The organism is Niallia sp. FSL R7-0648 (genome assembly GCF_038007005.1).
In the GTDB taxonomy this organism is placed as follows: Bacteria; Bacillota; Bacilli; order Bacillales; family Cytobacillaceae; genus Niallia; species Niallia circulans.
The window spans coordinates 922,747-980,417 of record NZ_JBBOWE010000001.1; the positions used below are offsets into that span (position 1 = coordinate 922,747).

Below are 57,671 nucleotides of genomic sequence, written 5' to 3' on the forward strand. Positions count from 1 at the left end.
AGGAGGAGATTATATTGTTGCAAAACGGACAGCAAGTACACCAAAATCTACAAACAGGTCAAGTTCCACAAGCGATGAATCATGGCGGACATGAAATGTTTGATGTTCATGAAGTACTAGTTGGAGCAATAAATACCATGAATTTGTATAAATTGTTAGGAAACCATATTCAGGATCCAGAATTACGAGATATTCAAAACAGACAATATCAATTTATTCAAGAAGAGTACAATTTAACATTAGAGTGTTTTCAAACTGGACAACCTCCTGCAAAGAGAACTGAACCATATATGATGAAAGAAAATAATGATTTCATCTTTGGAATGACCCAGATGCCTCCTGCAAAGCCAATTCAAAATGTGACGGAAATGAGTGATCAGCAAGCTGCAGTTGCAATGCTTAGTGCATTAAAAGCTTCTGCTTCTATGAAAACAGTGGCAGCAGCTGAAACAACTAATCCGGTTGTACGTCGAGTTATTGCAGCTTCTATTCCGAACTGTTTGGAAATGGCTTATGAAGTATCTTTATACCAAAACAAGCATCATTATTATCAAGTTCCTCAGCTGGCTGCTCAAGATATGCAAAATATCTTAAACGGATTTGCACCTGCACAAGGAGCTCCAATGATGCAGCAGCAAATGAATATAAATAATAATATGCATTAATTTATAGGGGAGTTATCTCTATCTTTGAGGTAACCTCCCTATAAATCTTTGTCAAAATGAGGAATGAATGATGAAAAAAACTGTAATGCTGTTATTTTTTTTATTTCCTTTTTTACCTTCTATGGGCATTGCGCAAACAAAGATTCCGATTTTGGTGTACCATTCCATTGAAGAGTTTCATGGACAAGGTTCAAAAGAATTATATGTGACTCCAGCAAATTTTGAAAAGCAAATGATTTATTTACGAGATCATGGTTTTACTCCGTTAACTTTTGAAAGATGGCAGGATATAAATAAAGTTAAAAAGCCAATTTTTATTACGTTAGACGATGGTTATAAAAATAATTTAAGAGTGTTTGAAATTTTTCAAAAGATTTTATATCAATTCAATCCCATACAGCAACACATCCTGATTTGGTGAAAACAACAGACTATAAACATGAGCTAAAAGAATCGAAAGACAAAATCGAAGCAATTACAGGAAAGGAAGTTATTGCACTGTCTTATCCTTATGGAAATATTGATTCTAAGGCAATGGAGGAAGTCAAGAAGTATTATTCTTTCGGGCTAACCACAACACCAGAATTCTATAGTGAAAAGGGAATAAAGGATGAACTCTATCTGTTACCGCGTAAATATATTAAGTACTCTACCACATTAGAGGAGTTTGCCGATATAGTCGAGAGTGCTGAAGGTTGATTGCTTGGAGAAGTAATCGACTTTTGGCGCTTTTTGTCATTTTATTTCCCGGAAAATGAAAAGAACTGACTCTACTCTAACTTTTAAGTTACAGAAAGTCAGTGTCTTTTTCATCACTTCATACCCGTATTTGCTTTCACAATAACCTCGGCGTATTTCTTTTCATCTCGTTTATTGGAGAGGATGGTCCCAATAAATGCACCGAGAAAACCTGCAGGAATTGAAATGATAGCAGGATTTGTTAGTGGGAATATAGCAGTTCCAGTTAAAATAGCAGCACCAGGTTCAGGGTTAAGTACACTCGGGCTGATGGCAACCAACACTAACGCCGTAAGTAGTCCTGTTACTACGCCGGATATAGCGCCGGCTGTATTAAATCTTTTCCAGTAGATTGTAAAAATGATAACTGGTAAATTAGCACTGGCTGCTACACAGAATGCAAGGGATACGAGAAAGGCTACATTCATTTTTTGAGCAAATAGGGCAAGGATAATGGATAGAAAGGCTACTGCAACCGAGGCATAACGAGCTGCATTCATTTGCTGTTTTTCGGTAACCTTTCCTTTTTTTATTATTTGACCATATATATCATGGGCAAAGGCTGAGGCACCTGATAATACAAGTCCTGCTACAACTGCTAGAATGGTCGCAAATGCTACCGCAGAAACAAAACTCATTAAAAAGTCACCGCCAAGAGCGTGAGCAAGCAATGGTGCTGCCATATTGCCCGCGGCATTTGCTTCCACAATGTCGGCAGCCCCTACAAAAGCAGCAGCTCCAAAGCCTAAAAAGATGGTTAAGATATAGAAAATGCCTATAACCCAAGTTGCTGTTACAACAGAGCTTCTAGCTGTTTTCGCATCTTTTACTGTGAAGAAGCGCATTAGTATATGCGGCAGACCTGCCGTTCCTAGAACGAGTGCTGCCATCATAGAAATAGTATCGAGAGAGTTGGTATACTTCACGCCAGGATTAATATAACTTTCTCCTAATGGTGTAAGTGTTTTGATTTCGTCGAACATTGTAAGGATATTAAAGTTGAATTTTGCAAGAACAAGAAAGGAGATAACAACTGTTCCAAGCATTAAAAGGACAGCTTTAATAATTTGAACCCAGCTTGTAGCAGTCATACCGCCAAATAATACATAAATAGTCATCATGATGCCAACAATTAAAACTGCAAGCCAATAATCGATTCCCAATAATAGCTGGATAAGGGCGCCAGCTCCAACTAATTGAGCAATCATATAAAAAATTACAATGGTAATCGTACTTAATGCGGCTGCACCTCGCACTTTTTTCTGATCAAAGCGGGCATTTATCATATCAGCAATCGTATACTTTCCTAAATTTCTTAGTGGTTCTGCAACAATATAAAGAACGACTAAATAAGCAACTAAGTATCCAATCGAATAGAAAAATCCATCAAACCCAGTTAACGCGATGGCACCTGCTATTCCGAGGAAGGAGGCGGCTGATAAATAGTCCCCTGCAATGGCTAAGCCATTTTGCCAGCCTGTTAATCCCCCGCCAGCTGTATAAAATTCACTTGTTGTATTGGTTCTTTTAGCTGCCCAATATGTAATGATAAGAGTGATGAGGACGATAATGACAAACAACATTAATGCGATTGGACTCATTTATTTTTAGCCCCTTCCATCTGGTTTTCTTCCACAATGTCAGCAGCTAATTCATCAAATTTCATTGCTTTTCGAACATAAATCATGGATAACACCCAAGTCATGATAAACTGTGCAAATGCATACACCCACGTCCATGTAATCGATCCGATAGCAGGCTTGTTTAAAATAGTTGTGTAAGAAGTCAAAATTGGTAACATAAAATAAAAGAGTAAAAAGAAGACGGTGAGAGGAATTAGAAATTTTTTCTTTTGGGACATTAATTGCTTGAACTTAGAACTATTGGCAATTTGTACGAAATCGTAAGGCGGAGATTGCTTTTTTGCATCTTTGGCCAAATTACTCATTCACTTTCCCCCTTGTAAATAATATTTTCCAATATAACAATAGTGTAAAAACTTCAAAGAAGAATCGCAATGGTTCTTTTTTCTTAAATGTAAGCGTTTTATTTGAGCGAAATGGCTTATTTTTGTTGAAAATAACTTAAACTTATGCGAATAGAAGAATAAAAGAAAATGGAGTTATTTGATAGTGTTGTAAAGGAGTATTTACTATATTAAAATTTTTTCTTTTGTTTATTATGTTTTGAGACGTGGTACATCTTAAGCGAACAGCAATATGAAAAGTCAAGGAGGAGATAGCGTCATGTTTCGTCATCAAAAAGAATTACAGTTTGAAGTGAAAGTGGACAGACCAGATCCAATGTTAGCACGTCAAATTCAAGAGGTGCTTGGAGGACAATTCGGTGAAATGACCGTAATGATGCAATATCTTTTCCAAGGTTTTAATTGTCGCGGAGAAGAAAAATATAAGGATATGCTCATGGATATAGGAACAGAAGAGATCGGTCACGTTGAAATGCTTTGCTCTTTAATCAGTCAGCTACTAAATGGTGCATCACCTGAGGATCAGGCTGAAGCAGCGAAAGATCCAGCAGTTGCAGCCATTATGGGGGGAATTAATCCACAACATCTGCTTGTAAGTGGATTGGGCGGCATGCCAACTAATTCTAATGGGGTACCATGGAATGGATCGTATATTGTCGCAAGTGGAAATCTTTTAGCCGATATGCGTTCAAATTTACATGCAGAAAGCCAAGGACGCTTACAGGTAGCAAGATTGTATCATATGACAACTGATGAAGGAGTTAGAGCCACATTTAGAAAAATGTTAGCGCGTGACCGTTACCATCAATATCAATGGCTAGCAGCAATCGAGGAATTAGAAGCTAAAAATGGTGTAGTTGTTCCAGCTAGCTTCCCTCCGGAAGCAGAAAAAGAATCTCAGCCAGAAGCGTATGAATTCTGGAATCTATCAGAAGGAGATGCTTCTTCAGAAGGTCTATGGGCAACAGGCAGCGCTCAAGATGGAACAGGAGACTTTGTGTATGTAAAAGAGCCAGTACCAAAGGGGCAGGTTCCTCTTAATCCAATTCCATCTGAGTCATTGCATCATGATTTGAATATTAAATAGTAAAAATATAAAGTAAATAGACACAAATTATTAAGTCCGATAATAGTTTGTGTCTATTTTTTTCCTTTTTATTGGCTAGTAATCTTGTGGGAAATAGTGTAGAATAACTTAAAAAAGTTTAAATAATCACAAGAGTTTAAATTTTTCGTATTTCCATCAACTTGTTTTCATGTTACATTTAAACAAGTTATAGATTCTAGCATGATGAAAGTCGCAACCGAGATTTTTCTATACATAATAATATATATATTTTTCTGAAAAGTCTAGTATTAAAAAGAGAGAAGAAATTTACGGAGGTAGGGATTCACATGACAAAAACGATTATTAAAGCACCATTTAGAGCAGATCACGTAGGAAGTTTACTGCGTCCTCAATCTATTCATGATGCTAGAAAGAATTTTGCAGATGGAGTTATTTCAGCAGAAGAGCTACGTGCAGTAGAAACAGAAGAAATTAAACGTATTGTGGACAAGCAGATTGAGGTGGGTCTTCAAGCAGTTACAGATGGAGAGTTCCGCCGCAGATTCTGGCATACTGATTTCATGGAGCATTTAACAGGAGTAGAAGGCTATGTACCTGACCATGGTTATAAATTTAATGGGGTTGAAACGGAAGCTTACGATGTGCGAGTAACAGGAAAAGTATCATTTAATCCTGATCATCCTCATTTAAAAGATTTTAAGGAATTCTATGAGATTGTGGGCGATCGTGCCATTGCAAAAATGACCATCCCAAGTCCAAACCAATTTTTCAATGCCGGTATCCGTAATGAAGAAATCTATCCGGATATTGAAGAATATGCCAATGATATTATCCAAGCTTATCGTGATGCTGTTCAAGCATTCTATGAGGCAGGCTGCCGTTATCTACAATTTGATGATGTATATATTGCAGGACTTTGTGCTCCAGAGCTGCCATTTGCAAAAAGTGAGTTAGAAAGACAAGAATTAATCGACTTAGCATTACACGTTGTGAATGGTGTTCTAGAAGGAAAGCCAGAAGATTTAATCGTAACAACACATCTTTGCCGTGGAAACTATCAATCTACATGGGCGTTTGAAGGTCCATATGATAAAATCGCTCCTAGCTTCTTTGCGAAGGAAAAAGTAGATGGCTTCTTCTTGGAGTATGATGATGAGCGTTCTGGTGGTTTCAACCCACTCGAATTTGTGCCAAATGGAGGACCACAAGTAGTTTTAGGTGTATTCACTTCCAAAACGGGTGAATTAGAAGATAAAGCAGCAATCAAAGCACGTGTAGAAGAGGCTTCTAAATACGTTGCTCTTGAACAGCTTTGTATCAGCCCGCAATGTGGATTTGCTTCAACCCATCACGGAAACATCTTAACAGAAGAAGAACAATGGAATAAATTAAAATATATTGTAGATGTAGCGAAAGAGATTTGGGGATAAAATAGTTTTATAGTCGGATAAAAGAGGCACATACTCATATTAAATGTGCCTCTTTTATTTTTAGCTGCAACTATAATAAGGTTATGAAGATAGTTTTTAAAAGAGAGGAATAGCAGATGCAATGGAGTAAGTTAAAAGCCAGAATGGTCTGAAAAGGCGGAACAAAGCCTCTTTACTGCAAATATAATGGATAGTGGATATGTCTATCAATCCTTTCTTGATTATTGCGCTCTTTCTATAGATCATGCTTTACATTCTGAGAATGAATTTATTAGAGCTTTTGCTAAGTTTGATAGGAGGATTGGAAAAAGGAGATTAAGTAGTATAGATAGAAAGACACTGAATCATCCATTAATTAGTAAATTTTATCAAATACGATGTCAGGTAGAAAAAATGGTAAAAAGATAACGGATTAGCTACTGTTGTCTAATTGGTTATCTTTTTGCCATCTTCAAACAAGCTTAGAGCCTCACCATAAAAATACTTCCTTTTCCTTTTTCACTCTCCACATAAATTTTCCCGTTACATAGTTCGACGATTCTCTTTACAAGTGCTAATCCTAAACCATTTCCCGATTGGGAATGAGAGGTATCGCCTTGATAAAATTTATCAAAAAGACGTTTTTTTGTTTGGTCATCCATTCCAGGACCATTATCTTGAATCGAAAAACAAATTTCTTCTTTGAACTTAGTAAGATGTATTGTTATGTTTCCGCCTATTTCGGAAAACTTAATAGCGTTATCTAAAAGATTTAGCCAAATTTGCTGAGTTAAATCTTCATTTCCGTGAAAAGTAACTTCATCAAGCTCGACATCTATGACTATATCTTTTGCGGACCATTTTGGTTCCATCAATACAATCGTTTTTCGAATTTGCTCATCTAATCGAAATGGAGTTTTTTCGGTAATAATCTCGAGATTTTCATACTTTGATAGGATGAGTACATTTGTAGAGAGAGCAGCTAAGCGCTCAGACTCGGTAATGATTATATCAAGGTATTCTTGTCTTTCCTCTTCCGTTAAGTTATTTTCTTTTAGTAATTTTGCGAAACCGCGTAATGAAACAATAGGTGTTTTGAATTCATGAGAAAAATTATTAACAAAATCACTTCGTAATGTTTCAATTCCAGAAAGCTCTTGGGTCATTTTATTAAAGCTATGAGATAATTCTTCTAATTCGCCTATTCCCTTTATGTTAACTTGTACAGAGAAATCTCCGCTGGCTACTTTATGGGTTGCATCAATTACCGTCCAAATAGGATTTAATGCTTTCTTACTGAGAAAGGCTGTTAGGGAAGTCCCAAGTAAAATGCAAAAACCTAAAAAGGCAATGAGCGGGAATACGGGAAGCTGACTATTGTCTGAAATAATCCCTAAATGCTGTAAAGCAAAAGTTATAACAGCAACAACTAGGACTGTTGCCATCATGACGCCAAAAACAAACATGACTAGTGTAATGGCAAGGCTTAAACGTTTTGTGAAAAATTCTCTCATCCTTTTTTCACTGCCTTATAACCAAGTCCTCTGACTGTCAAAATTTCAAACTCTGGAAAATCACGAAGCTTGTCTCTTAATCGGTTAATGTGGACATTGAGTGTACGATCATCCGTTTCAGATTCCATTCCCCAGATTTCATCCATAAGCTGAATTCGAGTGAAAATCATATTTGGATATGATAATAGTTTAAACAATAAGAAAAACTCTTTAGGTGGTAAGGTAATAACATGATTCTCACGAGAAACGGTAAGGGCATCATAGTCTAGTACAGTCTTACCGATCGTTAAGCGATGCTCGTTTACAATCTTCGCTCTCCGCAGCAGAGCCTTAATACGTAAAATCATTTCTTCTTCATCTACAGGTTTGGTCATATAATCATCCGTACCAACAAGAAATCCTTTTCGTTTATCTGCTGCCTCCTGCTTGGCGGTAACCATTAAAATAGGGAGATTCTCCCATGTCTGTCTTAAATGCTGTGTTAATTCATAACCGTTCATTTTGGGCATCATTAAATCGAGTACAGCTAAATCAACATGCTCTTTTTCCATTATCTGAAGGGCTTCGATCCCATCTTTAGCAGCATAAGTCTGAAATCCATGCTGCTTTAAAACAGCACACATTAATTTCCTAGTATTTGTATCATCTTCTACCACGAGTATTTTAAACATCTAATACCTCCATTAATTTAAGTTATCCCTATTTTATTATGAAAATGTAAACTGAAAATTAATTTAGAGAAGTTTATATTCAGTTTACTTTACCACGGTATACTTAGAAACATAAAGAAGAAACCGGAAAATCATTAAGTAGACATTTGTATAGGTAGTAGAGAGGAGATCGTTTTAATGGGTTACACCATTTTATTTAGTTATTATGAAATAGTAGGAGAAGAAGCACAATTGATAGATGAATATAAACTTCCTTTTAATGAGCGAAAAGAGAGCTTGGAAACCTTATTAATAGAGCAGAACTACAAATTTATTGGAAATGTTGATTTATGGGGATTTCATACAAGTAAATATATGAATATTGCTGAGATAGTAAAAAACTGAAGCAAATAGCTGGATAAGATACATAAATGTCGTCTTTTAATCAGGTACGATCATTTATAAAAAAAGTTTGATTAAATTCCTGTGTAGATAGTTAAGATATTTCTTATTCGCAAACATGCTGTATTCTTGGATAAAGCTTTAAATTTCACTTTAGATAATTATGTTGAAAAATAAGCGGAGGAGTTGGAGTTTAACATTGAGGGGATTGTTGAAGTTGACGAGAACCATTTCCTATACTCTCAAAAAGGTCAACGGAGGATTTCGGCACGCAAACCTCGTAAACGTGTTGGAAATCCAAACTTAGAGGCATTAGCCACGAACAAGTTTGTGTTCTTGTTGCAAGAGACCGTACCAAAGTAACTGTCTCAAAAGTAGCTTGTATGGGACATGTCGTTAAAATCATAGTGGAGATTATGATTGGCTCTAAACTGACAACTGATAATGTACTCGTTACTGATGCTTGGAAAACCTAGAAAACCTATGTAAAAGAAAAAGGATTAGAACATTATCGAATTAAATCAAACGATGGATAGACCGTTTTAAAGGTGTAGCTACAAAGTATAAATGTCAACACAAATATGTACATTTTCGCTCGTTTAAGGATGTACAAAATCACTCGTTTTCTTGCACTAAATGATCCTTTAAACGATAGGAATTTCCCACCATTGTCACAACCTTCGCATGGTGTAAGATGCGATCTAAGATGGCATTTGCCAGCTTAGGCTCCTGAAATACTTCATCCCATGCCTTAAAGTTTACGTTCGTTGTTAAGATCGTACTGCGCTTTTCATATCGCATGTCAATCAGTTGGAAAAATAATTTCGCATCTTCTTGATCAATTGGCAAATAACCAATCTCATCAATGATTAATAGTTTATATTTTGTATAATGTTTTAGACGAGTTTCTAAGCGGTTCTCCAATCGTGCTCGTCTTAAATTCTGAATTAAATCATGGCATTTAATGAAATAGGTACTTGTTCTTTTCTTTGCTGCCGCAATCCCTATGGCGGTGGCCAAGTGTGTTTTGCCAACACCACTTGGTCCTAAGAAAACAATATTCTCGTTCTCTTCAATAAAGCGAAAGGTTAGAAAATCTTGAATCTGTTGCTGATTGACTGAGGTTTGGAAAGTGAAATCAAAATCTTTTATTTCTTTCATATGTGGAAATGCAGCCACCTTTACCATCGACTGCGTCATATTTTGTTCTCGCACATCAATTTCATAGTTGGTTAACTTGATTAACGTATCAATAAATGACAGCTGGTTCTGGACTCCGAAATCAATTACTTCATTTAAATGTAGAGTCATTTGCTTCAGCTTTAGATACTCTAGGTTTCTTAATAATTGTTGATAATTAGTGGATAGATTCATTATTTATACACTTCTCCAATCGTTGCTAGATTTTTCTTTGCCAAATCATCGATTTCCGGATAGTTATAGTAAGGGGCTGAAACAGCCAAACCTGCTTTATAATGTGCTTCCTGATAATTTAGCTTCGCTTTGCTGATTGGATGCTGTGCAATAAGTTTCATGTTATAATAAATCCATAAGTTGTTATCATACACTTGTAAACCTACTTTCTTTCCTTGATATTCTGGTGGTACGGAATACTGGTTTGATTTGTAGGAGATCATGTTGGATGCATTGACTTTTACTTGTGTGTGCTTAATGCGATAGGAATCTCTTACTTTATCAGTTGGTAGCTGGAGTAAGTGGTTCCTTTCTTTTTTATATTCAATCATTGGTATTCTTCCTGTCCCTTGGTGAATCTGGTGATTCACTCTGTTGGCTAACTCTTGTATAAATTGATGCAGTTCCTCTAAAGAGAATTGTCCTTGATAGGCATGAATTTCGTCTAACAATTTCATTGTCGTTTCGACTTTTCCCTTTGTCCTTGGTCTGCCAGCGATACAGGCTTTCACTTTAAAGCCAAAGTCTTTTGCGAATTGCTCAAACTTTGCATTCACTTTACCCGGATAATGTTCCGTTCTTGCTTCATCCATCACTGTTTTCATATTATCCGTAAGGAGTTCCTCAGGAACACCGCCAAACGTTTCAAAAGCTTCTGTTAGAAAGGAAAACAGCGTACTTTGTGACTTGGAAATACTCAAGTGGAATACTCGCAATCTTGAAGTAGATAGAATAAGCGCAGCTACATTGATCTCGACCTGCTCGCCATCTTTTGTTTCATATTGAATATTTTCCTTCCAATCTAATTGAGCTTGTTTACCTGGCGGAGTTTCATAGCGAACCGTCCCCTTCGGAGAAGCAATACGTTTGTCCTCCACAAAGTAAGCATTAAATTCAGGTATTCGAGCGATATAGGCTCGAAAGGTCGAAGCACCACAGTCTAAACCGTGATTATCCTTTAAGTACTGCCAAAGCACCCGCCGATAATAAAACACCTGTTTAGAATCCTCAGATAAAAGAGCAGCGATCACTTCATAATATTCATCAATTTTTGAGGACTTTTTTCTTGTCCTCTTGGGGACAAAACCATTTAGATATTTCTCAACTGTTCGTCGATCTACTCCAAGTTCTTCAGCCAATTTACTCTTATTAATTTTCATTTTCATATGCTCCATTATTTGTTTGAATTTTGGTAAGTCTGAAAGACTATTAATCTCAAAATTAACATCGACATTTAATGATATATACATGACTAGTCACCTCAAGACTAGTATGTAAAATGAAAGCAAATTTGTACATATTTATCCAAGCATTATTGTACATATTTAAAATAGCATTTCTACAAAGTATCTCGACCACTACCTTGCGTGGTTTTTGTTTGTAGATAACCATAGTAACGAAAGCACAAAACACAAAATTAAAGAAATTCTGTTAATATCATTTGTATTTGAGATGACCGACACTTATGATAGTTTACGCCTATCAAAGTTTAGTGTTTAGATTTTAGGAGGGGAATATGGACGAAAAGCAAAAGGTTGTTACAGTTGTAAATAAAAAACAATTAGCTTCGGTTATGAACAACACGAAATGGGAGCAGTTGCAGAAATGTGTAATTGATACATTGCCGTTCACCCCACCTTATCAAGTTAAGTATGTATTAGAAGATGCTCCTTACCCAGAAACTTTTATAGAAGATGTATGGTATTGGGGGGATTGGGAACAGGGGCTACGTCCGTTCTATTCCATAGAATGGTTGCGAATCAGACCAAGGTATGTAAAAAGTAGAGGTAGACTTATTGAACCTGAAAGATTTGATATTACTGATGAATTCATAGAATTATTACAAAAGCTAAATATTCCGTTTGTTAAAGAAGATAGCATAATTTGTATTTATGGTTATGTTAAAAGTACAGAAACATTCAATTATTAAGCCCTGAATGAAAATGAGAGGGGAGCCAAAAAAGGTTCCCCCTACTTACTATCCATATTTCTACATTAAAATTTAACAGAGCCTTTGTTTTTAATAAATAAAACTAGCTAGTAAAAACATAATCATATTCAACAAATCGGGCGCAATTTTTTTATCCATCAAATACCGTAAAAAAAATATAAGAGAATTGCCAATGTTATAGTAGCTACCTTTTTGCTATTACTGTTTTATAGCTTGGTTAAACTTCAAGTTCTACTCCCAAAATCAATCAGATTTTGGGACAGAATCGATTAGACTCACCAGTGGATAACGCAGTATACTTGTTTGAAAATTTTTTTTATAAAAAGGGACTTTCTCGTTTTTTCAATAAAGATAAATTTAGTCATCAAGTAACGGGAGGAGTATTCTGATCGTTGTTCCATTCTCGAGCTCTGTTCTTACTTTAATGGAACCGCCATGGAGTTCAATTAGCTTTTTGGTTATCGTCATACCGAGTCCTGTTCCGTTCTTTGAGCTGCTTGTGTTTGTTCCTCTGTAATAGCGTTCGAATAATCTATTTAGTGTTTCATTATCCATGCCCACACCATTATCGCTTATCGTAATTATCAGCAAATGATGGTCGAGCTTTCCGATCGTTATTGTGACAGTCGTTTTTGGTGGATTATACTTTATTGCATTTTCAATTAAATTTTCCATAATGCGTTGGAACCATTTCGGATCTACTGCTGCAATCAGCTCCTTGGGGTAAGGGTGAAATACAAATTCATATTGCTGTCCTGCAGGTCCATTCACATAGTGGATGACAGTTCGTCTGATTTGTTCATTTATTTCTACTCTTTCCTTGGCGATAGGGAAGCCCTCACTTCTAAGCTGATACGTTAAAGTCAAATCTTCCAGGAGCTGTTTCATGTAGTGCGCCTTTTCCTTGATTGTGCTAGAAAAAGTCCGAACTTCTTCTTCGGTCCATGAATATTGATCTGACTGTAGCATCTCAGCATACCCTCCTATAGAGGCAAGCGGAGTTTTTAAATCATGGGATAGTCCGCTAATCCATTCATCTCGAGCTTTGTTGGCCTTTATTCTTAATTGTTTATTTTGCTCCAGCGATGTTGTCAATTGGGTAAGAGTGGTAATCAATTCCTTGTATATTTTATATTTCCGTTGTAGCTTTCCTTTTTTAGTAAGCATCATAGAGTGCTTATTATGCCCTTCTTCATAATTTTCTTTACCCAAATCTCCAATCCATTTCATGATGGTAACAAGTGGAGCACCGAATTTATAGCCAAACCAAATATTAAGTGTAATTAACAATAAAAGTGCAAGCAAAAACAGGAAAAGAATTTTGTTCCCAGTATCTTGCATTATTTCTGTATCGGAGTGCAAGCTGTTTGTTTGGTCTGTACCTGTTAGAAGAACCTGTCCTGTCTCTCTATTAAAGTAGGCAGATACATCCTTTTGTTCGTTATTAGTAAGCTGAAATAGTTCTTGAAAAGAGTACCTATCCTTTTGATTGACAGCTTTATAATTGTCCTGAACTACACCATCTTTGCTAACAAGCTGAACCCAACCGTGTTTATCTGTAATAGTTTTTCTAATAGTATCTGGAATATTTAGTTGATTTTTCTGCCAGTTTACTCCGACTTTAATAGTATTTAGAATGGACTTGCTGCCAACTTCTTTTCCATAAAGGACTATGAGGGGCATTGCGGTATCCTGTTGAATTGGCCACATAGAGTATTGGTATGGATAATCTTCACTTTCTGAAAGTAGCAGGGAAAAGTCGGCTTTGGAGAATGAGTTACCCTCTGGCAGATTATATGTTTCTAAGGGATTACCGTTCTCCGATAAGATGGCAAGCCAACCATTCTGTTTCCTGACTAAATCCTTTAAATCATTAGATATAGAAATCTTCTCATCTTTAACTGTTATCCAATCTTCTATATTAGATGAGTCAGCTTGAGTCAAGTCAGTATTTAGTTCGTTTTTCATGGCAGTGAATCCAATTATTGCCCAAAATAATAAAAAAATAATGGATAAGAGAAAGAAAACAAACAAAAGCTGAAAAAAGAATTGCAGGATGAATCGTTTGGTCATATTCATTTTATTTGAAACCTTCTACGGATAATTTATAGCCGAGCCCTCTCACTGTCACGATATACTGCGGCTGGCTGGGATTTACTTCAATTTTTTCTCTAAGTTTGCGTATATGAACCATAATCGTGTTATCTTCTCCAAGAAAATTCTCCCCCCACACATTTTCATAAAGTTGAGCTTTACTGAAAAGTTGATTAGGATGCTTGCAGAAATATAGTAGTAACTGATATACCTGTGCAGGCAAGGAAACTTTAACTCCTCTTACCACGACTTCTCCAGATGAACTATTTACAAATAAGTCACCATATTGATATGTAGTTGATTCCTTTACTGTATTGGCTGTATATCTTCTTAGATGAGCTTTCACTCTCGCTACTACTTCCAATGGATTAAATGGTTTGGTGATATAATCATCAGCACCTAATGCAAACCCCGAAAGTTTATCAAGGTCAGTGGACCGCGCTGTTAAGAAAAAGATGGTGGCATTTGTCTTTTCTCGAATGAAAGGGCAAATATCAAAACCACTTCGATCTGGAAGCATGACATCTAGAAAAATTAAGCCGTAATCATTAACTGCGCATAGTTGTAATGCTTCCTCTGCTGTTTCTGCAGTATCAATTCGCTTAAATCCTTCCTTCTGTAAAATAATCTTCAACATCTGATGGATAGCCTTTTCATCATCCACTATTAATAATCTTATCTTTTCCATATAACTCGTCTCCCTAATGTCCAAATATAAAGATATCATATCATTTTTTTTCCTCATTATTAGAAATTAAGGAAGAATTAAGGTTCCGATTTTAATGGGTTAAGGTACGATAGATATAATCCTTATAGATTAAAGAAATGAGGTGTAAAATGAAAAAAGTATTTAGTGCTATAGCAACCGTAGCTGCCGTAATTATGCTTTCAAGACATATTGGAAATGAATTTGCAGCTCAGAATTACACTAGCTTAGCGATCATCCTGATGATTGGAATAATTGGTCAAATTCTCCTCCATTTTCGGGAGCAAAGAGTTAGAGATTAAGCGGTAGTTAAGAGAATTTGTATATAAATTTTGAGGAAAGAGAGAGTTTAATATTATGCTTACTATAGGGAAAAGAGAATTTCTCCAATTATTCAAAGGGGTTAAATCTATTCTGTTAATCTTGGTATTTTTAGTCACATCCTATTATACGGCTAAGTTTGCTGATATTTTAGCTACAGCAATGGAACTGACACCGAAAGAGGCTAGTGAAGTTCATTTAGTTGGATTATTGTTTTTAGTGATGTTTTTTGGACATTTATTTGTGGCGAGTTTATCTCATGACAGTATAAATAGAGAAATCCATGAGAGAACCATGCGATTTTTAGTTACTAAAACAACTAGGTTTTCCATTATAATTGGTAAGTTTTTGGGTATTTGGATGTTTTGGTTTGTCTGCCTGTTTTTATCATTCTTAATAATTGCTTTAACAACAGAAAAAATAGATCTTTTAGTTTTTGCTCAGACGATGAGCTTACTTACATTGCAGATATCATTTGTTCTCTTAATGTCTGTACTCATCATTAAGCCAGGAGTAACTATGTTCCTTGGGATTCTTGGAGGGATATTGTTACCAATACTAGGAGGTTGGTTTGCGCTCAGTGCTAATCCAGCTATTAGCTGGCTAAAATATATATCACCTTTTTATTATCTAGACTTAAATGATTATAGTTTCTTAGTTCTTCTTGTATTTGCAGGCATCTTAATTTATCTTACTAATTTATTTTTCAAGAGGAGGGAATGCTGATGTCAGCTATTAAAGCAGTAAAGGTATCAAAGAAGTATAACGGAATAACGGTAGTTAACGGAATTGATTTAACAATTGAGAAAGGGGAATTATTTGGATTTCTTGGTAGAAATGGCGCCGGGAAATCAACCTTTATCAATATGCTGACAGGGATTGCGAAACCTACTTCAGGTTCATTTTCTTTGTTGGGAGGAAAGATAGATGACATAGTGCTTAAAAGAAAAGTTGGTGTCCTGCCTGATTATTCAAGTTTCTACGAATCCACTACAGCACTGGAGCATTTGCGGTTCTTCTCTGCACTATCTGGTAATCCTGCGCAAAAAAGTGTGTGTCTAGAGGTATTGGATGCAGTCGGATTAGCTGATCATGCTAATAAAAAATTAGGAAAGTTCTCTTTTGGAATGAAAAAGAAACTTGGTGTCGCTCAGGCTATAATCCATGATCCTGACCTGTTATTTTTGGATGAACCAACATCGGGAATGGATCCAGAATCAGCAATCCAAATTCAAAAGCTGATTAAAAGACTGCATGGAGAAGGCAAGACTATTTTTTTAACTTCTCATAATTTGGATGAGGTCGAGAAATTATGTACAAGAATTGCTATCATGAAAGAAGGCAAGATTGTAAAAATCGGAACAATGGATGAACTCAGAGCATTTTACCGTTCCAATATTATCGTGAACATTAAACATAGTCCAATCCCTGTTTCAGAATTATCAAAGTTTCAACAATGGATTAAAGATAAAGGTACGGAAATTCACTGTAAAGAGGATTCGCTGACTATTACAGTTGATGAAGAAAATAGAATTTCTGAAATAACAAGGGCCCTAACGGCATGTAATACTAACGTTTACCGAGTCAATGTTGAGGAACCGACTTTAGAAGAGATATTTTTAGACTGACCCCTTAAATTAGGGGTCTTAGACCTTTAGGCACTTAGTGAACTCTTATTCGGGTAGGCATAAGGATTAAAAAATGGAGGTAGATATTAAAGCATGATCAGAAATATAATTGGATCAGCATTTATACTTATAAGTTATATAGTACTGGGAATAAATTGGTTTTATTTGCTGCCAAAAGGGTTAGAATTAATGCCATATTGGAGTTGGATTGTGTTTGTAAGTGCAATATTTGGAGTAGTTATTAAGTATTATAAACCAAATTCAAAAAATACAGATACGGATAATGGGAAACTAGGGAAAGTCAGCAAATTTTTTGATAATTCAATAGACGTTATAACAGGTCATATTAATAATGAGGATGAAGTTGATAAAAATAAGCAGTCCAAGAAATAGACAGAAAGTGAGCTCGTCTATTTCTAAAGGACTTATACATTTCAACCATTTTAGCTGATTTAAGTTTTACATCACAACATTTTCAGTTTTCGGCAATCTAAAAATAGCAAACAAAACTTGGTTCGCATTAATGTTAATGACCATGAAAATATATGGCAAGAAGCGCTGAAATTATCCCTGCATATTCACTTTTTCCCTTCCGTATAGGAAAGTTATTATTTAATCGTACTATTTTTTATTTGAAATGAAGATGATGCTGCTAGAATAGAAGTTAATTCGATAAGGTCATCAATAATTATATCTGCTTGCTTCAATTCGTCATCTTTAGCAAAATCAAAATTACAACCGATAGATAGAAGGTTATTTTCCTTTGCAGCTTTTATATCAGATAGGCGGTCTCCCACAACAGCTGCTCGAGTAATTCCATGTTTCTTAATAATCCTACAAACAAGGTCAGACTTATTCAGTGATTCAATATCCTGAATACTGCATGTCTCTGTCACCCATTTATCCAATTGATAATATTCAGCAATCGCTTGTAAGTATGCTGTTAAACCATTACTAGCGATATAAATAGAGAAATCATTTTCTTTTAAATAGGAGAAAACTTCTTTTACATTTGGATATAAGGCCCCTTTGCCTTTTTTTATATTTGTCACTAATCGTTCGAGAAAAATAGCATCTATTTCTTCTCTTAAACGAAGGGAATGATGAGGCAATAATGTTTCCCACACAATCGGCAATGGAACACCCATAATTTCGCGGTATTTATCTATTGGCGTGTCTCCATCCCATTGATGAATCGAGCGCAAGTAATGAAAAGTATCATTTAAAGATAGTTCTAAAATTTTGTCTGTTTGAAAGAGTGTACCATCCATATCAAATATTAGTGCTTGAGACAATCCATTTCCCCCTTTTGAAAAATTTTTGTATTTATGTACATTTTAACATAAACGTAATAGCCCAAAGATTCTTATCTTTTTTATTTCCTCCTAGTTTTATTGTACTTAAAAATCGGCAGATGGATAGAATTACATGATTTTGTTAAAAATAACTTGGAGTGATTATTTATCCTCAGTTATATATATGGAAAAGGTGAATGTAGTTATGGATAACTTTACCAATGACAATACAGCAAGAAGATATAGAGCGCATGTAAGTACTCTTGGGACAACACAAATTCACCTGCGAAATCCTTATATCATTGCATGGTGGAGTGCTGCTTTCCCTGGATTTGGTCATCTTCTCTTATCTAAATACCTGAGGGGATTCGTTTTATTTATTTGGGAAGTAGTAGTAAATGTTAACTGCAATTTAAATTTGTCGATGATTTATTCCTTTCAGGGAGAGATTGAAAAGGCTAAAGAAATCTTGGATACAAGGTGGTTACTCATTTATATCCCAGTTTATATTTTCGCTATTTGGGATAGCTATCGAACGACGGTAGATTTAAACAAAATCTTTGTGCTGGTAGAAAGAGAGGAGCATCGCTTTAATTCTTTTAGTATTGGTATAATGGAAATCAATTATCTTGATAAAAGAAATCCTATTATGGCCATTATTTGGTCCCTATTTATGCCTGGTTTAGGTCAATTATACATTCATAGAGTAATAACTGCATTTTTTGTTATCATTTGGGGAGTTGTGTTTTTTTATTTATCGCATGGTCTGGAAGCTTTGTCTCTTTTATTTTTGGGAGAAATCAAACAAGCGACAGATGTAATTAATCCAGAGTGGCTTTTGTTTTTTCCATCTATTTATGGGTTTGCAATATTTGATTCTTATATAAATACAGTAGAAAACAATAAGTTATATGATAAAGAACAACGTTCCTATTTTAGGGAAAAATATCAATCTTCGTCTTTTCAAGTATTAAAAGGACAAAAGGTGAATTAAGATGCAATTATTTTCGACATTTGAACACTCCATTTTTATAGAAATGGCTCTCAGCACGTTAGAAAAAAAGGGGATAAAAAAAGAAAATATATTTGTTGTTCCACTTGATAATAGAACCGAGCAACGAAAGATTTTTGATGACTTGCATCGGTCAGACGGAACTTCTCTTATTGATATAGGTATTGCATTAGCAACGGCATTATCAGTTGTTTTTGCAAGTATAGGATTTAAGCTTGCATGGGGACCGATATACTGGGGCCTAATTGGTGCGGCAGCTGGCTTTTTACTTGGATTTGTAATTCGTCTTTTTACAGAACTTATAGTAAAAAAGAAGAGAAGATTACTGAAGGGATTCCAATCGGAAATAATTGTTATTGTTGATTGCGAAGAGTCGCAAGGAGAGATGATAGAGAATGTTTTATTCAGCCATTATGCTTTAGGGGTAGCGAAGATAAAAGCAAAAAAGTAGAGCAGCATCACATTTATTGGTGGTTACCCAAACAATTATATGAATGTTTTTACGTATAATTGTTTGGGGTTATATTTGATTGAGATATTTATGTCCCAAACCCTTTTAAAAATTCCTTATTTAACTGAGCAGCCGCAAAAATGGCATTTTTATCCTCCAAAATATCCCCAGGTTTATTACCATTACCTAAAATATATCCTCCAAACTCAATCCCCATAAAATCAAAAATATGTTGAAATTGCTGGATCATAGGTATGCCTTTTATAGTGGGATTATCTCCACCAACAGCCAGGACATAAGCTTTTTTTGTCGCCATCTTCGCTTTGAAATCAGGATAGCTTAAATCTCTAAGTGAGTGAGACCACCGATCAATAAAATTCTTCATTAAACCAGACATGCTGTACCAATATATAGGAGTAGAGAAGATTAATATATCATGAGGAAGTATGCGATCCACTATTGAATTGTAGTCATCCTCTCTTTTTTGAAATCCTTCTAAAGTGTGGCGCATGTCCATTATAGGAAGGATAGTATACTCTCTAAGCAGAATATTATCTACCGGCACACCGTCGATTACTTTTTCTGTCAGGAGTGCTGTATTCCCATTTGAACGAGTTCCTCCATCAATAACAGCAATTTTTTTCATGGATTTACACCCTTTCCTATTCATTTATATTAATCTTATATTGGATGGGATGAATAATAAAGATGAATATTCAGATAGGTGTCATCGAGAAAATTGATAGTAGAATAAAAATATTTAAACAATAGTGGAATGAGTACGATATTCAGTTGGTGTTAGTCCGGTTACTTTTTTAAAGGATGCACTAAAATAATATTGATTGGAATAACCTACTTTTTCACTGATCTCCATAATTGGTATGCTTGTAAAAGATAAGAATTCTTTTGCCTTATTTATTCTTAGAAATGTAATATATTTAGATATACTGGTATTTTTAACTTTCTTAAAAATAGATCCAACATAGGATGGGCTCATATTAATATGGTTACTGATTGTATTTAAGTTCAGAGTTATATCATTATAATGATTCTCAATAAATTGTATGATCTGTTCAGCGATCTGATTATGTTTAGAATGAATAGATTGTTGAATTTTCTCGCTAGTAAGAAGACAAATTTTTTCTAGATTTTCACAAACTTCTTCTACCGTGTTAAATGTATCCAAGATAGAAAAGGTATGCGTTATTTTCTCCACAATTTCCGTATCTTTAATTTCTACTTCATAGAGAAAACGCAAAATTTTTGACAGAATGGATGAAATATATGAGAGAATGCCATTTTTATTATAATATACACTAGACCAGTTTTTTTCTATATAAGCTAGAAATTCTTTTATTCCCTGTTTGTCCTTTTTAGAGATTAAATTAATGAGCAATTCTTCATCTTGTCTCGATAGAAAAAGAGGAGTAGGAGCAGCTTGATGTATTTCTTCTGTTGAATATATATTATCGTCTCCAAAAATAAATTTATATTCTGTTGCTTTTTTTGCATTTCGATAAGAATTTGAAATTTCCCATATAGATTGTACGCCATGACCAATTCCTATTGTAATCGTAAAAAAATCAAACTGTTTCTTTATCGTCTCGAAAGCTTTCATAACAAAAGTACTTAATTTATGGGGATATTGTTTATGACCAACAATAAAAATTATTCTTCCACCTTGATTTATAGTATAGACATCCTCAGAGGAGAAGTAGTCTTCTACAGCATGAATTAGTTGAAAAGTATTGAGATGATATCGCTCTACTCCGAGGCTGTTCATGCAGTCTATATGTTTACTTATCTCTAAATATACACAAATGTATTGCTTCTTTGTAAATTGCAAATTTAGATAACTAGCTTGATTTTGAAGCATGTATTCTGCATAAGTTGGACCAGCATTAATAAGGTTTAAAAAGAATTTCTCTTTCAATATTGGTTGACTATGTTTTAACTGTTCCATCGTTTCTTTTTCTTGTTGAATATTCCGGAGTACTTTTTGAATGACAGTAGTGAGATAATCATAGTCAATTGGCTTTTCGACATAGTCACAAATATTAAGTCTAATTGCTTCCTGTGCATAAATAAAGTCATCATATGAACTGATAAATATAATTTTTATAAAAGGAAATTTTGTTAATAAGGTTTTAGCCAAATCGATTCCAGTTATTTCTGGCATTTGAATATCGGAAATAACTATATCTGGCTGGATTTTTTCTATTTCTTTTAGTGCTTCTATCCCACTAGCATATATCCCACAAACGGTTGCTCCCATCTCTTCCCACTTTATGTTTTTGAAAATACCTTCTAAACAAACGGTGTTGTCGTCAATCATTATAATTTTTTTCATTTTATCCTCCTAATTCTTCAAAAAATAATTCTTCCGATATCATTTGGTGGATAGTGAAGGAAACTAGAGTACCCTGTGGATGTAATCTACTTATTTGTATTGTCGGGTTTTCGGATGAATATAAAGATAATCGAGAATTTACGTTGCTTAGACCAAAATGATTTGTACGTAATGCAGTATTGTTTAGAACCTGATTTATTGTTTCTATCTTTTCATCCGTAATTCCTCGCCCATTATCTTGGATCGTAAATTGAATAGCATCATTTTTATAGGTAATAGAAATTTGAATGGATAATGGTGTGTTAACATTTTTAATACCATGGTGGATACAATTTTCCAAAATAGGCTGCAGAACAAATTTTGGAATAAGAAAATTTTCAATTCCTTCCTCTTTCTCTATCATCCAATGAAATTCCATACTTTTGTTTAATTTTTCTAACTGGAGATAAACTTGAGCAATTTCTAGTTCATCCTTTATTAGGATAAGTTCATCGCCTTTCTTTAAAATCATTCGGTAGAACTGTGCCAATTGGGATATCATTTTATTTGCATCATCTATTCGACCAAGGGTTTGACAAGTTTTAATAGAATCAAGCATGTTATATAGAAAGTGAGGGTTTATTTTAGATTGTTCTAACTGATATTTCATTTTTTCTTCCTGTATTTTGAAATTTAAAATAGCAGTAAAATTGGTATTTATCGATTCTGTCATATTATTAAATGTTATTGCCAATGAATCAAATTCATCTTTAAAGTCCTTTTTTTTATCTATAGGCAACTTAACAGAAATAAGATTATTATTATCTAAAGAGATTGACTTAATCGTTTTAGCTATTGTTCTTATTTTTTTACTTAATTCTTTGGAGATGAATAAACTGCTGACAATACTAATGATAATAACTAGTATGACCGCTGAAATTAAGATACTTATAAGGACTATAGTATTTTTAACAATATAGCTTGTTGGAACTTCCGTAACAATATACCAGCCAGTTATTTCGTTACGTTTAAAAACATACTGGTTATCCTTGATTTTAAAGGGCTGTTCATTCATTGTTGCTATTTTGTTAAATATCTTTTTTTCAATTGGCTGGCCGATAAGCCTGCTATTATTATGTGCTAAAATAATCCCGTTTTGATCAATTAAAAAGCTATTAATAGAAGAGTCAGTAGTACTTTCATCAAGTAATTGATTTACTTCCTTTACATCTAAATCAAGAAAAATGGCATAATCTATTGTTTTCGTGTCCTTCTTTTGGTAAGTGATAAAACAACTTAAATACCTTTTATTTTGATAAGACTGATTGACAACAAAGGGCTCATTAATATTCTCAGATAGAATCCATTCTAGCTTGTTCGTACTAATAGATAGTTGCTGGTCATTTATTATTCCACGTTTATATAAATCATTTGTAGAAAAGAAGGTAATTCCTTCATCACTAAAAAGAAATTGTGGTTTTATATAAATGGTGATATTATCCAACAAGTAAGCTTCTTTTAAGTAAATAATATTATTCCTAACAGAGCTATATGATTCTAATTGGTCCGATAACTTTTGTGGTGGTTGAATTACTAAAGGATATAAATAATTCTGAATTAAACTGGATGCATTTTTCATCTGCTCAAAACGATTAGAAAGAATTACATTTAATTGATTACTTGAATAAGAGATGGAATCAAATATTTTATTTTTTGCAATATTGTAAGACAGGAAATAAGAGAGAACGCTTAAAGAGATTAACGGAATAATGGAAGTAAGAAGAAAACTCCATAAAAGCTTCTTTTGAAAACTAATAAAGTATCTTTGACAAAGTTTCTTTAAATAGAAGTATAGACGCATACAATATTTCTCCTCCTCCATTCAGAAACCGCTTACTTTTTATCCATAAGTTTATCTAGAAAAGTTTATTAAAGCAATAGATTTAAAAAAATATAATCAATCAACAAATATTATATTTTTTAGATGAGAATTTATATTTAAGTGTTTTTTTTTCTTTTATATAATGAATTTGCATATTTGAAAGCGCTTTATAAAAAGGGAGGTTAAGAGAATGCAAAAATCAAGAAAGTGGCACAGCATAGCTTTATGCATAATGATTGTAACAGCAATTTTCCTAACTGGCTGTGTAGGAGTAAATAACACAAGTTCTAATGCTGATCAAGATTCCGGAGGCGAAGGTAAGGTTGAAGGAGAAACCATTACTTTAATGACAAATGATTCAACAAAGGCAGGATGGTCTGCCTATCAGAAGAAAATAGAAGAGGCAACTGGAGTGAAGTTAAATATTATTGTTACACCTACTAACCCTGATGATATGGTAGCTAAAATGACGACTATTCTTTCTTCAGGTGATAATACAATTGATTTAATGCATGTAAATGATGAATTAATTACAGCTTTTTCAAGAGCAGACTATTTAGAGCCCTTAGAGAAAGAGGTTATGACTCCTGAAATCGTGAAAAATTTTTCTGAGCAATATATAAAGGATATACCAACATATAATGGGAGCATCTTTTCCGTGCCTAGCTACTTAGAAATCTTAGCATTTTGGGTGAATAATGAATTATTGAAAAAAACAGGTATGGAGGCTCCAAAGTCAAAAGAAGAATTTCTTGAATACGCTAAAGCGGTAACAAAAGACGGCGTATATGGTTATGGAGGCTCATGGGAAAAAAGTTATGTTTTTAATGAAATTGGTACTTTTGTTAATCTCTTTGGCGGCGATTATTTTGATTGGACCAATCCCAAAACAAAAGAAGCATTGCAGTTTATGTATGATTTAGCACACAAAGAAAAAGTGACCCCGATATCCCAGCTTGCTGATATCTATGACCCTATGAATCAAAAATTTATTGATGGGAAATATGGAATGTTATTTATGTATACAGGTGCAATTCCTACATTTGAAGAAGCTGGGAAATTTAGTCCTGAACAATTGAATATAGAGCCGATGCCAACTTTTGAGACAAACGATGCCTTTATTGCTTCCTGGCATTATGTATTAAATAAATCTTCTGAGAAGAAAGCTGCATCAAAAAAAGTGCTGCAATATATTGCTAGCCCAGATGGACAATTAGCATATAGCGAAATGTCTGGGAGACTTCCTGCCCGTCTGGATGTAATTAATGATCCTAAATTTACTGCAAAAGGATTAGAGAGTGTCAAAGAATATATCAGCAATAGTACGTTAAGAGGTAGACCTTTAGTTCCACAGGCTATGGAGTTTGTTAATGGAATTGGAGCGATATTCCAAAAGTATATTTCTGATGAAATAAGTTTAGATGAAGCGGTAGAGCAGGCTCAAAAGGAAATCGCTCGTTTGGCCAAGTAAGTACAATCTTGAAATAAATAAAGAGGATTAAATTTATAGATAATTTTGATCCTCTTTATGGAAAGGAGCTATCAAATGAAGACTTTTCTAAATAAATCCTTTCAAAACAGGTTAGTTATTGCTTGGATTTTGATACTACCGGTATTAATTATTAGAGGATTTACGATTATTTATCCAATCATAGTTACTTTTATTAATAGTATGTTTGAAATTAATATGTTTAAAGGCGGGGTTGCAACATTTATTGGTTTTCAAAACTTTTTTGCTATTTTTAAAGATGATAAGATTATCACCTCTTTGGAATTTACATTGATTTTTACCATCATATCCATGATCTTTCATGTGATCTTCGGTATATTCTTAGCTGTTTTATTAAATCAGAAGTTTAAAGGAAAGAAGTTTTTACGAACAATTGTTTTAATACCATGGGCAATGCCTATGGTTGTAACAGGGTTAGCAGCAAGATGGGCATTTAATGATAGCTATGGTTTGGTGAATGATTTAATACGAAGAATCTTTACTACATTTCACTTCGATTGGCTGATTCACCCAGAATCTACAAGAATTGCGGTGATTTTGGTGGACTTATGGAAAGATGTTCCTTTCTTTGCGATTCTCGTTTTAGCAGGACTTCAGTTTATCCCAGAAGAGATTTATGAATCTGCTAAAATGGATGGTTCAAATATGGTTAGAACATTTTTCTCTATTACAATTCCACTAATAATGAAGAATTTGTTGACACTATGTATCTTTTTCACCATGTGGCGAATTGTAAGCTATGATATTGTCTATGCCATGACTACTGGAGGACCTGGTGATTCGACAAGCTTACTAGCATATAGAATTGCAGTAGAAGCTTTCACGAACTTAAATATTGGCTATGCCTCTGCTATAGCAGTACTTTTATTTTTGATGATGATTATTATCAGCAGTATAAGTTTATTAGGGATCAAGAAAAATGACTATTAGGAGGTATGTAAAGAATGAATATAAGGTCGATGAAAAGTTTTTATTTTTTTCTTAGATGGGGATTGACCTTTGTTGTAGCAATTATTATCTTGCTACCTCTTTACTGGATTTTTATTTCATCTATAACACCAAAGGGTTCTCTATTCCAAACTCCTATTGATTACTTTCCTAAGATCATTACTTTTCAAAACTATAAAGATTTATTTATTCAATTGGGAATTGGGGAAATGGCGATTAATACATTGCTGATTACTGGTTTATCTCTAGTTGCTTCTATTATATTTGGTACGGCAGCAGCATATGGGTTTGCCAGATATGACTATTCGAGAGGAGTTAGCTGGGGATATAAATTGCTGTTGTTTTCAGCACTAATCCCACCTGTTATAACTGCGCGACCTCTATACGATTTTATGAAGTCTGTACAATTGGTTGATACCTATTTGGGGTTAACCATTTTATATACAAGTTCCTTGCTCCCTTTCTCTGTACTAATTCTCTATAATTTCGTTAAACAAATTCCTCCATCTTTGGAAGAAGCTGCTCAAGTAGATGGAGCGAATTTTTTACAAGTATTATTCAAAGTGTATTTTCCGCTGATGAAGCCAGCTATAGCTACTGTTAGTATTATTAACTTTATCCAATGTTTAAATGAGTTTTTTACACCTTTATTTTTTTCTTACAAAATTAAAGTATTAAGTGTGGGGATTACAACGATTCCAAGAACAAGTAACTTTGAAGTGCCTTGGGATTTAATAAGTTCCATGGGTTGGTTCATTACTTTACCTATTATTTTATTTGTGATGATATTTGAAAAGAACATTATGGAAGGAATTATCGCTGGAGGAGTTAAACAATAAAAAAATTGGAGTGATACGATGTTTAATGGATTATCTACTTTACCTATTTTAAATAATGGAAGAACAAGAGCGATTAATGCGGAAAATCCTACTGGTGAAAAAGGAGGTGGCGGGAAGGCAGCTAGTAATCTTGGACCTTCGAGAAAAGGGGCTCCGTGTTTAAGAGATATTAAATCAGGCGAAATAAAAGTTTTAGCTGAAATTGATGGACCAGGTGTTATTGAACATATTTGGATAACGGTTCCTGCGAAAATAAATGATAAAAATCCGTTTGTATTGAGAGATATTATTCTCAGAATGTATTGGGATGATGAAGAGAATCCATCAGTTGAAAGCCCTTTGGGAGATTTCTTTTGCTGTGGATTTGGGCAAGGCTGTTTAGTGAATTCCATGCCTATAGCCGTTAATCCGAATAGAGGAATGAATAGTTATTTTTCTATGCCTTTTCATAAAAAAGCACGCATTACGATCGAAAATCAATGTGAGGATGCAATTCCTGCCTTTTTTTATCAAGTAGACTATTGCTTATATGATTCTTTGCCAAAAGAAATTGCTTATTTTCATGCCCAATGGAGAAGACAGAGTATTACTGAAAAAGGGCAGGATTATATTATTTTAGATGGTGTGAAAGGAAAAGGGCAGTATGTTGGTACGTATATGGCATTATCTACATTAGAAAGATATTGGTGGGGAGAAGGGGAGGTAAAGGTTTTTCTAGATGGAGATAAAGAATATCCGACAATTTGCGGAACTGGAACAGAGGATTATTTTGGTGGTGCTTGGAGTTTTGCAACATATAATGAGCATGGCAAAATGGACGAAACAACTTATTCTACACCTTTTTTAGGTTATCCGTTTTATGCTAAACAGGATAATACAGTTGTTAATCCTTACCATAATGATGATGTACCGCCAATGCGTGGATTTTATCGCTGGCATATTATGGATCCTATTCGCTTTGAAGAGGATCTCAAGATAACCGTACAACAAATTGGTGTCAGCCATCGTGGTTTGTTTGAGAGACAGGATGATGTTTCTACTGTTGCTTATTGGTATCAGACATTGCCTCATGAGCCATTTCCTGTTTTCCCTTTAAGAGAAGAACGATGGCCACGATAAAATATATCATCCTTAAATAAGAATTAATTTGTTTTCAAGAATGTAAATCCGCTAATCGGTTAAAATAACAAGAACAACTTTGAGGAGGATTAAAAATGGAAGACACAGGTAAATTCGTGGAAAAACTAAAGGATGATCAAAAGAAGCAAGAAAAAAATAAAAAGCATGGTAAAGGACATCCAGAGGCCAAATTACCAAATAAGCAGCACTAAAAATACATGCTAAAGAACTGCACCTTTATTTAGGGTGCAGTTTTTTTAGGTTACTATTCTCTTTCTTTTTCAAAAAAATCCTTATTGCTATCACGACTTGATAGCAATCTGCATACTTTAACAAAGGAGAAAGAGGAGAAAGGAAGAGATGGAATGAAAATTGAAAAAGTCATGACATATTATGGATATGATTTGATGATTAATGAAATTTTACATAAGAAGTGCCTGAAGTGTAAACAGTGGTATAAATTTGATGGGGAATTAGGTTATTGTAATTCATGTATAAGGGAGTTGGATAAAAAAAGACAGTGTTCTTTTCAACAATAGATTTGGTTTTATCATTCCGTTCGTCATCAGGATTTCTCTTTCGAGCTTCAAAAACATGTCCTATTAAACATCCCTCTGCATATAATGGTAGTAAATTTTGCTATTGGTGGGAGGAGTATATGTTATCGTTCATTGAAAAAGCAGTTCTCGGAATGGTTATCCTAAGATTATTATCTGGAAGCATAGAAATTACTGCAGCGCTTTTGATGCTGAAGACAAATGAAATAGAAAAGGCGCTTATAATCAATAGCTCCTTAGCAATTATTGGTCCTCTTGTACTTATAGCAACTACCTTTGTTGGCTTATGGGGTTTAACAGATAAAATATCCTTTGCTAAAATGATATGGGTATTATTGGGGATTGGGCTGATTATATATGGGGTGAAAAGCGAATAATCAATAAAAATTGCCTTTTTCTCCTGTTCAGGTGGTCAAAAGGCAATTTATTTTAGCTTTTGGTTAATATCGCAAAAAGCATTAGGACATAATGACTTCCTTTGAGAGAACAGTTTCGATTTTCTTAAATAATTTTTGTATTTCCTCGCCTTTAGAAATATTGACATTTATTTCACTCAGACAATGTTCTTTAATTAAATCTATCTTTTTCTTTTTGTTCTCAGCCTCTTCGCTTTCTTTGTCATTAGCGTTTTTTAGCAGCTGTTCATTGCCATGATGATTTAATATCCAAAAGGTATAAGTTAAATTTGGGTTTTTTTCTGGATAACTGAAGAATAGGACAAAGTGAATAAAAAAGTCTTTATCAAAATACTGTAATGTGCCTCTAAGGTAATTCTCCTCATTCTTACTAGAGGAAAGGGAGGTGCGAAAGCCTTTTTTTAATCCAATTTGTTCTATTTCATCCAGGATATACTCGATAAATAACTTCAATTTTTTTCCTCCGTTGTCCAAGTTTTATAACACTCACCTAATGTATTTTTCCTCTTGCTAAGTGTTAGTATTCTGGAATTAAACATATTTTGTAAGACAGAATAACTTTTCCATGTACGGATAATCTAACTAAAGATCCCTCAATCATAAAAGTAATGGATTATGCTGTACAGTAACGGAGGTAGTATTTGTGGAAAAGAAAAAAAATACAAAAATGACTGCAGTAGCGATTGGTTCTATCCCGCTTATCATGACACTAGGAAATTCCATGTTAATACCAATACTGCCAAAAATGCAATCGGAAATTAATCTTTCTGCTTTTCAAGCTAGTATGACGATAACGGTTTTTTCTGTAGTTGCCGCTTTCTTTATTCCTATTTTAGGCTATTTATCGGATCGTTTTACACGAAAATCTGTTATTCTTCCTGCTTTGTTTTTATATGGCGTTGGAGGTATATTAGCTGGATTTGCTGCGGCGAAATTTTCCCATGCTTATACATGGATCTTAGTAGGACGGTCTTTACAAGGGATAGGTGCTGCTGGAACCGCGCCGATAGCAATGGCATTAACGGCCGATTTATATAAAGGAGCGAAAGAAAGTAGGATATTGGGACTTGTGGAAGCATCCAATGGATTTGGGAAAGTGCTTTCTCCTATACTAGGTTCTGCCATTGCCTTAATTGTTTGGTATGGCGTATTTTTTGCTTTTCCAATGGTTGTATTAATTTCTATTATCTTGTCATGGATATTCATTAGAGAGAAAGAACATAGTAAAAAGCCTCCATCTCCAAGCAAATATATAAAAGGGTTAGTAAGTGTTTTTAAACATGAAGGAAAATGGTTATTTACGGCATACTTAGCAGGGGCAACCTGTTTATTTACGCTCTTCGGTATTCTTTTCTATTTATCAGATACATTAGAGAAAACGCATAAAATTGATGGAATTATCAAGGGGTTAATACTAGCAATTCCCTTATTAATAATGTGTACAACATCCTATATTACAGGAAGTAAAATAGGAAAAAATCAAAAATTAATGAAAAAGTTAATCGTTCTTGGTTTTATTTTTGTCACTGCATCTTATGCAAGCTTAAGTTTATTTAAGGGCCTTGTTCCTTTTATAGCAGTCCTTGCAGTCAGCAGTGTTGGAACTGGTTTGATTTTGCCGTGTATTAATAGTTTTATTACAGGTGCTGTTGGCCAAGAAAGAAGGGGGTTCGTTACTTCTTTATATGGTTCTGTGCGGTTCCTGGGAGTTGCAATCGGACCGCCAATTTTCGGTAGGCTGATGGATTGGTCCCGTTTAGGTATGTTTTTATCAATAGCTGGATTTACTTGTCTAGTTGGTCTTCTTGCCCTGCTATTAATCAAAGGAGAGGATAACAAACAGCAGCAGGGAGAAAAAGGGAAGAAAGACAAAAAAGAAGAGGATACGAAAGAAGTCATTCCTTTTTTAGAGCCTATTGATGGAAGATGATAAGGATGTTTGGGATTATCCCGAACATCCTTATTTTTTCCGCCAGGCAAACGCAGGACCAGAGATGGGTAGACGAATTCTTAAATTATAGAGATAGGCAACAATTTTTGTAGAGAACCATTGACAGATGAGGGCTTGTATCACAATTTGCCAATCGATAATATAAGCAGTGATGACAAATATTACCCCATTTATCCAAAATAATGGTTTACCAGGATTAATATTTCTATATTTGGAGATGATTAAGGCAATAACTCCGATTCCGCCATTCGATACACCTTGCCTTAAGAGAATGCCAATTCCCGTACCTAGTACTAAGGATCCAATAAGCATATCTATCCAGACATTGGAAAAGGGTGTACTGAAATAGGTTTGGGAAAGATTAACGGCTATAGAAGTGATCGTAATTCCAAATAATGTTCCAACTGCACTGCTGCCGCCTAAGAAATGGATGGCAAAAAGGAGCATAGAAGAATTGATCATCCAAAGAATAATACTTAGGGGGATGTTGAAAAAATAATGGAAGAGAACAGTTAAACCGCCAGCTCCCCCAGAAGGGATAGAATTTGGAAAAAGGAATATACCCATTGCACATCCTTGAATAATTGCACCAAGCAAAATGAAGGAGTATTGTCTACATATTCTTTTAAATCGATAAGGTGAATAAGCTACCGGCTTTTTTTTTCTCAAAAAAATCATCCCTCATTTAATATGCATGTCCACTATTATAACAAGTGTATGCAGAAACATGAAAAGGAATGACCTTTATTATAGGAATTGGGAGTCTTTCCTTCAAGGGACTGTTCGCTTAACACATCCTCAGTGATGGGGGTATTAGGTTTGTCTTGTTACCACGCTAAATAAGAAAAGAAGAAGACCAGACAAAAAAAGTCAGCCTCCTCCACTAATCCTCATTAATTTAGCTTTGGAATCGTTTTTAATGCTAGGTTTCGTTCCTCCTCAATCATTCGATGAGACTTTTCGTCGGTTGGATGGAGGATTTTTTTCAATATATCGTTAACTAAAGAGGCAAAAGCAGCATGATTTCGCTGGCGTGACCTTTCTAGAGTAATTGGTATATCTTGAGCAATGACGCCATCCTGAAGAACAATGACTCGATCAGCAAGCGCTACAGCCTCTTCGACATCATGCGTTACTAATAAGGAGGTGAATCCGTGGGTCATTTGAATATTTTCAATCATAGATTGCATTTCTAGACGGGTAAGAGCATCTAATGCTCCAAGGGGTTCATCGAGTAACAGCAGTCTTGGTTTATGCATAAGCGACCGAGCTAATGCTACACGCTGCTTCTGTCCGCCAGAAAGATTTGCTGGCCATTCATCTTTCTTGTCTTCTAATCCAACATCACGCAAAACCTGAATGGCTTCCTCCCGGCGATTCCCTTTTAGTCCTAATTTTACATTATCTAATACGCGTTTCCATGGAAGTAAGCGCCCATCCTGGAACATCATGCATGCTTCCCTGTTTAAACTATTTAAAGGTTTTCCGTCGATGAGTATTTCGCCTTTAGTTGGTTTTTCTAACCCTGACAGTAAGCGAAGTAACGTGCTTTTTCCACAGCCGCTCTTTCCGACAATTGCAAGGAACTCGCCTCGATTTATTTTAAGATTTAGAGATTTTAAGACTTTGGTATCATTATAGCTTTTTTCGAGATTTTTTATTTCTAGATATATTTTTTCTTTCCTCATCTTCCAATCCTCCTTTACTTTAGGAATGTTTGTGGTAGCTAGGATGCCATTTAAGCCATCGTGTTTCCATAAAACGAGCGATTACATCGGAAAGTTTTCCAAGTAATGCATACAGGAGAATACTTAATACAATTACATCCATCCTCATAAATTCTCTTGCATTCATTGCCATATAACCAATCCCAGAAGTAGAGGATATTGTTTCCGCAACAATTAAAGTAATCCACATGATTCCTAATGAAAATCGTAAACCTACAAGAATGGAAGAAAGAGCGCCTGGAAATATAACATTTAGGAAAAGAGAAAAGCCATTTAGCCCATACATTTTTCCCATTTCGATTAATCCTTTATCAACAGATTTAATACCATGATAAGTATTAAGATAGATGGGGAATAAAACCCCTAAAGCTACAAGAAATACTTTTGCTTCTTCTCCAATCCCAAACCAAAGAATGACTAATGGTATTAGAGCTAAATGGGGAATATTTCGTAACATTTGAATAGAGGTGTCAAGTAATAGCTCTGTAAATCGGAATAAGCCGTTTAATAAACCTAATACAAATCCAATCGTACCACCGATCAGAAATCCAATAGACGCTCTCCATAAACTAATCCATACATGATGGGTTAATTCTCCCGTTTGAAAGAGATTGATGGCAGCCACATAGACATCCGATGGAGCGGGAAGTATTCGCGAGGAAATAATCCCTGCTTTAATAATCCATTGCCAGCTAATTAGCAATAAAATAGGAATACCCCACGGCAATATTTTTTTTATGAAGTAGAGAGATGTTTTCTTCACTGTTCCTCATCCTTTAAATCAATTGTATAGACGTTTTCATTCACCTTTATTTTCTTCGGGATAAGTTGGAGGTTATAAAAGGTATCTGCAATTTCTTGCTGTTCTTTTATAATCGTTGCACTTATTTCTTCTACTCCATACACTCTTCTTTCCACAGCCATGTTCATAGAGGCTTCATCAATACCCAAAATAGAGGAAAGCATTTTTGTTAAATCTTCCGGATGCTCATTTGCCCACTGACATGATTTTTGTATTTCTTTCATCACTACTTTAATAATCTCTTTGTTTTCCTGAAGAAAGTCAGAGGAAGCTAGAAAGAAATCGCGGTCACTAGTTAGACCTTTTCCATTTACTAATAGTGTTGCATCAGCTTGTAACTGTGTATCTGCGGTAAAAGGATCCCATATAACCCAAGCGTCAATTTCCTTTTTTTCAAAAGCAATTCTTGCGTCTCCAGGCGATAAGTAAGCAGGTTCTATGTCACTATAGTTTAAACCAGCTTTTTCTAATGCTTTTACTAATAAATAATGGGAACTACTTCCTTTGGCAAAACCGATTTTTTTTCCTTTCAGGTCTGCTAATGTCTTGATGGAAGAATCATTCTTCACTAAAATGCCAGAACCTTCAAACTTTGATTTTCCTGCAGCAACATACTGTAAGGTAGAATCAGAAGCTTGAGCAAAGATTGGAGGAGAATCACCTGACCGACCAAAATCTATACTTCCGGCATTTAATGCTTCAAGTAAAGCTGGGCCTGCTTGAAATTCATACCATTCTACTTTATATCCAAGTGGCTTTAAACGTTCTTCTAAGGTACCTAGCTCCTTCAAAATAAGGAGTGGTCCATTTTTTTGATAACCAATACGGAATACCTTATCATAGCTACTATTCTCACCTGGTGGTTTTGGTAATGAACAAGCAGAAAGAAAAATGGTAGATAAAAGCAGCATACATCCTAAGATTAAAGCGACTGTTTTCTTTCTTTTTTTCATATAGAAGCATCATCTCCTCATACTCTTATTTTATTTGTCAGCTATGTTAAGGAAGCTTGTAGAAGATGATATTCTCTGCCATCAATCACTAGTTAGGCATTAACGTACATATATTTTTCTTTCTGAAAAGTTGACTGTTTCATCATTCAAACCAACCATTTTTTTAACATAGCATATCCACATATTCTGTCTGGACTTTAGTTCTTTATAAATTATGCAAAGAATACTATTAGGTACCTGTTTAGTTTTTTTAGATATAATTTCTTTTTTGTTTTATCAAATAGGGAATTTAGAATGAAGGGGAGGGAGTAGTTAACCATTTAGGAAGGATCCTCGGACAAAGAACTTTACAGCACATAAAAAAACAGCCTTAGATTACCTAAGGCAAAAAGACCATACAAATGCAGAAATTGCTGGGATGACAATTATCGATCAGGATCATTTGGATTTAAAATACGGGGACGGCGATTCTTTAAAGGAATTGGTGTTCTGACAAGAATATCTCTCATTGCACGGTAATTGAATGGAATGAAAGGCCATAGATAGGGAACTCCAAATGATTTCGTTTTTGCAAGGAAGATAATAAACAGAGCTACCCCAACGATATATCCTGGAACTTTAAAGATAGCGGTAGAAATTAACAGCACAATCCGGACAAGTCTGTTTGCTAAACCAAGCTCATAACTAGGTGTTGCAAAAGTTCCGATGGCAGCAATGGAGAAATACAAAATGACTTCGTTTGAAAACAGCCCAACCTCTACTGCGACTTGTCCAATCATTAAGGCAGCCACAAGTCCTAATGCGGTTGCAAGCGATGTAGGTGTATGAATGGCGGCCATACGAAGCATATCCAGTCCAACTTCTATTAAAAGAAACTGAATAATTAAGGGAACCTGCCCTAATTCATTCGGTCCCAAAAAGGATAAAGATCCAGGCAATAGGCTTGGTTCTATACTCACTAAATACCACAAAGGTAATAAGAAAAGGGAAGCAAACACACCTAGGTAGCGAACAAAGCGTAAATAGGCACCTACAAGCGGATTGTTTCGATATTCTTCAGCATGCTGTAAATGATGCCAGAAAGTGACGGGGGTGATCATGGCAGACGGCGAGCCATCTACAAAAATACATATATGCCCTTCAAAAAGATGGATGGCCGTTGTATCAGGTCGTTCTGTATAACGTACTTTTGGGAAAGGATTCCAGTTGTTTCCTGAAATAAATTCCTCAATTGTTTTTTCTGCCATCGGTAATCCATCGGTATCAATATGGGACATCGCCTTCTTTAATTGTTCGACCATATCTGGATCTGCAATATCACCAATATAACAAATAACGATATCTGTTTTGGAACGACGCCCTACTTGCATAAATTCCATTCGCAGCGTCCGATCTCTGATTCTTCTTCTTGTCAGCGCTGTATTAAACACAATTGTTTCTACAAAGCCATCCCGGGAACCACGGACGACCCTCTCTGTATCAGGCTCTTGTGGTCCTCTGACAGGATAGGTTCTCGCATCAATCAGCAGGACTTCGTCAATACCTTCGATAAGGAGTGCTGTTGGACCTGAGAGCACATTATCGACAACCTTATTTAGATCATCAACAGTGCTGATTTCTATATAAGGTATATAGGTACTCAATAATTTCTTTAAAACATCTTTTCTTAATTCCTCTTTTTTTACTTTTGCAAGGAACTTCATGAGCAAATGTAATATATCATCTTTTACTAATCCATCTACAAGAAACATAGCCATTCGAATGCCAGCATATTCCACATCTAAATGGATTATGTCAAAGTTTTGTCCTACACCCAATTCTTCCTTAAGGTATCCAACATTCTGATCCAAATGACTGGATACTTTCTTCTTACTTATGTTTTCCATATCTCACCTCATACTAAAAACAGTTGTGGAATGATTTTTCTTTTTTATGTACTATATTTCATAATAGACATAGAGAAGGAAAAAAATACCCGCGAAGTAAAAGGTGAATTTTCATAATTAAGAGCCAAAATGAAAAGGAATGCCTTTGTAATTGAAAGTAAGGAGCGTTTGAAAAATATTTCTTTGAGTTTATAAGACTAAAAATGTGCTTGTTAGAATCTAGATTATATATACAGAAGGAATATATTGGATAGATGGAGGATGCAAAAAGAGCAAGTTTATGATAATATGTATGAAAACGGTTAACATATAAAGTTTAAGATGAAAATAATCTATGTTTTTTCGGGTGGTTAGCATGAAAGTAAAATTAGAAGATGTAGCAGAGTTGGCAGGTGTATCTCCAACAACGGTTTCCCGTGTTTTGAATAATCGGGGATATATAAGTGAAAAAACGAGAGAAAAAGTGGAACAAGCCATTAAAGATTTAAATTATTATCCTAATGATATAGCACGCTCTCTTTTTAAAAAACGGACAAATTTTATTGGCCTTATTTTGCCGACCATTAATAATCCCTTTTTTAGTGAATTAGCTTTATATATAGAGAATATATGCTCCAATCATGATTTTAAAGTTATTCTCTGTAATAGTTTAGGGCAAGTGGCAAAAGAAACTTCATATGCAGAAATGCTTATCAGGCACCAAGTTGATGGTATCATTGTTTGTTCCTATAATCGTGGAATTGAAATATATAAGAACTCCAAGCTTCCTATTGTCGCAATTGACCATTACTTATCACCGACAATTCCTGTAATAGGTTCTGATAACTATGAGGGAGGAAAATTGGCTGTTCAACATTTACTTAACCAAGGTTGTAAAGCAATTGTTCATATAAATGGACCAAGCGATTTAGAAACACCAACCCAAAATAGAAGAAAAGCCTATGAAGACCAAGTAGCTCACCCCATAACCTATGAACTAAATAGCGTTTTCGATGAGGAAGCGACTGCAGAAACAATTAAAAAGATTTTCAAAGAACACCCTGAAACGGATGGGATTTTTGCTAGTGATGATTTAATAGCATCTACTTGTTTGAAAGTAGCGAGTGAACTAGGAATTCAGATTCCTAATCAATTAAAAGTTATAGGATATGATGGCACGCAAAGTGTAAGGAGGTTGTTACCTCAATTAACAACAATTAAACAACCAATTGAGGAAATTGCGCAATCAGCTGTATTAAGATTAATGGACATTATTAATGAAGTAAATAAGGATGAAAGAATGGAAGTTATTTTACCTGTTCAATTGCTAAAGAGTGAGACGGCCTAATCTAATAGTTTCCTTTGATAAAATATAATCTAAAAAATTAGATTGTATTTTTTTTAAAAATAAGTAAGTCAAGCGGTTGACACATCGATTGAAAGCGTTTAAAATCAAATATATCAAGCGGTTGACAGAAAAAAGTTTGAAAGCGGTTGATATACATAATCTGAGAAGGGAGATTTAGAAATATGTCAAGCGGTTGACATTTTAATCATTCAATATTTTTTTCAAGAAGGGGGCGAAATAAAATGTCAGTTTCAGTACCTGAAACGAAAAAAACGAATAAGAAAACTTCCCATAAAGTAGAAGGTGAATTTTTTCCTGAACAAAAAAAAGAAAATTTTATTCAATATTTCAAAAAAAATTATGCGTTGTATTTATTTTTAGTACCTGCCATTATTTTAACAATTGTATTTAAATATATCCCAATGTATGGAGCAATCATCGCTTTTAAGGATTTTAGCCCAATGAAGGGAATTATCGGCAGCGATTGGGTAGGCTTAACACACTTTAAAGATTTTTTAACTTCTCCCAATTTCAAAGAGATTTTTATGAATACGCTTAAATTAAGTTTCTATGGTTTAATACTGGGCTTTCCAGTACCCATTATTTTAGCACTTAGCCTTAATCAAGTACGGCGAGCTGCTATCAAAAAGAATATCCAATTAATATTGTATGCACCGAATTTTATATCTGTTGTTGTCATTACAGGAATGTTATTTATCTTTATGTCACCTACAGGTCCAATAAATTCACTATTATCGGTATTTAACGATAAACCAGTTTCCTTTATGACAGATCCTGAATATTTTAGATCCATTTATATTTTATCAGGAATATGGCAAGCGGCAGGTTGGTCATCGATTATTTATGTAGCAGCACTTGCAAATGTGGATCCTCAATTACATGATGCGGCGACAATCGATGGAGCAACACTATTACAGAGGATAAGGCATATTGATCTTCCTACTCTAAAACCAATCATGGCAGTGTTGTTTATTCTAGGAGCAGGTGGAATTATGGCGATTGGATTTGAAAAGGCTTACTTAATGCAAACCTCTATGAATCTGCCAACTTCAGAGATTCTGCCGACTTATGTGTATAAAGTAGGGCTGCAGGCCGGGGATTATGCCTATTCAACAGCGGTAGGTTTGTTTAATTCTGTTATTAACGTCGTTTTATTGGTATTTGTGAATTTTGTAGTGAAGAAGTTAAATGAAGGTGAAGGGTTATATTAATAAAGGGGGGATACCCATTGAAAAATCATTCCAAAACAGATAAAATGCTTCTTTTTAGTAACAAAATAATTTTAATATTACTCGTTTTAATCGTGTTATTACCGTTACTTTATATTTTATTGGCTTCCTTTTTAGACCCCAATGTGCTGCTTAGTAAAGGTTTTTCCTTAAATCCTTCTGATTGGAGTCTGGAAGGCTATAAACGGATTTTACAAGATGAATTAATGATAAAAGGATTTATCAATTCAGTCATTTATTCATTAGGCTTTACAATTGTCACTATTGTTATTACGATCTTTGCTGCATATCCACTTTCTCTTGATGGATTTAAAGGGAAGAATATAATTATGGTTTTCTTTCTCATTACGATGTTCTTTAATGGCGGGTTGATTCCTACCTATTTAATAGTAAAGGATTTAGGAATGCTAAATACCGTTTGGTCGATTATTCTGCCAGGAGCAATTAGTGTCTGGAATATTATCTTAGCACGAACCTTTTTTAAAGGGCTTCCAAAAGAGCTGTTTGAGGCAGCAAAAATTGATGGTGCTTCTGAATTGAAAATATTTCTGAAAATAGTTTTGCCTTTGTCTAAACCTATTATTTTTGTAATCGCTTTATATGCCTTTGTTGGACAATGGAATTCCTACTTTGATGCAATGATTTATTTAGAGGACCAAGAATTACATCCATTGCAGCTAGTTTTACGTTCCATTCTGATTCAAAACCAAGTTCAGCCTGGAATGATTAATGATCAATTAGCAATGGCTGAGTTAAGTAAATTAGCGGAAAAAATAAAATATGCATCTATTGTCATTTCAAGTCTACCACTTCTAATCATGTATCCATTCTTCCAAAAATACTTTGAAAAAGGTGTTATGGTAGGATCTTTAAAATAATTTAAATAAAAGCATATGGAGGGTTCATTTATGGGGAAAATCAATAAGCTTCTTTCCACTTTTATTGTTGCCGGTCTTGTTCTAACAGGCTGCAGTGGCGATAAGACAAGTAAAAGTGCTTCAACAGAAGATTTAAAACTAACTGATGTTACATTTCCTTTGAAAGAGAAAGCTACACTTCGTTTTATGACACAAAGCTCAGCTTTAGCACCAACCGACCCGAATGAAAAGCTAATTTATCAAAGATTAGAGGAACAGACAGGTGTCCATATAGATTGGAAAAACTATACGAAAGACCAATTTGTGGAGAAGCGGAATTTAGCGTTGGCAAGTGGGGAGCTGCCAGATGCCATTTTAGATGCTGCTTTCAGTGATTATGATTTACTGAAATATGCGAAGGATGGAACCATCATACCAGTTGAAGATTTAATTGATCAGTATATGCCCAATTTTAAAAAGGTGCTGGAAGAAGCTCCAGAATATAAATCGATGATTACAGCTCCAGATGGACATATATACAGTTTTCCTTGGATTGAAGAGCTTGGCAGTGGAAAGAGCCGCATTCAAGTAGTTGACTGCCTTCCTTGGATAAATGTAGAATGGCTCAATAATTTAGGGCTGGAAATGCCAACAACAACAGAAGAACTAAAAGAGGTACTTCTTGCTTTTAAAACACAAGATCCAAATGGTAATGGCGAAGCAGATGAAATACCATTATCTTTTATTGTAAATCAAGGGGGAGAGGACCCAGCCTTCTTATTTGCTTCCTTTGGTCTAGGCGATAACTGGGATCACACGGTTGTTTCCAATGAAGGGAAAGTTATTTTTACTGCAGCAGAAGAAGGATATAAAGAAGCGTTAAAATTCTTTAATGAACTAAATGATTTAGGTTTAATTGATGTAGAAGCATATGAACAAGATTGGAATAAATATGTAGCGAAAGGAAAAGATTCAAAATACGGTCTTTACTTTACATGGGATAAAGGAAATATTAGTGGCATGAACGATACTTATGATGTAATGCCACCATTAGAAGGACCAAATGGTGAAAAAAATGTGGCGCAAACTAATGGCTTTGGTCTTGATAGAGGAAGAATGGTTATCACAAGTGCGAATAAGAATTTAGAGTTAACAGCTAAATGGATTGATCAACTGTATGAACCACTGCAATCTGTTCAAGATAACTGGGGAACATATGGGGATACGAAACAGCAAAATATTTTTGAATTTGATGAGAAAGCTGGTATGTTAAAGCATCTTCCTTTAGAAGGCGCGGCACCAGTCGAAATAAGAGAAAAAACAAATATCGCAGGACCGCTGGCGATATTAGATGAGTATTACGGCGTATATACGACAAAACCAGAAGATGCTGCTTGGAGATTAGATATTTTAGAAAAAAATATGGTTCCTCATATTAAAGCTGAGAACTTTTATCCACCTGTATTTTTCTCACTAGAGGAAGCAGATGAAAAGGCAAAAATTGAAACAGATTTATTTGCTTATGTAAATAGAAAAAGAGCCGAATGGATGAGTAATGGAAAAATTGAGGAAGAATGGGAAGATTATTTGAAAGAATTAGAGAGACTCGGTCTAAGCACTTGGTTGCAAATTAAGCAAGATGGCTATGACAGAACAGTAAAACAGTAAATTAATTGGAGGCATGACATTGAAGATTACTAAACTCGAAAAATACAGACCAGCCTTGCATTTTTCTCCCCAAAAAAATTGGATGAATGATCCGAATGGGTTAGTGTTTTTCAAAGGAGAATATCATTTATTTTATCAGCATAATCCGCATGGCAGCACATGGGGTCCCATGCATTGGGGGCATGCAGTCAGCAAAGATTTAATTGTATGGGATGAATTAGAGATAGCTTTACATCCTGATGAGAATGGAACCATTTTTTCAGGCAGCATAGTTGTGGATTGGAATAATACAACAGGCTTTTTTAACGAAGAACCCGGGTTGGTGGCTATTTTTACCCATCACTCGGAGCCAGATCACGGCAAGGAGGCTGTTCAGACACAGAGTTTGGCATATAGCATAGATAAGGGAAGATCATGGATTAAATATGACGGTAATCCCGTACTTGCTCACCCTACCAATCCTGATTTTAGAGACCCTAAAGTTTTTTGGCACAAAGATACCCAAAAGTGGATGATGGTTTTAGCTACAGGACAAACAATCTCTTTCTATTCCTCTTTAAATTTGAAGGATTGGCAGTTTGAAAGTGAATTTGGAGAGAATTGCGGCTGTCACGAAGGGGTATGGGAATGTCCAGACTTATTTGAGTTACCAATAGACAATACAAATGATAAAAAATGGGTGCTTATTGTCAGTATTGGCGATAATCCTCAATATGATGAAGGATCTCGCACGCAATATTTTGTTGGGTCATTTGATGGAAAGGAATTTACGCCAGAACATGAAAATATAAAATGGCTGGACTATGGGAAGGACAACTATGCTGGGGTAAGCTTTTCTGATATTCCTGAAGCAGATGGAAGACGAATTTATTTAGGCTGGATGAGTAATTGGCGTTATGCTAATCAAGTTCCGACAGAAGGATGGAGAAGTCAGATGACTCTTCCTAGAGAGCTGGAACTGCGTGAGAAGATGGGAGAGTATTATCTCGTCCAACATTTAGTAAGAGAATTAGATACCTATTTTGATAGAAAAGAAGAAAGAACAGACACAATCATTACAGCCAAAGAAAGCACTGTTTTTGAAGTAGATCATGAATACACAGAGATAATCCTATCCTTCAAGAATATAAATGCAAATAAGTATGGATTAAGGATAGAACATACAGATTCACAGCATACAACTATTACTATTGATGCGAAAGAAAATGTACTGAGTCTGTCTCGTGAAAAATCTGGGGTGGTTGATTTTTCCGATATTTTTCCTAAACTGCAGCGAGTTGGTCTTGAGGATTCTCATTCACTTGATTTACGAATAATTGTAGATTCTGCCTCCTTAGAATTATTTATCAATGGCGGAGAGCAAGCATTAACAAGTTTAATTTTCCCTGATAAAGTAAGCAAACGAATATGTTTGTTTGCAGAAGAAGGGAAAGTAAATCTAGTATATGGCAAGGTATCTGTTCCTTCTAAAAGTTGATATATAATGGAAAGCCAGAGGATTGGATAAATCTATCCTCTGGCTATTTTATACGAAACTCAATGGAAAAAAGTTAGAAAAGTGGTGTAGAGATATGATCGATGTAGCAGCATTAGGAGAAATTTTAATTGATTTTACTCCCCAAGGAGAAAATGAGCAGGGGTTTCCGATTCTTGTTGCAAATCCAGGTGGAGCCCCGGGAAATGTTCTAGTGGCTTTATCCTGTTTAGGGCTGAGAACAGAATTTATGGGGAGCGTAGGAAATGATTATTTTGGGGAATTACTCGTTGCTACCTTACAGAATAAAGGGGTGCAAACAAATGGAATTGTTTATTCCCCAATAAAAACGACACTAGCATTTGTGCATATTGATCATCAGGGGGATCGTTCATTTGATTTTTATAGACAGCCTGGTGCGGACATGATGTTATCTAAGGACGATGTGGACTTTTCATTAATAGCAGATGCTAAAATATTCCATGTAGGATCAATATCCATGACAAATGAGCCAGCAAGAGAAGCAACTTTAGTAGCATTAAATTATGCGAAAGAACAACATAAGATTATTTCATTTGATCCAAATCTTCGTCCCTTACTATGGCAAAGCTTAGAGGAGGCAAAAGAGCAAATCGAAGCAGTCTTGCATTTTGCGGATATAGTCAAAGTTTCGGAAGAAGAATTAGCATTTTTAACGAATACAACAGATATTTTTTCAGGAGCAAAGCAGTTATTTAAAGAGTTTGATTTACGGCTGCTTTTTGTAACAGTGGGAGATAAGGGAAGCTATGCATATGGAGAGGATGGCTTAGTATTTGTCCCAGGAGCAGCTGTAAAAGCTATTGATACAACTGGATGCGGAGATGCATTTCTTGCTGGCGTGCTATATGAATTATTAAAGAGGGATTTATTGAATTTTAAAATACGCGAAGATATATTAAAGCAAATATTGAATTTCGGAAATGCGATGGGAGCATATGTGGCAACAAATAAAGGTGGAATTCCAGCCATGCCTACTCTTCACCAAATTGAAGACTTTATAGTAGTCAATAAAAAGGGAGGATAAATGGTGCTAAAAAGAAGGAGAGGAGGAGAAGCAAATTGAGACAAAGAATCTTGACAGCTGTTTTGTCTGTTGCATGGTTATTAACTGGCTGTAGTATCCATCAAATGGGAAAGGAAGAGAAAAATTTGGATGCCTTGAGACCGGATAATATGGAAGCTGCCACTTCTGATTATTATACAGAATTGTATCGACCTCAATATCACTTTTCAACCCCTTCAGGAAATTTAGCTGACCCTAATGGACTCATCTATTTTGAGGGAGAGTATCATCTGTTTCATCAAAAAAATGGTAATTGGGCACACGCAGTGAGCAGGGATTTATTACATTGGGAGCATTTGCCGATTGCGTTAGAACATGATAACCTAGGGCAAGCATTATCTGGAAGCACTGTGGTGGATTGGAATGATTCCACAGGATTTTTTGATGGGAAAGCCGGATTAGTTGCCATCTATACAAATACAGAGGGAGGAGAATCCCAAAGTATTGCTTATAGTAAAGATAATGGGAGAACATGGGAAAGATATAAAGGAAATCCGGTTATCCCCAACCCAGGAATAAAGGATTTTCGCGATCCAAAAGTATTTTGGCATGAGAGTACTAAAAAATGGGTAATGGTTGTTTCGACAAATCAAAGTGTGACGTTTTATCGTTCTGATAATTTGATTGACTGGGAGTTTCAGAGTCAATTTGGGGATAAAGAGGGATCTCATGCAGCTGTATGGGAATGTCCTGATTTATTCGAATTGCCTGTAGATGGTGATGAGAATAATAAGAAATGGGTATTGCAAGTTAGTGTTGGAGATAATGAAGAAACAAATGGATCAACTGCTCAATATTTTATTGGAGAGTTTGACGGAACACAATTTATTAATGATAATGCGCCAGAAACTATTTTGACAACAGATTTTGGGCAAGACTTTTATGCAGCTCAGTCCTTTTCTGATATCCCGGAAAAAGATGGCCGCCGAATATGGTTAGGCTGGATGGCGAATTGGAGATATCCTTATCAATCGCCGACGGAAGCATGGAAGGGATCTATGTCAATTCCACGTGAACTGCATTTGAAAACAGTTAAGGATGGAAGTATTAAGTTATTTCAAGAACCGGTTAGGGAGTTAGAAAGTTTACGTGTTAATCATATTGCTATTGATCCTATGGAGGTCAATGGGGAGCAGTCAATTCCTGATTTTTCTGGTACCACTTATGAATTTGAAGCTGTGCTGGAATGGGAAAACATTGAGGAATTCGGTATTCGCGTTCGACAATCAGAGGACGAAAATACGGTTATAGGTGTAAATACGTTAAGTAAAAAACTATTCTTAGATAGATCTCGTGCTGGATTAGAAACGTTATTGGATCGAAATGGGAATCCATTTCAATTTGGCAATAAGCATACAACTACTTACCCTGTTGAGGAGAAACGAATAAAGATAAGAGGATTTGTTGATGAATCATCTGTTGAGGTGTTTATAAACGACGGGGAATATGTCTTTACGAAATTAATCTATTCCCAGCCTACGAGCAACGGAATAGAGTTATATACAAAAGGTGGTAGTATGAAGGTTGTTTCACTAGACTTTTATCCTTTATATTCAACCTGGAGAGAACGCCCAAAGGAAAATGAAGTCGAACGTATAGTAGTAAGTTCGGAATATTTAACTATTAAAGAAGGGGAAATCAAAACTATTAAAGCGATTTTAAAGCCAGATTGGATTAAGAGCAGTTCTCCTTTTAGTTGGGACAGCGCTGAACAAGACATAATCGAAATCACGAAGTCTGATGACGAGGAGAAGGGTATTTCCATTAAAGCATTAAAGCCAGGAGTAACAAGCATACAGGTTAAGCATCCAGAAACGAAAATTGCAAAGGAAATTAGAATAAGGGTAGTAAAATAAAAGGGAATGAAAGTATTATAAAGTATGTAAGAGCACTTTTCGCAAAAAAGGAAAAGTGCTTTTATATGGATTCTAAATAGAGTGTATGGAGCATTTTGTTTACAAATAAGATTCTTACACGTAAGAAAAAATGTCATCACTCCTGGGGGAGACCATACAGTAGATATGGAAAAAGAAAGCTGGCAATTAATGAAAAAGGATGTCGTTTCTCTGTCTGAAGAAAGAATGCCCAAATCCATTAATCAAAGTGTGTAATCGTCATATTCTTAAAGATTGCTGTCCCGCCATCTGAATACAATGTGATGGCTTGATCATCTGCATGAGGGAATATTAAATTCGATTGCACAACCTTCCCATCATCTACAAAAACCTCGATACTACTTTTATCAACAAGGATCTTTAAATGTACTTGTGTTTGTTCAGCGGGAAAGGGTGCTGTACTTTCTGAATGTGTATTCTGCTGATCTGGATGTTCGGTCAAAGAACGATTTACATATGAGTATTTTTCTTTTATAAATATTCCTACATTCACATATCGCTTTTGATCAGAAGATTCTCTAAGTCTTAAACCGACATTATCTAACTCTGTCCATAAGATGTCCGTCTCTAGCTGATAAATTTCTCCTGTCGTCTCTAGTTGCTTTTGGCCGTTTACTTCTATTTCCTTTAGATGATCTTTTGTCTTGGCCAGCTTGTTGTATGCTTCGATTGGTTGGGAAGCTAAATAATAGGAATTTTCCCCATTATTTTTTAATTGAATTTGTCGAACAACAGAATCCATTCCGTTAAAGCCTTCTTGTAATGTTGGGGTATTGTCGGCATAATTCCAATTATTCATCCAAGCAAAAGCATATCTTTTCTTGTAATCATCACTATTGCTTCCATCCTCAAATGTTACCCCAGCATACCAATCCAAACCATAATCAAGCCATTGGGGTTCTGGATGATCAGCTGTAAAATGGTTTCCATCAAAATGACCAATCCAATAAGCATAAGTAGTGGGCTGATTCTTTGTTTTTCCATTTGCGCTCGCACCAAGCACCCATTTGAAGCTCCCATCATTTGTCTGCATATAGTAAAGGTCCGGACATTCCACAATTCCTATATCATTTGTGAAGAAATCACTGAGGTATGTCCAATCTTTCAGATTAGAGGATTCGTAAAAACCAATCTTTGTTCCTTCTGCCATTAGCATTATCCATTTATGATACTCTTTTGACCAAATGATTTTGGGATCACGAAAATCATCGGTTCCAGGATTTGTCATAACAGGCGTATCACTGTATGAAGTGAATGTACTGCCATTATCGAGGCTGTACCACAAGAACTGTTCTTGTTTTTGCTGATTGGCTGACGGCTGAGTGACGATTGCGATAAATGCGCCATATCCAAATCCAGCTGTATTCTCTTTATCAACAACGACAGAACCTGACCAAGGGTCTCCATTTTGATTTGTGTATTTTGGAATGGCAATTCCTTTATCCTTCCAGTGCACTAAATCTTTTGAAACAGCATGTCTCCATTCTGTGCCATTACCGTCAGGATAATCACCATTGTAAAGATAATAGTAATGATAGAAGCCATCTAAATAGATTGGTTTTTGCGGATCATTTTTCCACTTGTCAGGAGTAGTGAAATGGTATTTGGCACGATAGGATTGACCATCAGAAACAACGGTCTTTTCTTGCTGGTCTACTGTTTCAGTAAAAACCTTAGTGATTTGATGCCAAAATAAGAGGATGCCGACAAGTATAATAAGGCATAAGAGAAATAGGACTTTCTGTGTGTGCTTTGCTGGTTTCTTCAAGTAGTATCACCGCGCTTATCCTGTATTTCTTGCTATTGGTAAAAGAGGGTGGGACAAAGCAAAATAAATAATGGATAAAGACGAACAATCTCTAATTTAGTGGTGAATCCAATTCGTTCCATTGCGTTACAGACACTCCTTTTCCGCGGGGAGCAACCTAAGCCTCCTCGGCAAGCCTGTGGGGTCTTAGGCTTTGCTCTATTTCCCGCAGGAGTTGAGTGTCTTCCACTCCATTTCACTCCGTTTTTAAAGAGTATTTCGTTCCAACATTTTTTTCAAAAGAAACTACATGGAGCAGACTGAATACACGGAGACTCCTATGGGAGCTGCGAGAAAGTCCAAGACTCCGCAGGAACGAGGAGGCTTGGCGCTCGCCCCATGGAAAGCGAAGTGTATTCAGTCTGCGGGTGATTACCACATACCTTTTTTCTTCAATAAATAAAAATTCCAAACAATTATACGAATCCTTTTTAGTATGAATGTATAATTGTTCGGGTTATATTAAATTGAAATACTTTTATCCCAACCTCGTTTTTTTATTTATTTATAGTGATTTGACCTTGTTCTAAAATGCTATTTTTTACTACAGAAGTTTTATTGCCTTTAATATTTAATAAAAAGCTTGGAGCAAAAGTGGATTGATGATCTTCAAATAATCCCCTGTTTGTCATATAGCTTGTGACAACTACATTGTCACTGTTCTTTTGTGGAATCGCAAAATGAGCGTAGTTCCATGTAATATCATTTGGATCTAGATTTTGATGTAAGACAATACCTGTTTTGTTTAAAGGTTTATATGGTCCAGTAATAGAATTAGCTACATATCCTAATAGGTAAATATCTTTGTCGTTAATGCCATCAATAGTCATTTTTGATCCTCTAGAACTTGTAAATAGATACCATTTTCCGTCTTTTTCGAAGATATTCGCACGTTCAATTTCATCTGTAACAGTGTTGGAAGCAATTAACGGCTTCATTTCTTTTTTTAGTGTGTAATCATCATTAATCTCAATGATTCCTAATGCACCATTTGCTAGTGTTGCTAAATTCTTTTTCGGGCTTTGTAATAACTGCTCTTTTTCTGTTCTGAAAAATTTAGTGCTGCCCCCATAATAGATTTTATTAAATAATGATTCTTCTCCTTGATAGCCATAATCTGTTCCTGTATTAGCTTCAAATACAAGATATTTATGTCCATTGTCTTCAACGTAGTGAGGATCTCTTAATGTATGGTTATCTGCATAATTTCCACCTGAAAAAGCTTGATCAACTGTTTGATATACAGATCCATCTCCACCATCATAGATGGATTTATGATCTTCCACACCATCAATTTTTAATGTATTTGCATCTAGTTTAGATACATTAACTTGGGCAGTAGTTAATGTTTGTTTTCCAAAAAATCCATGATCAGGATCCCAGCCTTGACGATTCGTATAGAATAAGCGGATTTTGCCATCAGAAGTGAAAGTTGCTGAACCAGACCATTCTTCTGCTTGATTGTTTAAAATAACATCATTGGAAGCATATTTATCGCTGTCTTTAAATACTCTTCCTGCATTTTTCCATGCATCAATGGAATTATCACCAATTTTTTTATAGAACATGTAAATAAATGTATCCCATCCTCTATCTGGATCTCCAGCTAATCCAAATACAATTTGATAGCCATTATATTCTGCAACTGTTCCATCTGCATTTTGTAACGGCCATGTATCCCAGACATCTAAATCAATTAAATTACCTTTTTCATCATAGCCCTTTGCTGAAGGGATGTTTTTAATCGTTGATTCATCAAAAGCTGGCACTTTAAATTTAGAATCGTTTTGTTGTTCCGTCATTTTTTCCATATCGAATCGAGTGATATGTGAAATATCATAAGATTCTTTGTGGTCTAACTTTTCTTTTTGCTTTGCAAAAGCTAGAGACCCACTACCTCCAAATAAAATAGCTGCACCCAATGATACGACTGTTGCTTGTTTAGCAAGCTTGTTCAATTTCATGGTTTACCTCCTAGAATGTGTTAGATGAAACAAAAGATAAGGACAGGGTAGAACTGCTGATTTATAAAAACAAAGCAGCAAATACACCGTGTTTCTAATAAAATTATAGGTTAATCTGGTTTCTGCGCATATGGCATAGATTGATAGAAATCTAGTCTTATATTGATATAAGATAAATCGAATATACTAGAGGATATAATAGAAGAACGGGACCTTCTTCCTTATTTCAAATAGAGAGAATGATTTCTTGTAAAACCAAAAAATCGCTCCCTGCAAAAGGGAGCGATTAGAAGGCGGGAATTAGTGGGAAGATGAAGCGGCAGCCTTTTCCCAAGATTTTTGAAATTCCTGCAGCAATTGATCTCGATTTAGCTGTTTGCCCACGTATAATTGCATAGCTAATCCAAATTCTTCTCGTGCACTATTAGGAAAGGCAAACCAGTTGGCTCTAAGGGTTTTTCCTGTCTGATAGTAGTTCATAATTTCCTTTGCAAGCGGTCCTAGATGGTGTGCCTCTATATGGTCAAAAGCTGGAATGAATTTAAATTGTTCCGTCATAAAGGACTTTCCTTGCTCTGAAAATACCATCCAGTTTAGAAAATTTTTGGCTGCTTTCTTCTTTTCAGCAGATGATTGCTTGTTTACTACCCAATAATTAGAAACGTTAACAGTGATTGCATCAGCTGGTTCCTCGTTAATAGGAATCGGCAGAAATCCAATGTTCATGTTCGGAGATTGCTGATCAATCATTGGCTGAATCCAATTGCCTTGTTGAATCATCGCAGCTTTTCCCGAAGCGAAGAGATCAACTTCTGTATTATAGTCTGTTGTTAGGGGATTGTGGTTTCCATATTTGATGGTAGTATCAAGTAAAGAAATAATATCTAAGAATTTTTGATTGTTCGTAATTTTTGTGGTTCCTTTGTTTAGTTGGTCAATAAATGCTTCAGGATCATCTTGTTGTGCAAATGCAATATTTAAGAGATGATCGCCAAGCTTCCATTCTTCATAATATCCAGTTGCAAAGGGCGTAATACCGGATTCTTCTAATGTTTGTGCTGTAGCCTGTAACTCAGATAATGTTCTAGGAAGCGTATGAATTCCTGCCTTATGAAATAAATCTTTGTTATATATGAATCCATATCCTTCGATATTAAGGGGCATTCCATACACTTTGCCATCCATTGTTACTGGTTTCAAGGTGTCTTTGTACGCATGAGGAATCCATGGTTGATCGGAAAGATCTTCTAAATAGTCACTCCATATTTTCACATTGTCATACCCAGTATTTGTAAAAATATCAGGACCATTATCCGCTGCAATTTGGGCTTTCAAATCAGCAAGATCATCAGCAGCACCACCTACAGTGTGAACCTGAATATCTATATTTGGATGTTCGCGTTCATATGCCATCACCATTTCTTCAAATTGGGTAGAAATTTCTACTTTTGGATTTCGGATAGTTAGTGTGATGCGTTCATCGGCTGTTTTTCTTTCGCTTGAGTCTTCTTCTGATTTTGGCTGACAAGCTGAAAGTGCAACAATCAACAATCCTGCAATAAGCCATGTGAATGTCCACTTTGTCATAATTTCACTCCTGCTATTTCACTCTCATTTATTATTGATGGTGTATCTACTTTGCGTCCAACGTTTTCTGACAGTTTCTGTACTCAAATGGCGTTAAACCAACCATTTTTTTAAATAATTTTGAAAAGTACTTTTCATCTTGATAACCGAGTAATAAAGCAATTGCATAAATGTTTTCATCTTTTTCCCGAAGCAAGTATTTAGCTCTCTCGATTCTCAGCTTCATAATATATTTGGATAAAGGCATGCCTGTTTGCTGTTTGAATTTTCTAGAGATATGCTCGCGACTTAAGAAAAATCGATTAGAAAGTTTTTCTAAACTTAATTCTTCCATATAATAAGTATCCACATATGAAACAATATCCTGCATTCGCTTGGCATCGTCTATATCATTTAAACGGTGAATCGTCCGGTAATTTTGTTCTTCCACTGCCTTTTGCATCGATTGATAAGACTCATGGATTTTTCCTAACGATAGAAGGGACATTCCATTTACGATTCGGATAGGGATATCGAATTGCTGAATAATCCATTCTTCAACAGACAGCCATTGTTGGCTAGTGGTAATTACTAAGCAAAGGCTATGATCATGTTGAAGGGTAAAAGCATTTCCTATTCCTTTTTCGATAAGTTGATCGGCAAGTAATTGGATATATGGCTCAGAATGGTGCATCTGATAAAAAGAAATAAGCGTTAGTTCATACTCAACTGTATCGGGAAGACTAGAAGCAAGCTCTATTAAGTCAAATTCTTCTCCCATACAGGCTTGTGTAGCCAATTGATTCAAGCGCAGTCTTTTGGCGTCTTCTAAAACACCTGCATCTTTATTCTCGGTTATCCATGATTGTACTGCTTTTGATAGAGTATTGTTTAAAGATTCAGCTTCAATCGGTTTTAATAAATAATCAAAGCTGCTGCACTGGATTGCTTTTCGCATATAGGTATAATCGTCAAATCCTGTAATCAGAATAACCTTACCAGGATAGGAAATGGAATCTAGCCACTCAATTATTTCTATTCCATTCATTTTCGGCATCTTCACATCTGTAAAGATAATTTCCGGTTTTTGTTTTTTGATGATTTTTATTGCTTCTTCTCCATTGCTAGCTTCTAAGATGGTCGTAATTCCGTGTTTTTTCCATTCACCAATATAGCGAATAACATATCGTACATTAATTTCGTCGTCTATAATAAGAACTTTCAAATTGAATGAGCCTCCTCGAAAAGAATGGTTCGCAATGATGAAACCTCTATATTAATTTTGCATCGGGATATATAGCTTTACGATAAATCCTTGTCTCTCGTTTGTAGCTATCTCTAAACCTGCTTTTGATTCGTAGTTTAGAAGAAGACGGTCATGTATATTTTTTAAACCAATATGCTCGTGAGAAAATTCGCCAGCATAAGGAGCACGATAGATATTACTCCTTAAAGTCTCCAGCTCTTCTGCTGATAAACTTGAGTAGTCATTTTCAACAATTAGATATAAAAAATCCTCTTTAATTTCGCCTGTTATGTTTAAAGAAGAATCAAAATAGCCTTGTTCATAGCAATGTTTAAAGTAGTTCTCTACAAGTGGTTGGAGTATCATACTAGGGATTTTTATCCCTTGGATTGCTTCACTTATCTGAATAGAGTAGTTTAGCTTACTGCCAAAACGTTCCCGTTGCAGTGTTAAGTATGCTTTTATATAATCCAGTTCTTCACGAATTAGAACCCACTGATCTGCTCGGATAGAGTATCTCATCATTTTTGATAAGGATGTTACAAGCTGATAGATTTTAGGAGAGTTATTTTGCAGCGCAACTGCTCCAATGGATTGAAGAGCATTAAATAGAAAGTGAGGATTCACTTGAGATTTAAGTGCTCGTAATTGATTTTTTCTATTCTCAATCTCCAATTTGTATTCCCGATCAATATGGAGATTTATACGCTCCAACATTTCTTTCATATGCTTTTCTAGATGACCAATTTCGTCTTCGCGGTTGTCGGTAAAAGGAATATTTAAATTTCCTCCTTTAATAGAAAGCACCTTTTGGCTGAGCACTTTAATAGGACGTGATATATAATAGGCAAGGATGCTGATCATTAATAGTCCTAGTACCCCCACCCCTATCCCAACCAGTATGTTAGTGTAAGCGGTTTGTCTAGCATCATAAAATAATCTATCACTAGGTGTCACCTTTACGATTTTCCACTGATGAAGTGGTTTTGATAATGTTTTAGATAAGATAATATCATTGCTTTTATCCTGGCTGGCATGAAGGAATTTCTCATCTGCTGTTTTTCCTATTAGGGAATGAACATTTGTATACATTACAATATCATGTTCATTAAGAAGATAAATGGAATCACCTTTATCCTGTAATAGATTCCTGCAAATCTGTGCATACTTGTCTAGATCCATATCAATTGTAATAACCCCAAGAAATTCTTTGGATAGAGGATCCAGTATTTTATGATGGATAGTCATAACCTCTGTTTTGTCTGATTCAGGTATAATCGCGGCATTATTATAGTTTCCAATCGTATGGGGAGGCTCTATTAAAAAACGTGAATTTGAATGAATTAGCTCTTGCATGGAGTCTAGCTTCATAAAATCATTTTGCGGTTTTCTTGCGCTGATCATCCCATTATAAATAGTGAATGATTCTTTATTCTTATCCAAATAAAAACGAATTTGGCGGATTTCGGAACGCATCAGGAAAAAAGTTTCAATATTTTCTTCCATAGCAATTGGATTAAAATAAATGGAATCTTCATAGCCATTAGTGAAAATCCGAAAAAAGTCTGGATTTCTATATAAAATATAGGGAAGGTTAATCATATCGTTAAAATATTGTTCTAGTTCTTTGGATAATTTATCTAATTGTTCTTTGCTGTTTTGCAGTTCATGCTGTTCGACACTATCCTTTGTATATCCATAAATAATTAAAACCGTTAAAAAATAGGGCAGGATAATGAAAGCAAGAAGCATAAAAAATAAACGGCTTTGAATGCTTTTCATATTAAGAAGTTCCTTTCTTTCCATTAATATCATTATCTAGCCTTAAAAAAATTTAGTAGTACTCAATAAACCATTTCTTTAAATCTAAATCTTTTTTTACAAATAAGTCAATATACATAGATGGAAAGAAAGCTAGGAGATATTTTTGGCGTTTTATCCATTAAACCGCTGAATGGCATCGCTTACTAATGATAGTGGAAGCGATAACAAAAAGAACAAAATTGAATCGATGGCACTAGGGACTATATCTTCATTACGAAATTTAGGTAATTATCATTAAATATTGTCATACTATCTATTATTTCGTTACATTCAAGTCAAAATAAGGAAAATTAAATGTTCATTTATGAGATTGGATAACTAAGGAGCATCTTCCGTTTGCATTTTGGGATGTTAATTGCTGATTTAATGTAAAAAGAGTGTCACAGCTGATATGCTTTGACACCCTTTTTGGCTGTTTACTTTTTAAACTCATTCAATCTTTCGTATGTCTCTAAGAGAAATTGGTAAAATAGTGATTCTGTTGGAAGTAGTTTGCGATGACTTGGATAAATAACCCCAACGGTTCTCGTCAGATTAACATCTGAAAGGGGAATGACGCAAGTAGAACGTGGTGTGTTATCCACCAATGTCATTTCTGGCATCAAGGCTACTCCTAACCCGGCAGATACTAATCCTTTCAGTGCATCTATGTCTTTTCCTTCAAATGCAATCTGTGGAGAAAATCCTGCATCATGACATGCTTTAACCACTTGGTCCCTGAATACGAATCCTTCTGGTAAGACACAGAAGGGATCATTCTTTAAATCTTTTAGCTGTAACTCTTTTTGATTGCTCAATGGATGATGAAGAGGAAGTAGGGCAACAATATTTTCTGTAAATAATGTAGCACCGTTAATTTTATCCTCCTTTTCTCGGTTTGGCATTGGCGCAATCATTGCCAAATTAAATTCTCCATTAATAACTCCATCGATAAGGTCATAATACAGGGCGTTGCTCATATGGAATTTTGCTTCTGGATATCGGGTACGAAAAGAATAGATGATAGAGGGAAGCGTATGAGCAGCCATGCTGATAGGAAAGGCAATTCTAACTGTCCCTTTTTCCGGATCAAGGGATTCCTCCACTTCTCTTTTGGCGTCTTCCATCATACTCCATATTTGTTTCATTCGCTCAAAAAAAACTCTTCCAAGGGGTGTTAACTTCACGCTTCTTCCTTCACGGATAAAAAGCTCGACCCCTAATTCTGCTTCTAAATTGAAAATTTGTCGACTTACAGAGGATTGGGCCACATGCAAAGCATCGGCAGCTTCTGTAATATGTTCCCTTTTGGCAGCTTCCAAAAAATACTGTATTTGTCTTATTTCCATGTCTGCACTCTTTTCCATTCATGCGTTTAACGCATGAATTCAATCCGAAATTAGTATTGTACCTATTAATTATAAAATTATAAAATAAAAACAACTTTTAGAAAAGAGAATATTCTAACATTAATTTATTATAGGGGCTGAAAAAGGATGAAAGTGCTGGATAAAAAAGAAGAATTTCAAACGCAAACGGTGAAAGATTACATTAATCAATTAATAAATCAAGTGAAAGAACGTAATCCTCACGAAAAGGAGTTCCAGCAGGCAGTTAAAGAAGTCCTCGATTCTTTAGTTCCTGTACTTGAAAAAAATCCAACATATATTAAACATGCTGTATTAGAAAGAATGCTTGAGCCAGATCGACTAATTAGCTTTAAAGTCCCTTGGGTAGACGATAATGGAAATATAAAAGTAAACCGCGGCTATCGTGTCCAATTTAATAATGCAATTGGACCATATAAAGGAGGACTAAGATTTCATTCTTCTGTTAATGCCAGTATTATTAAATTTCTTGGATTTGAGCAAATCTTTAAAAACTCATTAACCGGTCAGCCCATAGGCGGCGGAAAGGGCGGTTCTGACTTTGATCCGAAGGGGAAGTCTGATTTCGAAATAATGCGTTTTTGTCAAAGCTTTATGACTGAACTTAGTAAGCATATCGGTCCGGATATCGATGTGCCTGCTGGAGATATCGGAGTAGGAGCAAGAGAAATTGGCTATATGTTTGGACAATATAAACGATTAAAAGGTGCTTATGAAGCAGGTGTCTTAACTGGAAAAGGAATCGGATATGGTGGAAGCTTAGGGAGAAAAGAAGCAACTGGATATGGCTTAGTGTACTTTGTGGAAGAAATGCTGAAAAGTCAGGGACTAGGTTTTGAAGACAATACGGTAGTAGTTTCTGGCTCGGGTAATGTATCGATTTATGCGATGGAGAAAGCGATACAGTTAGGGGCTAAAGTGATTGCTTGCAGCGATTCCGGCGGTTATGTGTATGATCCAAATGGAATAAACCTTGATACGGTGAAACAATTAAAAGAAGTGGAAAACAAAAGAATCTATGAATATGTGAATAGACATCCTGATGCTATCTACGAAGAAGGATACACAGGTATTTGGACGATTCCATGTGATATTGCCCTGCCATGTGCAACACAAAATGAACTGAATAAAGAATCAGCTGAAAAATTAATTGCCAATGGAGTAAAAGCAATAGGCGAGGGGGCAAATATGCCTTCTACTCTTGAAGCAGTCGATACCTTTATCGAGCATAAAGTATTATTTGCACCTGCCAAAGCAGCAAATGCAGGCGGGGTGGCAGTCTCCGCTTTAGAAATGGCCCAAAATAGTGCACGAATAGCTTGGACGCAAGAAGAGGTAGACAAGAAGTTACAAGCAATTATGAAAAATATTTATAGTAAAAGTATCCAAGCATCTGAGGAGTATGCAGCGAAAGGAAACCTAGTTGCAGGTGCTAATATAGCAGGTTTCATTAAAGTAGCGGATGCTATGATAGAACAAGGGATTATATAAGAAATTTCACATAGAATGTTATTTTATAGAGTTTAGAGGAGAGAATCAGTATGTTGCTGCTTCTCTTTTTTTATTGAAAAATCCTACTTGGATAAGGATTTATATGTTGGTTCTTTAGGAGAGAGGAAAATCTACATAAACTTATTGTTTTCATTTTCGTTTGAAAACCTATAAGTCTCTATGGAGAACTTTATGGAATTGATTGCTATTATTATTACAACAATACGAAAGGTTTTAATTGAAAATTTTTTCTTATTGAAAAAATCGTGTGAGACTTTCTGACAAGAAACAGATTTTATTATTTTACTCATGTTACAATTGTCCCAACATTCAGAAAAGGAGATTGCAATATGAAAAAATCACATCCTATCCTTGTTATCTTTTTATTCTTTTTAGGCTGGGTATTTATGTATGCAGATCGTAATATTCTATCACCAGTCATGGGAAGCATTGGAGAAGAATGGAACTTAAACCAAACCGAACTAGGGTTAATGGCTACAGTATTTTTTGCTGCCTATGCTTTTATGCAAATCCCTACTGGCTTTTTGGCAGATAAATTTGGGCGAGTAAAGGTGTTAGTAATTGGCTTTATCGTTTTTGGCGTTG

The 57,671-nt window shown here is 35.3% G+C and carries 52 protein-coding genes and 4 pseudogenes (1 of these 56 running past the window's edge); 32 read left to right on the forward strand and 24 right to left on the reverse strand.

Annotated features, from left to right (window positions below; all coding sequences use genetic code 11):
* The first annotated feature begins 74 nt into the window (after positions 1–74).
* From NSQ89_RS04375 to NSQ89_RS04385, 3 genes are all read left to right on the forward strand, one after another.
* Positions 75–665 carry a spore coat protein gene (locus NSQ89_RS04375; protein ID WP_047941610.1) on the forward strand — a complete coding sequence of 197 codons (591 nt, stop codon included), beginning with the start codon at positions 75–77 and terminating at the stop codon, positions 663–665.
* 67 nt (positions 666–732) lie between these two features.
* A complete protein-coding gene (locus tag NSQ89_RS04380) occupies positions 733–1,086 on the forward strand; it encodes a hypothetical protein (RefSeq protein WP_341132295.1) in 354 nt (117 codons plus the stop codon).
* Complete coding sequence (locus NSQ89_RS04385) at positions 1,083–1,364, forward strand: polysaccharide deacetylase family protein (protein ID WP_341133141.1); 282 nt, start codon at positions 1,083–1,085, stop codon at positions 1,362–1,364. Before NSQ89_RS04380 ends, NSQ89_RS04385 begins: the two co-directional genes overlap by 4 nt.
* Before the next feature lie 113 nt (positions 1,365–1,477).
* Here NSQ89_RS04385 and NSQ89_RS04390 read toward each other — a convergent pair whose 3' ends face one another.
* Both NSQ89_RS04390 and NSQ89_RS04395 read right to left on the reverse strand, forming a co-directional pair.
* Complete coding sequence (locus NSQ89_RS04390; protein ID WP_047941403.1) at positions 1,478–3,004, reverse strand: solute symporter family protein; 1,527 nt, start codon at positions 3,002–3,004, stop codon at positions 1,478–1,480.
* Positions 3,001–3,351, reverse strand: a complete 351-nt coding sequence (locus NSQ89_RS04395) for a DUF485 domain-containing protein (RefSeq protein ID WP_047941404.1) — start codon at positions 3,349–3,351, stop codon at positions 3,001–3,003. The genes NSQ89_RS04390 and NSQ89_RS04395 overlap by 4 nt, the downstream gene beginning before the upstream one ends.
* A 298-nt stretch (positions 3,352–3,649) precedes the next feature.
* Here NSQ89_RS04395 and NSQ89_RS04400 point away from each other — a divergent pair, with 298 nt between their 5' ends.
* From NSQ89_RS04400 to NSQ89_RS25315, 3 genes and pseudogenes are all read left to right on the forward strand, one after another.
* On the forward strand, positions 3,650–4,477 hold the full coding sequence (locus NSQ89_RS04400) for a manganese catalase family protein (RefSeq protein WP_341132296.1): 828 nt from the start codon (positions 3,650–3,652) through the stop codon (positions 4,475–4,477).
* Between the two features lie 308 nt (positions 4,478–4,785).
* Positions 4,786–5,889, forward strand: coding sequence for a 5-methyltetrahydropteroyltriglutamate--homocysteine S-methyltransferase (locus NSQ89_RS04405; protein ID WP_341132297.1), 1,104 nt, complete (start codon positions 4,786–4,788; stop codon positions 5,887–5,889).
* Positions 5,890–6,042: 153 nt separating this feature from the next.
* Positions 6,043–6,297: pseudogene (locus tag NSQ89_RS25315) on the forward strand (SF0329 family protein); the annotation flags it as partial.
* 53 nt (positions 6,298–6,350) lie between these two features.
* On the opposite strand, the gene NSQ89_RS04410 reads toward NSQ89_RS25315, so the two are convergent.
* Together NSQ89_RS04410 and NSQ89_RS04415 are read right to left on the reverse strand one after the other, a co-directional pair.
* Positions 6,351–7,382: a HAMP domain-containing sensor histidine kinase gene (locus NSQ89_RS04410; protein WP_341132298.1), complete on the reverse strand. Its 1,032-nt coding sequence runs from the start codon at positions 7,380–7,382 to the stop codon at positions 6,351–6,353.
* Complete coding sequence (locus NSQ89_RS04415) at positions 7,379–8,053, reverse strand: response regulator transcription factor (RefSeq protein WP_047941408.1); 675 nt, start codon at positions 8,051–8,053, stop codon at positions 7,379–7,381. Before NSQ89_RS04415 ends, NSQ89_RS04410 begins: the two co-directional genes overlap by 4 nt.
* 177 nt (positions 8,054–8,230) lie before the next feature.
* Here NSQ89_RS04415 and NSQ89_RS04420 point away from each other — a divergent pair, with 177 nt between their 5' ends.
* Positions 8,231–8,437 (forward strand): hypothetical protein, encoded by a 207-nt coding sequence (locus NSQ89_RS04420; protein WP_047941409.1) that lies wholly within the window; start codon positions 8,231–8,233, stop codon positions 8,435–8,437.
* A gap of 189 nt (positions 8,438–8,626) precedes the next feature.
* A pseudogene (locus NSQ89_RS04425) lies at positions 8,627–8,907 on the forward strand (IS1595 family transposase); the annotation flags it as partial.
* A gap of 142 nt (positions 8,908–9,049) precedes the next feature.
* Here NSQ89_RS04425 and istB read toward each other — a convergent pair.
* The gene (gene istB / locus NSQ89_RS04430) at positions 9,050–9,808 is read right to left on the reverse strand and encodes an IS21-like element helper ATPase IstB (RefSeq protein WP_061801337.1); all 759 of its coding nucleotides are present in this window, start codon (positions 9,806–9,808) and stop codon (positions 9,050–9,052) included.
* Positions 9,808–11,097, reverse strand: a complete 1,290-nt coding sequence (gene istA / locus NSQ89_RS04435) for an IS21 family transposase (protein ID WP_061801336.1) — start codon at positions 11,095–11,097, stop codon at positions 9,808–9,810. The genes istB and istA overlap by 1 nt, the downstream gene beginning before the upstream one ends.
* A gap of 85 nt (positions 11,098–11,182) precedes the next feature.
* Between istA and NSQ89_RS04440 the strand changes: the two are divergent.
* Both NSQ89_RS04440 and NSQ89_RS04445 read left to right on the forward strand, forming a co-directional pair.
* Positions 11,183–11,347 (forward strand): annotated as a pseudogene (locus NSQ89_RS04440) (IS1595 family transposase); the annotation flags it as partial.
* A 16-nt stretch (positions 11,348–11,363) separates the two neighbouring features.
* Positions 11,364–11,777, forward strand: coding sequence for a DUF6678 family protein (locus tag NSQ89_RS04445; protein WP_061800274.1), 414 nt, complete (start codon positions 11,364–11,366; stop codon positions 11,775–11,777).
* Positions 11,778–12,155: 378 nt separating this feature from the next.
* On the opposite strand, the gene NSQ89_RS04450 is transcribed toward NSQ89_RS04445, so the two are convergent.
* Positions 12,156–13,877: a sensor histidine kinase gene (locus tag NSQ89_RS04450; RefSeq protein WP_061800273.1), complete on the reverse strand. Its 1,722-nt coding sequence runs from the start codon at positions 13,875–13,877 to the stop codon at positions 12,156–12,158.
* Position 13,878: 1 nt separating this feature from the next.
* Positions 13,879–14,580 carry a response regulator transcription factor gene (locus tag NSQ89_RS04455; protein WP_336044801.1) on the reverse strand — a complete coding sequence of 234 codons (702 nt, stop codon included), beginning with the start codon at positions 14,578–14,580 and terminating at the stop codon, positions 13,879–13,881.
* Positions 14,581–14,729: 149 nt separating this feature from the next.
* Between NSQ89_RS04455 and NSQ89_RS04460 the strand changes: the two genes are divergently transcribed.
* From NSQ89_RS04460 to NSQ89_RS04475, 4 genes are all read left to right on the forward strand, one after another.
* Positions 14,730–14,900, forward strand: a complete 171-nt coding sequence (locus NSQ89_RS04460) for a hypothetical protein (protein ID WP_336044802.1) — start codon at positions 14,730–14,732, stop codon at positions 14,898–14,900.
* Between the two features lie 55 nt (positions 14,901–14,955).
* Positions 14,956–15,645 carry an ABC transporter permease gene (locus NSQ89_RS04465; RefSeq protein ID WP_047941412.1) on the forward strand — a complete coding sequence of 230 codons (690 nt, stop codon included), beginning with the start codon at positions 14,956–14,958 and terminating at the stop codon, positions 15,643–15,645.
* The gene (locus NSQ89_RS04470) at positions 15,645–16,547 is read left to right on the forward strand and encodes an ABC transporter ATP-binding protein (RefSeq protein ID WP_047941413.1); all 903 of its coding nucleotides are present in this window, start codon (positions 15,645–15,647) and stop codon (positions 16,545–16,547) included. The genes NSQ89_RS04465 and NSQ89_RS04470 overlap by 1 nt, the downstream gene beginning before the upstream one ends.
* Positions 16,548–16,640: 93 nt before the next feature.
* The gene (locus tag NSQ89_RS04475) at positions 16,641–16,940 is read left to right on the forward strand and encodes a hypothetical protein (RefSeq protein ID WP_047941414.1); all 300 of its coding nucleotides are present in this window, start codon (positions 16,641–16,643) and stop codon (positions 16,938–16,940) included.
* A 215-nt stretch (positions 16,941–17,155) separates the two neighbouring features.
* Here the strand turns inward: NSQ89_RS04475 and NSQ89_RS04480 are convergent.
* Positions 17,156–17,860 (reverse strand): annotated as a pseudogene (locus NSQ89_RS04480) (HAD family hydrolase); the annotation flags it as partial.
* Between the two features lie 187 nt (positions 17,861–18,047).
* On the opposite strand from NSQ89_RS04480, the gene NSQ89_RS04485 reads away from it, so the two are divergent.
* Together NSQ89_RS04485 and NSQ89_RS04490 are read left to right on the forward strand one after the other, a co-directional pair.
* A complete protein-coding gene (locus NSQ89_RS04485; protein ID WP_047941614.1) occupies positions 18,048–18,836 on the forward strand; it encodes a hypothetical protein in 789 nt (262 codons plus the stop codon).
* 1 nt (position 18,837) lies between these two features.
* Complete coding sequence (locus NSQ89_RS04490) at positions 18,838–19,305, forward strand: hypothetical protein (RefSeq protein ID WP_047941416.1); 468 nt, start codon at positions 18,838–18,840, stop codon at positions 19,303–19,305.
* Between the two features lie 88 nt (positions 19,306–19,393).
* On the opposite strand, the gene NSQ89_RS04495 is transcribed toward NSQ89_RS04490, so the two are convergent.
* The 3 genes from NSQ89_RS04495 to NSQ89_RS04505 form a co-directional block, all read right to left on the reverse strand.
* The gene (locus NSQ89_RS04495) at positions 19,394–19,951 is read right to left on the reverse strand and encodes a flavodoxin family protein (RefSeq protein WP_336044805.1); all 558 of its coding nucleotides are present in this window, start codon (positions 19,949–19,951) and stop codon (positions 19,394–19,396) included.
* 114 nt (positions 19,952–20,065) lie between these two features.
* Positions 20,066–21,655 carry a response regulator gene (locus tag NSQ89_RS04500; protein ID WP_061800267.1) on the reverse strand — a complete coding sequence of 530 codons (1,590 nt, stop codon included), beginning with the start codon at positions 21,653–21,655 and terminating at the stop codon, positions 20,066–20,068.
* A 1-nt stretch (position 21,656) separates the two neighbouring features.
* Complete coding sequence (locus NSQ89_RS04505) at positions 21,657–23,495, reverse strand: sensor histidine kinase (RefSeq protein ID WP_061800265.1); 1,839 nt, start codon at positions 23,493–23,495, stop codon at positions 21,657–21,659.
* Between the two features lie 211 nt (positions 23,496–23,706).
* Here NSQ89_RS04505 and NSQ89_RS04510 point away from each other — a divergent pair, with 211 nt between their 5' ends.
* The 6 genes from NSQ89_RS04510 to NSQ89_RS04535 all read left to right on the forward strand — a co-directional run bounded on the left by NSQ89_RS04510 (position 23,707) and on the right by NSQ89_RS04535 (position 28,866).
* Complete coding sequence (locus NSQ89_RS04510) at positions 23,707–24,987, forward strand: sugar ABC transporter substrate-binding protein (protein ID WP_328283155.1); 1,281 nt, start codon at positions 23,707–23,709, stop codon at positions 24,985–24,987.
* A gap of 75 nt (positions 24,988–25,062) precedes the next feature.
* Positions 25,063–25,956, forward strand: coding sequence for a carbohydrate ABC transporter permease (locus NSQ89_RS04515; protein ID WP_047941420.1), 894 nt, complete (start codon positions 25,063–25,065; stop codon positions 25,954–25,956).
* 14 nt (positions 25,957–25,970) lie between these two features.
* Positions 25,971–26,813, forward strand: coding sequence for a carbohydrate ABC transporter permease (locus NSQ89_RS04520; protein ID WP_047941421.1), 843 nt, complete (start codon positions 25,971–25,973; stop codon positions 26,811–26,813).
* Positions 26,814–26,831: 18 nt separating this feature from the next.
* Positions 26,832–27,932 (forward strand): glycoside hydrolase family 172 protein, encoded by a 1,101-nt coding sequence (locus tag NSQ89_RS04525; protein ID WP_047941422.1) that lies wholly within the window; start codon positions 26,832–26,834, stop codon positions 27,930–27,932.
* A gap of 95 nt (positions 27,933–28,027) precedes the next feature.
* Positions 28,028–28,144 carry a DUF4023 family protein gene (locus NSQ89_RS04530; protein ID WP_082138277.1) on the forward strand — a complete coding sequence of 39 codons (117 nt, stop codon included), beginning with the start codon at positions 28,028–28,030 and terminating at the stop codon, positions 28,142–28,144.
* Positions 28,145–28,590: 446 nt separating this feature from the next.
* The gene (locus NSQ89_RS04535) at positions 28,591–28,866 is read left to right on the forward strand and encodes a YqhV family protein (RefSeq protein ID WP_336045351.1); all 276 of its coding nucleotides are present in this window, start codon (positions 28,591–28,593) and stop codon (positions 28,864–28,866) included.
* A gap of 81 nt (positions 28,867–28,947) precedes the next feature.
* Here NSQ89_RS04535 and NSQ89_RS04540 read toward each other — a convergent pair whose 3' ends face one another.
* Positions 28,948–29,358 (reverse strand): hypothetical protein, encoded by a 411-nt coding sequence (locus tag NSQ89_RS04540; RefSeq protein ID WP_047941424.1) that lies wholly within the window; start codon positions 29,356–29,358, stop codon positions 28,948–28,950.
* 214 nt (positions 29,359–29,572) lie between these two features.
* Between NSQ89_RS04540 and NSQ89_RS04545 the strand changes: the two genes are divergently transcribed.
* The gene (locus tag NSQ89_RS04545) at positions 29,573–30,835 is read left to right on the forward strand and encodes an MFS transporter (protein ID WP_061800326.1); all 1,263 of its coding nucleotides are present in this window, start codon (positions 29,573–29,575) and stop codon (positions 30,833–30,835) included.
* 30 nt (positions 30,836–30,865) lie between these two features.
* Here the strand turns inward: NSQ89_RS04545 and NSQ89_RS04550 are convergent, their stop codons facing one another.
* From NSQ89_RS04550 to NSQ89_RS04570, 5 genes are all read right to left on the reverse strand, one after another.
* The gene (locus tag NSQ89_RS04550; RefSeq protein WP_336045349.1) at positions 30,866–31,525 is read right to left on the reverse strand and encodes a YitT family protein; all 660 of its coding nucleotides are present in this window, start codon (positions 31,523–31,525) and stop codon (positions 30,866–30,868) included.
* A 224-nt stretch (positions 31,526–31,749) separates the two neighbouring features.
* Positions 31,750–32,544, reverse strand: a complete 795-nt coding sequence (locus NSQ89_RS04555; protein ID WP_095321727.1) for an ATP-binding cassette domain-containing protein — start codon at positions 32,542–32,544, stop codon at positions 31,750–31,752.
* Positions 32,545–32,563: 19 nt separating this feature from the next.
* Entirely contained in the window at positions 32,564–33,346 is a 783-nt protein-coding gene (ssuC, locus tag NSQ89_RS04560) for an aliphatic sulfonate ABC transporter permease SsuC (protein ID WP_061800256.1), read from the reverse strand.
* Complete coding sequence (locus tag NSQ89_RS04565; RefSeq protein ID WP_336045348.1) at positions 33,343–34,338, reverse strand: sulfonate ABC transporter substrate-binding protein; 996 nt, start codon at positions 34,336–34,338, stop codon at positions 33,343–33,345. The genes ssuC and NSQ89_RS04565 overlap by 4 nt, the downstream gene beginning before the upstream one ends.
* 425 nt (positions 34,339–34,763) lie before the next feature.
* Positions 34,764–36,224, reverse strand: a complete 1,461-nt coding sequence (locus NSQ89_RS04570; protein ID WP_047941429.1) for a spore germination protein — start codon at positions 36,222–36,224, stop codon at positions 34,764–34,766.
* A gap of 355 nt (positions 36,225–36,579) precedes the next feature.
* Between NSQ89_RS04570 and NSQ89_RS04575 the strand changes: the two genes are divergently transcribed.
* The 7 genes from NSQ89_RS04575 to NSQ89_RS04605 all read left to right on the forward strand — a co-directional run bounded on the left by NSQ89_RS04575 (position 36,580) and on the right by NSQ89_RS04605 (position 45,761).
* Positions 36,580–37,551 carry a LacI family DNA-binding transcriptional regulator gene (locus NSQ89_RS04575; protein WP_047941430.1) on the forward strand — a complete coding sequence of 324 codons (972 nt, stop codon included), beginning with the start codon at positions 36,580–36,582 and terminating at the stop codon, positions 37,549–37,551.
* 242 nt (positions 37,552–37,793) lie between these two features.
* Positions 37,794–38,783 carry an ABC transporter permease gene (locus NSQ89_RS04580; protein ID WP_047941431.1) on the forward strand — a complete coding sequence of 330 codons (990 nt, stop codon included), beginning with the start codon at positions 37,794–37,796 and terminating at the stop codon, positions 38,781–38,783.
* 44 nt (positions 38,784–38,827) lie between these two features.
* Positions 38,828–39,679, forward strand: a complete 852-nt coding sequence (locus NSQ89_RS04585; protein ID WP_047941616.1) for a carbohydrate ABC transporter permease — start codon at positions 38,828–38,830, stop codon at positions 39,677–39,679.
* 30 nt (positions 39,680–39,709) lie between these two features.
* Entirely contained in the window at positions 39,710–41,326 is a 1,617-nt protein-coding gene (locus NSQ89_RS04590; RefSeq protein WP_047941432.1) for an ABC transporter substrate-binding protein, read from the forward strand.
* A 19-nt stretch (positions 41,327–41,345) separates the two neighbouring features.
* On the forward strand, positions 41,346–42,803 hold the full coding sequence (locus tag NSQ89_RS04595; RefSeq protein WP_341132299.1) for a glycoside hydrolase family 32 protein: 1,458 nt from the start codon (positions 41,346–41,348) through the stop codon (positions 42,801–42,803).
* Between the two features lie 22 nt (positions 42,804–42,825).
* Positions 42,826–43,866 carry a carbohydrate kinase family protein gene (locus tag NSQ89_RS04600; protein ID WP_328822990.1) on the forward strand — a complete coding sequence of 347 codons (1,041 nt, stop codon included), beginning with the start codon at positions 42,826–42,828 and terminating at the stop codon, positions 43,864–43,866.
* A 35-nt stretch (positions 43,867–43,901) separates the two neighbouring features.
* Positions 43,902–45,761 carry a glycoside hydrolase family 32 protein gene (locus tag NSQ89_RS04605; RefSeq protein ID WP_341132300.1) on the forward strand — a complete coding sequence of 620 codons (1,860 nt, stop codon included), beginning with the start codon at positions 43,902–43,904 and terminating at the stop codon, positions 45,759–45,761.
* A 238-nt stretch (positions 45,762–45,999) separates the two neighbouring features.
* Here NSQ89_RS04605 and NSQ89_RS04610 read toward each other — a convergent pair whose 3' ends face one another.
* The 6 genes from NSQ89_RS04610 to NSQ89_RS04635 all read right to left on the reverse strand — a co-directional run bounded on the left by NSQ89_RS04610 (position 46,000) and on the right by NSQ89_RS04635 (position 55,535).
* Positions 46,000–47,568 carry a glycoside hydrolase family 32 protein gene (locus tag NSQ89_RS04610; RefSeq protein WP_341132301.1) on the reverse strand — a complete coding sequence of 523 codons (1,569 nt, stop codon included), beginning with the start codon at positions 47,566–47,568 and terminating at the stop codon, positions 46,000–46,002.
* Between the two features lie 536 nt (positions 47,569–48,104).
* Positions 48,105–49,571: a glycoside hydrolase family 68 protein gene (locus tag NSQ89_RS04615; protein WP_095257843.1), complete on the reverse strand. Its 1,467-nt coding sequence runs from the start codon at positions 49,569–49,571 to the stop codon at positions 48,105–48,107.
* Between the two features lie 300 nt (positions 49,572–49,871).
* Positions 49,872–51,158 carry an ABC transporter substrate-binding protein gene (locus NSQ89_RS04620; RefSeq protein WP_341132302.1) on the reverse strand — a complete coding sequence of 429 codons (1,287 nt, stop codon included), beginning with the start codon at positions 51,156–51,158 and terminating at the stop codon, positions 49,872–49,874.
* A 46-nt stretch (positions 51,159–51,204) separates the two neighbouring features.
* Positions 51,205–52,362 (reverse strand): response regulator transcription factor, encoded by a 1,158-nt coding sequence (locus NSQ89_RS04625; RefSeq protein ID WP_047941439.1) that lies wholly within the window; start codon positions 52,360–52,362, stop codon positions 51,205–51,207.
* A 51-nt stretch (positions 52,363–52,413) separates the two neighbouring features.
* Entirely contained in the window at positions 52,414–54,165 is a 1,752-nt protein-coding gene (locus NSQ89_RS04630; RefSeq protein WP_341132303.1) for a cache domain-containing sensor histidine kinase, read from the reverse strand.
* Between the two features lie 458 nt (positions 54,166–54,623).
* Positions 54,624–55,535 carry a LysR family transcriptional regulator gene (locus tag NSQ89_RS04635; RefSeq protein ID WP_016204111.1) on the reverse strand — a complete coding sequence of 304 codons (912 nt, stop codon included), beginning with the start codon at positions 55,533–55,535 and terminating at the stop codon, positions 54,624–54,626.
* A 147-nt stretch (positions 55,536–55,682) separates the two neighbouring features.
* Here NSQ89_RS04635 and gdhA point away from each other — a divergent pair, with 147 nt between their 5' ends.
* Both gdhA and NSQ89_RS04645 read left to right on the forward strand, forming a co-directional pair.
* Complete coding sequence (gene gdhA / locus NSQ89_RS04640) at positions 55,683–57,065, forward strand: NADP-specific glutamate dehydrogenase (protein ID WP_061800233.1); 1,383 nt, start codon at positions 55,683–55,685, stop codon at positions 57,063–57,065.
* 350 nt (positions 57,066–57,415) lie between these two features.
* Positions 57,416–57,671, forward strand: the beginning of a protein-coding gene (locus NSQ89_RS04645; RefSeq protein WP_341132304.1) for an MFS transporter. The gene runs 977 nt beyond the window's last position; 256 of the gene's 1,233 nt are visible here — the first part of the coding sequence; the start codon lies at positions 57,416–57,418; its stop codon lies off the right edge, out of view.

Excerpts from the sequence above, each read along its gene's own strand:
- NSQ89_RS04375 (WP_047941610.1), top strand. The coding sequence starts at position 75 with ATGAATCATGGCGGACATGAAATGTTTGATGTTCATGAAGTACTAGTT.
- NSQ89_RS04380 (WP_341132295.1), top strand. The coding sequence starts at position 733 with ATGATGAAAAAAACTGTAATGCTGTTATTTTTTTTATTTCCTTTTTTA.
- NSQ89_RS04390 (WP_047941403.1), bottom strand. The coding sequence starts at position 3,004 with ATGAGTCCAATCGCATTAATGTTGTTTGTCATTATCGTCCTCATCACT.
- NSQ89_RS04395 (WP_047941404.1), bottom strand. The coding sequence starts at position 3,351 with ATGAGTAATTTGGCCAAAGATGCAAAAAAGCAATCTCCGCCTTACGAT.
- NSQ89_RS04400 (WP_341132296.1), top strand. The coding sequence starts at position 3,650 with ATGTTTCGTCATCAAAAAGAATTACAGTTTGAAGTGAAAGTGGACAGA.
- NSQ89_RS04405 (WP_341132297.1), top strand. The coding sequence starts at position 4,786 with ATGACAAAAACGATTATTAAAGCACCATTTAGAGCAGATCACGTAGGA.
- NSQ89_RS04410 (WP_341132298.1), bottom strand. The coding sequence starts at position 7,382 with ATGAGAGAATTTTTCACAAAACGTTTAAGCCTTGCCATTACACTAGTC.
- NSQ89_RS04415 (WP_047941408.1), bottom strand. The coding sequence starts at position 8,053 with ATGTTTAAAATACTCGTGGTAGAAGATGATACAAATACTAGGAAATTA.
- NSQ89_RS04420 (WP_047941409.1), top strand. The coding sequence starts at position 8,231 with ATGGGTTACACCATTTTATTTAGTTATTATGAAATAGTAGGAGAAGAA.
- istB (WP_061801337.1), bottom strand. The coding sequence starts at position 9,808 with ATGAATCTATCCACTAATTATCAACAATTATTAAGAAACCTAGAGTAT.
- istA (WP_061801336.1), bottom strand. The coding sequence starts at position 11,097 with ATGTATATATCATTAAATGTCGATGTTAATTTTGAGATTAATAGTCTT.
- NSQ89_RS04445 (WP_061800274.1), top strand. The coding sequence starts at position 11,364 with ATGGACGAAAAGCAAAAGGTTGTTACAGTTGTAAATAAAAAACAATTA.
- NSQ89_RS04450 (WP_061800273.1), bottom strand. The coding sequence starts at position 13,877 with ATGAATATGACCAAACGATTCATCCTGCAATTCTTTTTTCAGCTTTTG.
- NSQ89_RS04455 (WP_336044801.1), bottom strand. The coding sequence starts at position 14,580 with ATGGAAAAGATAAGATTATTAATAGTGGATGATGAAAAGGCTATCCAT.
- NSQ89_RS04460 (WP_336044802.1), top strand. The coding sequence starts at position 14,730 with ATGAAAAAAGTATTTAGTGCTATAGCAACCGTAGCTGCCGTAATTATG.
- NSQ89_RS04465 (WP_047941412.1), top strand. The coding sequence starts at position 14,956 with ATGCTTACTATAGGGAAAAGAGAATTTCTCCAATTATTCAAAGGGGTT.
- NSQ89_RS04470 (WP_047941413.1), top strand. The coding sequence starts at position 15,645 with ATGTCAGCTATTAAAGCAGTAAAGGTATCAAAGAAGTATAACGGAATA.
- NSQ89_RS04475 (WP_047941414.1), top strand. The coding sequence starts at position 16,641 with ATGATCAGAAATATAATTGGATCAGCATTTATACTTATAAGTTATATA.
- NSQ89_RS04485 (WP_047941614.1), top strand. The coding sequence starts at position 18,048 with ATGGATAACTTTACCAATGACAATACAGCAAGAAGATATAGAGCGCAT.
- NSQ89_RS04490 (WP_047941416.1), top strand. The coding sequence starts at position 18,838 with ATGCAATTATTTTCGACATTTGAACACTCCATTTTTATAGAAATGGCT.
- NSQ89_RS04495 (WP_336044805.1), bottom strand. The coding sequence starts at position 19,951 with ATGAAAAAAATTGCTGTTATTGATGGAGGAACTCGTTCAAATGGGAAT.
- NSQ89_RS04500 (WP_061800267.1), bottom strand. The coding sequence starts at position 21,655 with ATGAAAAAAATTATAATGATTGACGACAACACCGTTTGTTTAGAAGGT.
- NSQ89_RS04505 (WP_061800265.1), bottom strand. The coding sequence starts at position 23,495 with ATGCGTCTATACTTCTATTTAAAGAAACTTTGTCAAAGATACTTTATT.
- NSQ89_RS04510 (WP_328283155.1), top strand. The coding sequence starts at position 23,707 with ATGCAAAAATCAAGAAAGTGGCACAGCATAGCTTTATGCATAATGATT.
- NSQ89_RS04515 (WP_047941420.1), top strand. The coding sequence starts at position 25,063 with ATGAAGACTTTTCTAAATAAATCCTTTCAAAACAGGTTAGTTATTGCT.
- NSQ89_RS04520 (WP_047941421.1), top strand. The coding sequence starts at position 25,971 with ATGAATATAAGGTCGATGAAAAGTTTTTATTTTTTTCTTAGATGGGGA.
- NSQ89_RS04525 (WP_047941422.1), top strand. The coding sequence starts at position 26,832 with ATGTTTAATGGATTATCTACTTTACCTATTTTAAATAATGGAAGAACA.
- NSQ89_RS04530 (WP_082138277.1), top strand. The coding sequence starts at position 28,028 with ATGGAAGACACAGGTAAATTCGTGGAAAAACTAAAGGATGATCAAAAG.
- NSQ89_RS04535 (WP_336045351.1), top strand. The coding sequence starts at position 28,591 with ATGTTATCGTTCATTGAAAAAGCAGTTCTCGGAATGGTTATCCTAAGA.
- NSQ89_RS04545 (WP_061800326.1), top strand. The coding sequence starts at position 29,573 with ATGACTGCAGTAGCGATTGGTTCTATCCCGCTTATCATGACACTAGGA.
- NSQ89_RS04555 (WP_095321727.1), bottom strand. The coding sequence starts at position 32,544 with ATGAGGAAAGAAAAAATATATCTAGAAATAAAAAATCTCGAAAAAAGC.
- NSQ89_RS04565 (WP_336045348.1), bottom strand. The coding sequence starts at position 34,338 with ATGAAAAAAAGAAAGAAAACAGTCGCTTTAATCTTAGGATGTATGCTG.
- NSQ89_RS04570 (WP_047941429.1), bottom strand. The coding sequence starts at position 36,224 with ATGGAAAACATAAGTAAGAAGAAAGTATCCAGTCATTTGGATCAGAAT.
- NSQ89_RS04575 (WP_047941430.1), top strand. The coding sequence starts at position 36,580 with ATGAAAGTAAAATTAGAAGATGTAGCAGAGTTGGCAGGTGTATCTCCA.
- NSQ89_RS04580 (WP_047941431.1), top strand. The coding sequence starts at position 37,794 with ATGTCAGTTTCAGTACCTGAAACGAAAAAAACGAATAAGAAAACTTCC.
- NSQ89_RS04585 (WP_047941616.1), top strand. The coding sequence starts at position 38,828 with ATGCTTCTTTTTAGTAACAAAATAATTTTAATATTACTCGTTTTAATC.
- NSQ89_RS04590 (WP_047941432.1), top strand. The coding sequence starts at position 39,710 with ATGGGGAAAATCAATAAGCTTCTTTCCACTTTTATTGTTGCCGGTCTT.
- NSQ89_RS04615 (WP_095257843.1), bottom strand. The coding sequence starts at position 49,571 with ATGAAATTGAACAAGCTTGCTAAACAAGCAACAGTCGTATCATTGGGT.
- NSQ89_RS04620 (WP_341132302.1), bottom strand. The coding sequence starts at position 51,158 with ATGACAAAGTGGACATTCACATGGCTTATTGCAGGATTGTTGATTGTT.
- NSQ89_RS04630 (WP_341132303.1), bottom strand. The coding sequence starts at position 54,165 with ATGAAAAGCATTCAAAGCCGTTTATTTTTTATGCTTCTTGCTTTCATT.
- NSQ89_RS04635 (WP_016204111.1), bottom strand. The coding sequence starts at position 55,535 with ATGGAAATAAGACAAATACAGTATTTTTTGGAAGCTGCCAAAAGGGAA.
- gdhA (WP_061800233.1), top strand. The coding sequence starts at position 55,683 with ATGAAAGTGCTGGATAAAAAAGAAGAATTTCAAACGCAAACGGTGAAA.